Raw genomic sequence first — 45,459 nt, 5'->3', positions numbered from 1 at the left:
AACCGTTTAAGAGAAACAAAAGACCTGTCTAATATTGCCAAATTGCGATTGGCTTTGGCTTATGCCCTCATCGGTCAAAAACAGGCTGCTAATGCTTTGTTGCATCAAGCAAATACGATTGATTATACACAAGTATACCAAATAAATCATGGAACTACTTTGATCAATAAATCCATTGCATTGCAAACTTATCAAGCTCTGGGAGCTTCTTCAAAAGCAATTCCACTATTGCAAGATATTAGCAAAGAGTTGAACAAAAAACAATACATCAATACACAAACCACTGCCAAATGCTTGTTGGCATTATCGCAATACTACCAGCAAATAAAAGGAAGTGGATTAAATGCAGAGGTAGAAATAAATGACAATACATTTCAAATTGAAAGCAAAGCCTCTTTTTATCAGAAAAAATTAGCTATTCAGAAAGGAAAAAATCCTTTGCGTATTGAAAACCAGTCAAAACAAACGTTGTATGTAAAATTGGTACAAGAAGGCATTCCTGATTTGAACGAAGAAGAGACTTTTTCTAAAAACTTAACCACTTTAGTTCGATATACTGACGGAACAGGGAAAACAGTTGCTATAGATCAATTGCCACAAGGAACTAGTTTTATTGCCCAAGTTGAAGTAAAAAACACTTACAATAGAGAAGTGAAAGACATTGCACTTACCTATCAAATTCCATCAGGTTGGGAAATTGTAAACACACGTTATGCTATTGAAGAAAATCAACAAAATAATCAAGCAGATTACACAGACATTCAAGACAATGCCATTCATTACTATTTTGATTTGAAAGCAAACAAATCCATCAAATTCAAAGTAAAACTCAACACTACTTATTTGGGAAATTATTATTTGCCAGGAGTACATGCTGAAGCCATGTATGATGAAGATTTTGCTAGCCATACAGCAGGAAAATGGGTACAGGTGGTGCAACCTTAAAAGGCATTTGCGTATTGAAAAAACTAGGTATACTTTCTTATTTTAAAAAACACAAAATCATAAGCTTAGTCTTACTGATTTTGTGTTTTTGGTATGCCTGCTGTTTACCCACCCAACTGTTTGATGTGAGCTATTCTACCGTGCTTTTTTCAAAAAACCAACGTTTGCTTGGAGCCACAATCGCCGATGACGAACAGTGGCGGTTTCCTGCAGCCGATAGCATTCCGCACAAATTCAAAACGTGTTTGTTGCAATTTGAAGATGCTTATTTTTACCAACATCCAGGGTTCAACCCCATAGCTATTGCCAAAGCAGTACAAACCAATATTCAACAACAAAAAACAGTACGAGGAGCAAGCACCATTACCCAACAAGTCATTCGTTTGAGTAGAAAAAAACAACGTACCTATTGGGAAAAATTTATAGAACTTATCCTTGCTACTCGATTAGAACTAAGATTCAGTAAAGATGAAATACTACAAACCTATGCACAGCATGCACCTTTTGGTGGAAATGTTGTAGGATTAGAAATGGCTGCATGGCGATATTTTGGTGTCAGTCCACACCAACTCTCTTGGGCAGAAAGTGCAACTTTGGCTGTACTGCCCAACGCTCCGAGTTTAATTTTTCCTGGTAAAAACAAAAATCGTTTGAAAAAAAAACGCGATTTTTTACTACAAAAACTCTATCAACAACAAAAAATTGATTCTCTAACTTATCAATTGTCTTTACATGAATCACTGCCTCAAAAACCAGTTCCACTCCCTTTAGAAAATCAGCATTTAGTATCCTTGTTACATCAACAATACAAAGGAAAACGCTTGGTAACTTCTATCGATGCTGTGCTTCAACACAAAGTTTTAGAAATCGTTAAAAACTATCATCAACAATACCAACAGAACAACATACACAATTTGGGCGTGTTGGTTTTAGACCTATCTCAAAAAAAGGTTTTGGCTTATGTAGGAAACAGTCCAACATCCAATGAAAATCAAAAATACGTAGACGTAATACAAGCACATCGTAGTACGGGGAGCACCTTAAAACCTATTTTATACATGGCCATGATGCACGAAGGAGAACTGTTGCCCAAAATGTTAGTTGCTGATGTTCCAACACAAATTCGGGAGTATCGTCCTGAAAATTATAACCGTAATTTTGCAGGAGCTGTTCCTGCAAACAAGGCCATAGCACAATCCTTAAACGTACCCGCTGTTCGTATGCTTCAGGCATTTGGGTTGCAAAAATTTCATCATGACCTTAATAGATTACAACTTAATGGTATAGACAAATCTGTTGATTGTTATGGTTTGCCTTTAATTTTAGGGGGTGCAGAAAGCTCTCTTTGGGACTTAACAAGTACGTATGCCAATTTAGCCAGTACCGTGAACCATTTTTCGGCAAATCAAAGTACTTATTTTACTCGTGAATTTCAATCTCCTAGTTTTTTTAAAAACACCTCTTTAAATTTGGGTACAACTACTTTTGATCCCCCTGTTTTTGATGCAGGAAGCATTTACAAAGGTTTTGAAGCCATGACCGAGGTTGTAAGACCTGATGAAGATCTAGAGTGGAAACACTACGCATCGGCACAAAAAATTGCTTGGAAAACAGGTACAAGTTTTGGAAATAAAGATGCATGGAGCTTGGGTGTAAACAAGCAATATGCAGTAGGTGTATGGGTAGGGAATGCAGACGGAGAAGGTATTGCTGACATGACAGGAGTACATCATGCAGCACCTGTAATGTTCGATGTTTTTGAGCAACTACCCAACAAAAACTGGTTGACAGCACCGGTAGACGATTTACAAGAAATAAAAGTTTGTGAAATTAGCGGACACAGACCCAATCCTTACTGCCCAACCACCCAACAACTGGTTCCCTTAGTTACCAATCATACTTTACCTTGCCCCTATCATCAACAAATATTTTTAGATGACCAAGCACAGTACCGAGTTTTTAAAAATTGTGTAGAAAACAACAATTTACAGACCAAAACTTTTTTTGTTTTGCCAGCCAATCAGGCATGGTATTATCAAAAAAGTCATCCCAACTACAAAAGTTTGCCTCCTGTACAAGCCAACTGTTTGAATAATACGGTTGGTGTAATGGATTTTTTATCTCCCACTAAAAGTACAAGTTTTATCTTAGCCAAAGATTTTGATGGTAAAAAACAACCTTTGGTGATTCAAGTAGCTCATCAAAGACCTAACGAAAAACTATTTTGGTATGTAGATGATAAGTTTGTAAAAACAACGCAACATTTTCATGAACTTGCTTTTGTGCCTACCTTAGGAAAACATACTATTACAGTAGTAGATGAAAATGGAAATCAACAAACCCGACAGCTGAATATTGAATAACATGGATTTTATAAAAACAACAGAACAAGACTCTCTTTACAACAATTTGGAACAACAGTCAGCAATGGAGTTGTTACAAAATATCAATCAAGAAGACCAAAAAGTTGCCTTGGCAGTACAAAAAGCATTGCCCCAGATAGAAGCTTTAGTTAACATTATTGCTAGCAAACTAAAACAAGGCGGTCGTCTGTTTTATATGGGTGCAGGTACCAGCGGCCGTTTGGGAATTTTAGATGCTTCAGAGTGTCCTCCTACCTTTGGAGTTCATCACGATTTGGTGATTGGCCTGATTGCTGGTGGAGATACGGCCATAAGAAAAGCAGTTGAAAATGCTGAAGACAACACTCTACAAGGCTGGAAAGATTTACAAGCCTATCACATTCAAAACAACGATGTGGTTATTGGAATTGCAGCCTCGGGTACAACTCCCTACGTTATTGCAGCTTTGGAAAAATGCAAACAACACCAAATTGCTACAGGTTGTATCACCATGAATGCACAAAGTCCATTACATCAAACTGCAGACTATCCAGTGGTGGTTACGGTGGGTCCTGAATTTATAACAGGCAGTTCTAGAATGAAAGCAGGTACAGCTCAAAAAATGGTATTGAATATGATCAGTACAAGTACAATGATTTTACTAGGAAAAGTAAAAGGAAATAAAATGGTAGACATGCAACTGTCTAATGAAAAATTAATAGATAGGGGAACCAAGATGTTGGTAAAAGAAGCTCAATTGCCCTACAACCAAGCAAAAAAATTACTTTTACAGCACGGAAGTGTAAGAAACGTATTGACCTTTTTGAATTATGAGACAAAGTAAACATTTAAGCAAAGGAATCAACTTAATGGTAGGAACTCTTTTTTTATTGATATTAAGTCCCATAGTCATTAACATAGGCTATAAGGCTTTACAAAAAGGAGACATTGTCTTTGTTTTGATAATTGGAATTGTACTGGCTATTACTGCTATTATCCTATTTGTTATGGGTATTAAAACCTTGTTAAAGCACCTATTTGAAGAAAAATAAAAAGCCCTAGACAAGTTTGTGACTAGGACTTTTGCTCTTGTTACTCCAAATATCAATCGATTGTATTTTGATGTAAAAAAATTCTGACTATGCCCAAATGCTTTCTAAAGTATATGGACTTCCTTCATACACCCAATGTTCACCAGTTAAGAAACGATAATTTTTGTCTAAACCTTCAATTGTTTTCATTTCTTCGTCTGACAATACTACCTTCTGAGCTTTAAAGTTTTCTGCAATTCTGCTAGGGTTTACAGATTTAGGAATTACAGCAGTTTCTCTGTGCAAAGCCCAACTAATAAGTACTTGACCTATACTAGCGTTTTTTGCAGCTGCAATTTCTTTTATTACTGAATCTTTTAATAAAATAGGCTCGTCTACTTTTTTAAATTTATCAGCCCTATCCCCAGAACCCAAAGGTGCATATGCCGTAATGTGTATATTGTTTTTATGGCAAAAAGAAATCAATTCTGATTGTTGAAAATACGGATGGCATTCCACTTGATTCATTTCGGGTTTGATGGTGCAGTTGTCTAGCAACTGTTGTAGCGCTTTAGGACCAAAATTAGACACACCAATATGTTTGGTTAATCCCATAGCTACGGCTTCTTCCAAGGCTTGCCAAGTGGTTTCATTAGGCAATTCTTCTAGAGGAATAAAATGTGAAGCATCACTAACAAAAGGAATTTCTTTTTTTTGAGCGATAGGCCAATGGATAAGATACAAATCCAAGTATTCTAACTGCAAATCACTTAACGACTGTTTTAGAGCGATGAACACATCTTCTTTAGCATGCATATTACACCAAAGTTTAGAAGTTATCCACAACTCATCTCTAGTAACGATTCCTTCCTCAATCACTTCCTTAATTGCTTTTCCAACTTCTGTTTCGTTCCCATAGGCAGCCGCACAATCAATATGGCGATACCCTTCTTTTATGGCAATTTTAACAGCATTGTACACTTCTCCTTCACCCGATTTCCAAGTTCCCAAACCAAAGGCGGGCATTTGATCGTTATTTTTAAATTTTAGGGTTCTCATGTATTTAAGATTTTTTTAAAATGTTCCTTAAAATTACTATTTATTTGTCCCCTGATAAAAAAATCGCGTAGAAAACACATTCGTATTTCTTAAAAAAACAAGATTGTCCCAAAGACAAATCAAAAAATGAGTTATTGCAAGTGTTAAAACACCTACTTATGAAACTATTTTTAAAGACTTTTATTAGCACCACTATTTGCTTTTTTATTGCACTTCCTTTATTAGCCAAAGAAATTTTAGTTTCTAAACAAAAAGGATCAACTGATCGCCAAAAATTTGTTAGTGCTTATGAAAAAGCTCAGAAAGGAGATGTAGTTATTGTTGATATGGATATTGTATTGCATAACGACGAAAATCCTATTCACATTAAAAAGAACAAGATCAGTATTGTAGGGAAAATACAAGGAGATTCGTTGTTTAAAATTACTAGAACTCATCAAAAAAACTTTTTATTTAAGGTAAGTAGTCAGCACATAAACATTAAAAACTTACAGTTTGAACAAGGGATGCAACAATTGTATTTTCAAAACGAGCCACACACTTCAAAAAAAATTACTATTGAAAATTGCTATTTTAAAAACGGAAAATACACAGGTATCAATTTTAAAGGAAAGTACAAAAATGTACTTATCAAAAATTGTACGTTTAACAATACTAAATTCAGCTTACAAACCATGGATTGTCCCGTTCTAGAAAATTTTGTGATTGATACTTGTCAGTTCATCAAAGGAGACCATCAAATCAGTTTAGATAATCCTCACGCAAACATTGTTAAGCATAAAAACATCCATATTAAAAACTGTTCTTTTGGATTTGCTAGTCGTTTTAATATTGCTTTGGCCAACACACAAAATGTATGCATTGAAAATTCAAACTTTAAAGGAGGAACAGGTTCGTATGCCCAAGCTTTGCACTTTGAAGACAGAACCAAAAATGTATTGGTTAAAAATAACAAAATTGAATGTATGGCCGATGTAGCTATCTTATTGTATGCTACCGATAAGATTGGACATGGAACGGGAAGAAAATTGACAGAGGAAGAAAAATACGCTTCGGGTTCTGGGAATGTTACGCTCATCAATAACCAAATTACTTCGGGTATGGCAGATGCAGCCATCTCTATTGGATATGGACAAGGGTATTTAAAAATAACGGGGGATAATGTTATTCAATCAAAAAAAGAAGCCATTAAAAGTTTTAAATCTGCTAAGAACATACAGTTAATGATTGATGATCATACATTCATAAACGGCAAAAGATATGATGAAATTAAAACCCTATTAGACTCCAAAGAAAAAGAACGTTACCTAAAAATAAAATAACGTTCTTTTGGGTAAAGTGTGCCTTATGATTTGAATAGTTTTTTTGCCCAAATATTTGTAGCCAATGTAACAAAAGTAACAATGGTAATTGAGCTCAACGGCATTAGAATAGCTGCAATTAATGGAGTTAATTTTCCTGTGATGGCAAAGTACAAGCCTATGATATTGTAAAGTATAGACAATACAAAACTAATGCGAACAACATGAATGCTTTGCTCACAAAACTTCATAAACTTAGGCAATAAAACCAGTTGGCTAGCATCAATAATGGCATCGCTAGCAGGTGAAAACACATTCACATTTTCTGCTACTGCTATTCCTACCTGAGCTTGCATTAAAGCCCCAGCATCGTTTAGTCCATCTCCTACCATCATTACATTTTCATTTTGCTGCTGAGCTTTTTTTATACAAGCCAATTTGTTGTGAGGTGATTGATTGAAATAATACTGAGTATCGGTGGCCAACTGTTTTTCTAAATAAGATTGATCGGCATTGCTATCTCCTGACAAAATGTGAATCTTATATTTTTTTTGTAGGCTTTTTAAGGTTTTAAAAATACTTTTCCTGTAAGTACTTCCAAATTTAAAATACCCTGTTTTAGAACGGCCTATACAAACATACACTCTACTTTCTTTTTGTGTTGCTTCGTCAGTTCCCAAAACAAATCTTGCAGATCCAATTTTTATTTTTACCCCTTCCTTTTCTGCTTGCAACCCCCTTCCCTCAAGCTCTTGAAAAGAATCTAACTTTAGAAGTTCCCCGTTAATAGTATCGGATAAAACCCTACTTAAAGGATGGTTGCTGTTTTGAGTTAATGATTTAATCAAAGACAGTTCGTAATCCGTTAACACAGTCCCCACATAACTTAACTCTTGTTGATTGCGAGCAGTTAAAGTTCCTGTTTTATCAAAAAAAATGGTTTTTATTTTTGCCAAATGTTCAACTACATGGCTGTCTTTGATATAAAATCCTTTTTTTCCTAAAATACGCAGCACATTTCCCAAAGCAAACGGAGCAGACAAAGCAAGAGCACAAGGACACGCTACAATTAAAATAGAAGAAACAACGTTGATGATTTGATTGGAATCTACCCACCACCAACACAAAGCCGATAGCAAGGTAACAGTTAACAAACCAATGGTAAAATAGTTACTAATTACATCGGTAATTTGGGTAAGTTTGGATGCATCAGCATACGTGTTTTGACTCCACAATTTAGTTAAATAACTTTGATCTACTGTTTTGGTAACTCTTATAGTAATAGCCTCTCCTTGATGTCTACCTCCTGCATAAATTTTATCTCCAGACTTTTTTTCTATCAATCTAGATTCTCCTGTAACAAAACTATAATCCAACAAAGGAGTTCCTTTAATAACAATTCCGTCTGTAGGTACAATTTCTTTATTTCTGATAAATAGCAAATCATCTTTTTGGATTTCATTTACGGGAACCACCACTTTAGTATCCTTTACCAAAACGGTTACCGCAATAGGAAAATAAGATTTAAAATCTCTTTCGAAGGATAAAAAATGATATGTTTTTTTTTGAAAATATTTTCCTAGCAATAAAAAGAAAATCAATCCTGCTAAACTATCAAAATACCCTTGTCCTGTAGCCGATAAATACTCGTAAGTGCTTCGACCAAAAAGCACCAAAATTCCTATACTAATTGGAACATCTATATTTAATATTCCCTTTTTTAGTCCTTTATAGGCTGAAATCAAGTATTCATTACCTGCGTAAACCACCACGGGAATTGAAAATACTAGCATTAACAAGGTAAACAAAGGTTGGTATTTTTGTAACCAGACATCTGTTCCTCCAAAATAATCAGGAAAAGACAAAAACATAGTGTTCCCAAAAGCAAAACCTGCAACAGCCAGTTTGTACAAGGCCATATTGTCTTTTTTTTCTGATTTAGTTTCGTTTTCTAAACTAATGTAAGGCTCATAGCCAATAGTAGCTAACAAGTTTACCACCTCTAATAAAGTTACTTCTGTTTGGTAGGTTATTTGTACCGTTTTCTTTGAAAAATGTACTCTAGAGTTTATTATAGAAGGGTGTATTTTTTGTAAATTTTCTAAAACCCAAACACACGAGCTACAATGAATTTTAGGGATGTACAAAGTTACTACTTCAAGATGTTCTTCTTGAAAATCTACTATTTTTTGAACTACTTTAGGATTTGACAGAAAATAGTAGTCTTCGGTTGTGCTCAAAGGTGTACTTCCTGGATTTTTTTCTAAAGTATAATAATCCGTTAAATCATTATCACTTAAAATTTGATATACCGTTTTGCAGCCGTTACAACAAAACAGTTTACCATCATAGTCTATTTTATCTATAGTTTTGGCGGAATCTCCGCAGTGGTAACATGTTGCCAATCGTTGTTGTTTTTATAGGTAGTAAAATTCTACATAAAACAAAAAGCTAGCAATGATTATTATCATAAACTAGGCAAACGAGTGTTTTTAGTTTTGTATATTTGAAATAATCGTTTATAAAATCCCCTATATTGTGCAAAATAGATGTGAACAATGCTTGATAAAACAATTCAATAACCTAAAAGCTTTAACAAAAGAAGAGTTAACTAAAATTTCTGACTCTAAAGATGTACATCTTTTTAAAAAAGGAGAAGTTATTTTTTCTGAAGGAAAATTTGCCAACGGTGTGTACTGTATTAAAGATGGAGTCTGTAAATTGTCTCAGTTAAACGAAAACGGTAAAGAACAAATCGTAAAGTTTTCAAAAAAAGGAGATTTAATTGGTTATCATTCTGCCATCACAAAAGAACCCAGTACCATTACTACTACAGCTTTAAATGATGTAGCTGCTTGTTTTATTCCACAAGAGTTGATTCAGAAACCTTTAGATGAAAATCCAAAATTTTCTAACGCAATGTTTAAAACCGTTTGTAGCGATTTAAAAGAAGCCAACAACACCATTACCAACATATCTACCAACAACGTACACCAACGCATGGCAGACTTGATTCTTTTCTTAAAAGAAACCTACGGGGTGGCTAACGACAATACTATTAACATACAACTAAGTCGTAGAGAAATAGCCAGTGCTGTGGGTACAGCCACAGAATCTGCTATACGTATTTTATCTTCATTTAAAAAAGATAACTTAATAGATTTAGAAGGTAAATCTATCAAAATATTAGACGAATCAGCATTGTCAGCCAAGGCTCGTGGAATTTAGGTAAAGAAATAATTAAAAATAATTATTTCTTTACCTTAACTCTGCATGGATCATAGCATCCTCCTCAATAATAGAAACTTTACCACCATTAAGATAGGTTGCTATGGCTGCTAGATTAAACAAAGACATATTATGATAGCTAATATAATTGTCTATCAATACAGTTTTGTTAATCTCGTCGTACACTCCGTAAACACTGTTTTTTAGGGATAGGCATAGTGTTTCTATCTTTTTTTCAAAAGCTAGAGGGATAATTTTGTCTAAACTATCAATAGTAAGTGCACTTGTAGCAACTCTTTTTCTAGTTCTTACTTTTTTAGGTGTGTTTAACAATTCAAAAAGAGGCAATACATAGTAATTGTTTGTGATGTGTGCATAAGGTTCTAGTTTTTTGTCGACTAGATAGCAGTTCACGTGGATTTCATCGGAAAAAACAACTAAGGTTTTTCCAATCCATTCATGTTGCTCCTTAAAAAAAGAAGCTTGGGTTAGGGGCGTAAGCAAACTGATGATGTTTAAGATAGTACTAGAGCACAATCCTTGTGATTGCATTTCTAGTTGCAACAATTCAATAATCGATTGAAAATGTTTTGCTGCTTCTTCTTCACTTTGGTTGAAAGGATAATTTGGGCAAATTGGGTAGTAAATAGATGCACAATTAATACTTTCTGCTTGAATCAATTTGTCAAACTCTGCGGGGGTAATGTTTTTCTTTAATATCATCTTTGCTCATTTTTATATCTCAAATATCAAACTTTTATAAGTTGATCTAATTGATTTAAACATGATACAAAATTGATTTCAGTCAAGACATTATGTCAGTATCTATATTTGTTGATTTAAATCACCAAATCATATCCATTTTTTGTAATTTTTGGCGATCTATTAAGATAATCTTCTTTCCTTCTGTTTTAATGATGTCACTATTTTTAAACTCCGTTAGTGTTCTTGTTAAACTCTCTTTAGTAGTTCCCGTTAATTTTGCCAAATCTGTTCTTAACAATGTAATTTCATCTTTGTCTTGTAACAGTTCTTGTAATTTTTTAGAGACACGTTTTCTTACGGAACTATAGGCCATTAGCATTAAGTCTTCTTCTTTAGAACTTAAAGACATCGAAATCATTTTCATAAATTGCTGAGCAACCTCCCTGTTTTCGTATATTAATGTTAAAAAATCTTCTTTGGTAATTTTTATTAATTGGGTGTCTTCTAAGACTTCTGCAATCTCATCATAAGGCCTGTCTTCTAAAATAGGTTGAAATCCAAAAAATTGGCCTTCGTTAAACACAGAAGTAATATATTCTTTTCCTTCGTTGTTATATTTATAAGTTTTTACCCTACCTCTTTGTATAAAGTATACAAAATTAGCCCACTCTCCTTCTTTATAAACGTATTCTTTAGAAGAATATCTGTACAAATCCGATTTTTCTTTAATATCGTTTAGTGTTACCATTTTTTTGGCTTCTTGTAAAAAAGATTCCAAACCTTCTCCGCTAGGACTAAAGTGTTTTTTTAGCAGTTCATTCTTTTTTAACCTTCCTTCTATAGCATTAATAAGTTCAGTACTTTCAAAGGGTTTAAACAAGTAATCATCTGCACCAAGTTCCATTCCTTTTCTAAAATCATCTTTTTCTGATTTTGCTGTTAAGAAGATAAAGGGAATTGTGGCTGTTTCTGGATTTTGAGAAAGTACATACAACACTCCGTAACCATCTAGTTCGGGCATCATTACATCACAAATAATTAAATCGGGCTTAAAAGATTTTGCTTTGGCTACACCTACCATTCCGTTTTCGGCAACTTCAACATCATAACCAACAAGAGAAATTAACTCATACACATTTTCTCGGACGATCATATCGTCTTCAATAAGAAGTATTTTCTTCATATAATTTTTATCATTAAAACAACGTAAGAAATACGCAAGATTTGTAGGATGACTAATTTAAGTAAGTTCTTTTAAATTGTCGTTATTTTTTCCTAATAACATTGCTTTTCTTCTAGGAAAAGTAATATCAAAAATAGTTCCTTTATTTTCGTAGCTCTCAAAACTAATTTTTCCATCCATTAAATGAACGTATTTTTTCACAATGTTTAGGCCTAAACCTATTCCTGTAAAGTCTGTTGCGTTTTTAGCTCTAAAAAACCTTCGGAACAAATTTTCTTGATCTTCCTTAGGAATACCATACCCTTCGTCTCTAATAGAAATAAAGATTTCTTCGTCATTAACAAACGAGATTACGTGTATATTTTTGTTTTGTGGAGAATATTTAATGGCGTTAGACAACAAGTTGTTTAAAATATGTCGCATTACATTCTGATCCAAACACACGTTTTTTAGGTCCGATTTAAAATCAAAAAGTATATGTTGTCCTTCTTTTAAATTAGGAGTAACTTCTTTTATACAATTTAGTATAGTTCTTTCTAAATCAAAATCTTCTTCTCTATATTCTGTTTTTCCTTCTTCCCACTCTCCTATTGATAGAAATTGGTTTAACGTAGCGGTTAGGGAATTGATAGAAGATTTTATTTTTGAAAAGTGAGTTTGTACTTTGTCTTTGTGCTGAAAATTATCCCAAAGCCTTGGGTCGAATTTTAAATAACGCTCAATTAATTCAATTGAAGACAATACTCTAGCCATGGGAGTTCTAAATTCGTGAGAAGCAACCGTAACAAACCTGGTTTTCATTTCTGTTAACTCTTGTTGCATTTTTAACTCGTCTAACACTTCTTGTTTAGACTTTTTTTGTGTTTCTAACTCCTCTTGTATTTTTTTCTGTTTGGTTATGTCGTTTAAGGTCATCAACATATAAGTTCTCTGATCTTCTTCAGAAACAAACCTTTTGTTACATTCTATCTCAACCGTTATTTCACCTTCTTTAGTCTGTACAGGGAACTCAAACTTATTACGCACATTCATTTTTAAAGCTCTCTCACAATTCATTATGTATAAGTCATAACTAAACTGTAATTCTTTAGGCACAAGTTCTTTAAAATTCTTTCCTTTGATATCTGTAGACTCTTTGTCTAAAATGTACAAACAGGCTTTGTTAAAGTCCAAAATTTTTCCGTCGATAGAAAGCAGCATTACTCCACTAAACACTTTGTCTAGTATTTTGATAAAATTTTGAGTAAATGCGTGGTTATGAGGCATGGGTGAATGTGATTTACGTATATGAAGCTAAAATTATAACATTTCTGAGTTTCAACATTAAATTTCACAATACAATCGTGTTATTATTGACGAAAATCAACCTAAACTGCGTTTTTACGTAGTTTTACATGGCTATTATTGACTTTCCTCACCTATTCTTTAAACAACAACCTGCTTTTTCGCAGGTTTATTTTACAAAGTATAAACCTTGTTCTCTTTCTTTTTGTTAATTTGTTTACTTTTGCGGCTTAAATTAACCGAGTCACATGAGCATACAAAATCAGTTAGAAGTAGCCGTAAAAAAAGCTTTTATTGATGTCTATCAGACAGAAATTCCTAAAGTAGAATTCCAAGCAACCCGAAAAGAGTTTGAGGGAGATATTACGATTGTTGTCTTTGCTTTTTTAAAATTTGTAAAAGGAAATCCAGTACAAATAGGAACTGAAATAGGGAACTACCTAAAAGAGCAAATAGACTTGGTTACAGATTTTAATGTGGTTAAAGGTTTTTTAAACCTCTCTATCAACCCTAGCTTTTTTGTGAATAGCTTTTACAAAATGTATACAACCGAAAATTATGGTTTAGTACTTCCTACAAAAGAAGACCAAGCGGTAATGGTAGAATACTCTTCTCCAAACACCAATAAACCTTTACATTTGGGTCATGTGCGTAATAACTTGTTAGGCTACTCAGTAGCAGAAATTATTGCAGGTGCAGGTAAAAAAGTATACAAAACTCAGATTATTAACGATCGTGGAATTCATATTTGTAAAAGTATGTTGGCTTGGCAAAAGTTTGGAAACGGAGCAACACCTGAATCTACAGGACTTAAAGGAGACAAATTGGTAGGAAACTACTACGTTGCTTTTGACAAGGCATACAAAAAAGAAATTAACGATTTAGTTGCCAAAGGAAGTACAGAAGATGAAGCAAAAAAACAAGCTCCTATTTTACTTGAAGCCCAAGAGATGTTGCGTAAATGGGAAGCTGGTGATACTGCTGTTGTAGAATTATGGAAAACAATGAACCAATGGGTTTATGAAGGTTTTAACAGCACCTACAAAGCTCTTGGAGTAGATTTTGATAAAAACTATTACGAAAGTGACACTTACTTATTGGGTAAAGACATTGTAAAAGAAGGTTTAGAGAAAGGTGTTTTTTACCAGAAAGAAGACGGCTCTGTTTGGATAGACCTTTCGGATGAAGGTTTGGATGAAAAATTAGTCTTAAGAGGAGATGGAACATCTGTTTACATAACACAAGATATAGGTACTGCCATTCAACGTTTCCAGGAGTTTAATATCAACGCGTTGACTTACACCGTGGGAAATGAGCAAGATTATCATTTTAAAGTCTTATTTCTAATCCTTAAAAAATTAGGATACAATTGGGCTACCAACATGTATCATCTTTCTTACGGGATGGTAGATTTGCCTTCGGGAAAGATGAAGTCTAGAGAAGGTACTGTGGTAGATGCTGATGATTTGATGCAAGAAATGGTAAACACAGCCAGAGAAATTTCTCAAGAGTTAGGGAAATTAGAAGGCTATTCCAATGCACAAAAAGAAGAATTGTACAAAATTATTGGTATGGGAGCGTTAAAATACTACATCCTAAAAGTAGACCCAAAAAAACGTATTCTTTTTGACCCTAAAGAATCTATTGATTTTAACGGAAACACAGGGCCTTTTATTCAATACACCTATGCTAGAATTCAGTCTATACTAAGAAAAGCTGATTTTGATTTTTCTAGTCCACAAGATGTACATTTAAGTAATAAAGAACTGTCAGTTATCAAACAATTACAACTGTATCCAGAAACCGTTCAGTTGGCTGCCAAAAATCATAGTCCTGCTTTAATTGCAAATTATACTTATGATTTGGTAAAAGAATACAATTCCTTTTACCAAAGCTCACCAATTTTAGCGTGCGAAGCCAAAGATGTAAAGGTTTTTAGAACACAATTGTCTAAACAAGTAGCAGACACAATACAATCTGCTTTTCGCCTTTTAGGAATTCAAGTTCCTGAAAGAATGTAATTTTTAATTCAAACTCGTTGAACAAAACCATAGTCATAGCACTCTTAAAAGCACTTGTAAAAATTTGTATTGCCGGTGTTTTTATTGGCTATTTGCATGCTAACGACAAAATTGTTGCAGTGATTTTGTTCTTAAAAGTGATTCATTCCTTATACAGTTTAGGTTTTTCAAAAGACAATAAATACTGGATTGTTCCTATTGGTATGTTTGCTACTGGAATTTTAGGAATCTTGGCAGAATATTGGGGAACTTTTAATGGTTATTGGGCATATCATGATGTAAGTACACACCTGCCCCTGTGGCTTCCTTTTGCTTGGATGCTGGCTTTTAGTTATATCTATAAACTAGAAAAGGAACTCTTTACAGCCTTAAAAACTCCTAGTCTAAAACAAAAATTTTGGATAACTTTTGTACTCGCTCTTATTTTTCCAGCTTTTGGAGAAATTATCACCATTAACTTAGGTGTTTGGACTTACTATTGGCCTTTTCAATTTTTAGGTGTTCCTCTATATGCTTTGTTGTGTTTGTTACTGCTACACTTATGCATTAATATAGGTATTTATGCTATTGCCAAACGTTACCAAATCCTAGACCCTGTTTTTTTTCCTAAAAAAAACAATACTTACAACTAGAAATACAATACTAAAAATCAACATCTTACCTTTTTATCCTGAACTGAAAAAAGTTCGTAATATTTTTTTAACATAAATTTTCTAGGGTATTTCTGTTTTGCCTTGTCTTAATAGATGTAAAAGAAAATATATGATATCAGAAGAAATAGAAAAGTATATTATAAAATACTTATCTGGGAAAATCACCGCTAAGGAACTTAGTCTATTAGAACGTTGGGCTGAAACTCCTGAGCATCAAGAATTGTTTCAAGAATACATTACTTTACACTATCAACTAATAGAAAACAATGTCTTAAAAAATAAAGCTGATTTTATAGCACAGCAGAAGAAGTCTTTAACTACAAATCCATCCAAAAAATCAAAACTTATTTACCTAAGAATAGTAAAATACGCTGCTTTGCTCCTATTGTTTTTGGGAATTGGATATTTTTTAATAACTGGTACAGAAAACAAATCTTATGATTTTACTGCAGAAAATATTGTTTTAGAAATAGACAATGACAAAGTAGAAATTATTGAAGAAGGAAAAAACAAAACCATAGTAACCAAAGAAGGACATGTGGTTTGTGTACAAAAAAATGACAAAATTATTGTTGCTAAAAACAGAGCAAATACTCCTGCTGTTTGGTGCAAATTACTAGTGCCTTATGGCAAACGCATGGAACTGGTTCTTGCTGATGGCACTCATATATTCTTAAACTCTGGCTCAGTGATTGAATACCCATCGCACTTTAAAAAGACAACACATCGTAGTGTAAAATTAATAGGAGAAGCATATTTTGATGTTGAAACGAACAAACAAAAGCCTTTTATTGTAAATGCTAACCAACTTAATGTACGTGTTTTAGGAACAGAATTTAACGTGTCTGCTTATCCAGAAGAAAACAAAATTGCTACTGTTTTGGTAGAAGGTTCTGTTGGGTTGTACCATCAAAAGGAGTTCAATCTAACAACAGCTACTTTAATTAAGCCCGGTACTAGAGGGGTTTTTGATCAACAACAAAAAACGTATACCACCAAACCTGTAGACACACGTATTTATACTAGTTGGAGAAATGGGCAGCTTATTTTTAGAAACATTCCTTTTCACAATATCATTAAACGTTTGGAACGTAATTACAACATTAAAATAGAAACCAATAACTCATTATTAAATCAGCAATATTTTAACGCAAATTTTGATTCTGATGAAGACATTCACACAATACTTAAAACTTTTCAATTGAGTTTTAGTTTTACGTATGACACCCCTGAGAAACATCACATCATTATTCACTAAAAAGACCGTTGCCTATGAGATAAAGAATAAAGAGAGCAAAAAAAATGGAAGATGCTGGAACATCCTCCACTTAAGAAAAAAATGAGCGAAAAAAACACTCATCTTATTAACGTTTTACAAAATTATGAAAAAATTAACACAAATTAAGAGTTTATTTACATACTCTTTACAAATTAAATTTACCGTCCTATGCTTTTTGGTCAGTTTTGGCTACCTAAAAGCGCAAGAATCTTTTGGTTCTAAAAAAAGAATTACACTTAACCTTAAAGAAGTAACGGTAGAAAAAGTACTGAATGAAATTGAATACCAAACCGCTTATCGATTTCTTTACAATCTTAAAGATATTGATTTAGAGAAAAAAGTAAGCATTCAAGTTAGAAATCAAGCAATAAAACCTACGCTAAACTTGCTTTTTAAAAATACACAAACCATTTATGAAATTTCGGATCCACATATTATTTTGAAGAAAAAAAAAGAAACGGACACGAAAAACAAGTCTCCCAAAAAAGATTTTGAAGTAAGAGGAATTGTAAAAGATAATGAAGGATTGGCTTTGCCTGGAGTTACTATAATGTTAAAAGGAACTACAAAAGGAGTGATGAGTTCTATGAACGGAACGTTTAGTATTATGGTTCCTAATACAACAACAATACTTGTATGTTCCTACTCGGGAATGCACACTAAAGAAGTCCAAGTTATGGGTCAGAATCCTTTAACAATTGTTTTGGAGCCTTCTATAGAAAAAATGGACGAAGTAGTTGTTACCGCACTAGGAATGAAAAGAGAAAAAAGAGCTTTGGGATATGCCGTAGGTGAGCTAGGTAGTGAGAAAGTAAATTTAGTGCCTCAGGAAAACGTGTTGGGAGGATTGTCTGGGAAAATTTCTGGATTAGACATCCGTCGTGGTGGAAATGATTTAAGCAACGACACCTACGTATACATTAGAGGTAGAAATTCTTTAACTGGTAACGACGAACCTTTGGTTGTTATAGATGGCTCCCCTATTGGAGACACACAAGTGTTAGGAGATATTAGTGCTATGGATATAGAAGATATATCGGTATTAAAAGGAGCAAGTGCAGCTGCTTTATATGGATCTAGAGCAGGAAACGGAGTGATTTTAATTACCACCAAATCGGGAACTAAAGCCCAAAAGGGAATTGGTGTAAGTTTTAACACAACCACAACATTTAATACTCCATACAAGTATATAGATTTGCAAAATAGATTTACCAACGGACAAAAAGGTCAGTTTGATGAAGCTACTTGGCAGCATTGGTACGGAGCTGAAGAAGGAACGCTAGCCATGCAATACAACAGTAACGGACAAGCCATTCCTCTAAAATTTTACGACAACAGTTTACAAGATTATTTTAAAACTGGAGTTACCACTATTAATGATGTTAGTGTAGCAGGAGCTTATGACAAAGGAGATTTTCGTTTGTCTATTTCTCACTTAGATGGATCAGGATTTACTCCTGGAACGGAGTTAAAAAAATTAGGGATTAATTTAGCAACGACTTATAAGATTACGGATCGAGTAAAAATTGGAACTAACATCAATATTTCCAATCCAAAATCTGACAATTATCCTGTAGAATCTATTGGTAATGACGATCAATATTTTGATATTTATAACATTGCACCTCATATCAACATCAATGATTTAAAAGGAAATTACTGGGAAGTAAACAATGCAAAACAAAATAAAGTTACCGAAGGTTATAACAACCCTTGGTTTTCTGCCAACGAAAGACGTAATACTTTTAACAAAGTCCGTGCCTTTGGAAACATCAAACTAGATTGGGAAATTACTCCTGAATTCAATGCAATGGCTCGTTATGCAGTTAGCACTACTAGCAATAAAACAGAAATTATCAGACCTTGGTCTTTTGATGGTTTTGGAAACAACAAACCTTTTGGCTCCTATTATGTTAACAATTCAGAGGCTAGAGAATCTAACTTAGACGTACTTTTTTCTTATCAAAAAAAGCTGGCAGATTTCCGTATAGAACCTTCTTTTGGGGCCAACATCATGCATCAAAACAACACAATAATTAATGCTGGTGGAGACAATTTAGTTTTACCAGGATTGTATACTTTGGCCAATGTAGCTAGAGGTGGTTTACAATATACAAGTGGTACCTTTAAAAAAGCAATTTACAGTATATATGGTTTGCTTTCATTAAGTTATAAAAATATTGCTTTTATTGATTTTACTGCAAGAAACGATTGGTCTAGTACCTTACCAAAAGAAAACCGTTCTTACTTTTACCCTTCTGTTTCTTCTAGTATTTTGGTATCCGAAATGTTCAATTTGCCTCAATGGATTTCTCTATTAAAACTAAGATCTAGTTGGGCACAAGTAGGTAAAGATACTTCTCCGTACTTAATCAACCCTACATTGTCTCAAGGTTATTGGGGAGACGATTTTACGTACTCTTTGCCAAGCAGTATGCCCAATACCAAATTAAAGCCCGAAATTGCTACTTCGTACGAGTTCGGAACTGATATTAGCTTTTTTCACGGAAGATTAGGGTTGGATGCTACTTATTACAAAACACAAAATAAAAACCAAATTCTTAATGTAGCTGTATCTCCTTTAACAGGATACACTAGTACAACCATTAACGCAGGTAATGTAGAGAATTCTGGTATTGAATTGGGCTTAAATGCCATCCCTGTAAAATTTAAAGACTTTGAATGGAATTTAAACCTAAACTTTACCAGACAACGTAATAAATTGGTGGCCTTGGCAGAAGGAATAGACCGTGTAGATTTTGGTGGAGGAACTGACATGGGAGCTTTTACACGTGTAGGAGGAACTATTGGAGATCTGTATTCGCCATACATCAAAAAGGTAGAAGAAGGTCCCTACAAAGGATGGAATTTATTAGATGCTAATGGTCGATGGATTGTTGATAGAACCAAAGAAAACCAAATAAAAGTAGGGAATTTTAACAACGATTTTGCTGTTGGGTTGACTACTTCTGTGAGTTATAAAAACCTAACTCTTTCTGCTAGTTTTGATTGGAGACAAGGAGGCGATTTTTTCTCTGAATCTATGAAACGTATGGCTCGTTCTGGTAAAATAGAAAATTGGCATAACGGAATTAGCTCTAGCACTTTTTCAGGAGTGTTAAACGCAAATTCTTTCGGAGGAGATGCTGATGCTTTGGCAGAGGCTATTAAAAACAACCCTGCATACCGAGACAACGATGTTTGGATAGGAGGTAGAAGCCAAGCTTTAGGTGGTTTTGAGTACAACGGAAACTACAATGGAGCCTTTTTTCCTGGTGTTATAGATAACGGAGACGGAACGTACACAGAAAACTTTGGAGGACCAGGAACACGTTACTTTGATTCTTACCGAGTGGTAGAATCTAGCGGTAGTTTTTGGAGAACTGGCTATGCCTTTCTATACGATGCCTCTTTTGTAAAAATGAGAGATATTACCCTAACCTATAAATTCTCTAAAGAGATTGCTAACTATATTTCTGCAAACAATGTGTCCTTGTCTGTGTATGCCAAAAACATAATGCTGTGGACAGCAGCAGGTATTGGTATAGATCCTGAGTTGGCTTATAACGACGGAAATCAAGGATTTGAAAAATGGAATTTAGCCCCTTGGACCATTCCTATGGGATTTAGATTAAATGTTAGCTTTTAAAAAAGAAATCAAAATGAAAATTACAACTATATATAAACATATCTATCTGCTAGCCTTGTTGGTAACATTGTTTGCTAGCTCGTGTAGCGAATCTTTGGATGATATCAATATCAGTCCCAATACCTTGCCCGACACCGAGGTAGACATCAAATTTGTACTTACTGGTGTTTTGACTCAAACAGCTATTAGCAATTCTCAAATTTCTTACGAATGGGGAGAATTGTCTGCAGCTACTCAATATTTACAAAGAGACTTTACCAGCTACGAAGAAAATAATTATCAATGGGCACCCAAAGGGTTCAATGAGTATTATCAGCCGTTAAAAGATGCTCAGTACATTTACGAAAGAGCAAACAACGAAAAATCGGACGAAATTAAAAACTATTATCAAGCGGTAGCATTGATTGTAAAAGCATATCACTTTGGGTTTCTTACTTCTGCCTTTGGAGACCTTCCCTACAGCAATGCATTGCAAGCCGAAAAAGGAGGAGATACTTACTTTAAGCCTGAATATGATGCTCAGAAAGACATCTTTATAGGTATTTTAAACGATTTAGAACAAGCAAATGAACTCCTAAAAAACACTCCTGTAATTACCGAAGCTATAGATGCAGATGTGGTTTATAAAGGTGATGGACAACAATGGAGAAAATTAGCCAACTCTTTACGCTTGCGTTTTTATATGCGATTGTCAGAAAAAAATGAGGCCGATTTAAATGTTTCCAATCAAATTGCTGCTATAGTAAACAACAGCACAGAAAACCCAATATTAACTAATAACAGCGACAACGCTTTGGTGGCTTACATAGGTACCGACAGTAACAATAGTTGGCCTGGTGGAGCTTTACACTACAGCAACCGTTCTGAATTTTACAGAAGAAAACCATCGGCTACTTTGGTAAACCTGCTTACCGACCTTAGCGACCCTCGTTTAACCAAGTGGGTACAACCGGTAGATGTTCAACTACAAGAAGGAACTACAAACGAAATCATACTTTCAAATGGTCGTTTGCAAAGAGTTATTGATTTAGATGTTACAGCTATAAATACTGATGACAATTTAGAAAACGACATCAACACTAATTTATTTGTAGGGTTGCCTATTGCATTAAGTGCTCCTAATGATTTTAATTTAGGAGGTACACTAAGTGAAATTAAAGATGACGTTGCACAACTAGCCCCTGCTATTTATTTAAATGCAGCTGCCAATCCACACACATCTTATTTAGCAGCTATGTACGCAGAAAATAATCATCCTTTGGTAAATGCTACCATAATGAACGCTTCAGAAGTTCAATTTTTATTGGCAGAAGCAAGTATCAGAGGCTATATTAGTCAAAACGCTGTCACCTTTTATCAAAAAGGAATTGAACTGTCTATGGCACAATATCAAATTCAGGACGGAGATACAGAAGCTGTGTACGATGTAACTACAAATCGTTTGGTTAGCTATAACCAAGCCAGTTATTTGAACAATGCTGTAAATAGATATAACAATGCCGTTGACAAACTGGCTCCTGTCCTAGAACAAAAATGGATTGCTTTATGGCTAACCTACGAATCTTGGTTTGATTGGAGAAGAACGGGATATCCTGATTTAAATACACATATAATTTCTGGAACCAAAGGACAACAAACCCCTTTGCGTTTTCCATACAACGACCCATATAATGAAACAAATATGCTAAAAGCTATTCAGAATTTGGATCCTACAACCAACGACCAGTGGTCTAAAATGTGGTTGTTACAATAAACAAAAAATCTATCAAACAGGGGTAAATACCATAAACCCCCTGTTTGTTTAAAAAATAATATAGAATAAAACACCGAATGAAAAAATCAATTTACACCGTACTAGCAACGGCAATACTTGTAGGATGTGGAAATACTAACACATTCGATGAGCACCATGAACATGAACATCGTAAACATCATGGCCATAGTCATTATGATACTCATTCTGAAGTTCCTGCACACAAATTGATTTTCCCTTCACAGGTACCCGATAGAATCATCATCAACCTAACCGAAGATCCTGCTCATAGTTTTGCTATTAACTGGAGAACTAACCAACAGGTAGACACGGCTTATGTTCAGTATGCAGAAGAAACTCACGGTCCTGATTTTTTTAGCGAAGGCCGTATAACAAACATACAAGCAAAAACAACTTTTATAGAAGTAGAAAATACAAGAGATAAAGAACCTAGAGTAAAGGCTGCATATCACTCAGCCATTGTAAACAACTTACAACCAGGAAAAACATATGTATATCGTGTCGGGTTTGGTAAATCTAAAGCAGCTACATGGAGTGAATGGTTTCAAGTACAAACTCCCCCTGTAGATAAAAATACCCCTTTTAGTTTTATCTACTTTGGTGATGCTCAGAATGATGTTAAATCTATGTGGTCTAGAATTGTACGTAAATCGTACAAAATGATGCCTGAGGTAGACTTTATGTTGCATGCAGGAGACCTTATCAATCATAGTGAATCGGATAGAGAGTGGGGAGAATGGTTTTACGCAGGTAGTTTTATTCATGCTACGGTACCTAGCATAATGACACCTGGAAACCATGAGTACGACAAAAGAACCAATCGCAGTAAATTATCTGCCTTGTGGAGACCACAATTTACCTTGCCCGAACACGGTCCTTTGGAAGAGCTTATGGAAACTTGTTACGCAATAGACTATCAAAATTTAAAGTTGATTTCTATAGATGCCCAAAGTTTTCAAAACAACATTTACTCAAGACAAGCACAAACAAAGTGGTTGGATTCAGTGTTGCGTGTCAACAAACAAAAATGGACAGCCATTACCATGCACTACCCTATTTTTTCTACCGCAAAAGGAAGAGATAACGAAGCACTTAGAGAAGCCTTTAAACCTTTGATAGACAAATACGGAGTAGATTTGGTACTACAAGGTCACGATCATACATATGCTAGAGGTTTTGCCAATAACAAAGCTGCAGGAAAAACAGTAGTACAAGATGCAGGAGCTGTGTATACGGTTTCTGTTAGTGGACCTAAAATGTATCAATCACAAGATCAAGATTGGATGGTGAAACGAGGAGAAAACACTCAGTTATTTCAAATTCTAACTGTGGCAAATGATACAATACATTACAATGCTTACACCGCCAAAGGAAGTTTATACGACAGCTTTCAATTGATTAAAAATACGAATGGGAAAAACAAACTCATCAACAATATCACAGAATTATCCGTACGTTTAAAAAACAACGTAACCGATAAATAACTTTTGTTTTAGGGAGCCGTGATTTGTTGTGGAATCATGGCAAGGAAACCGTCTTCGGACGGTTTTTTTTATGCCCTAAATTAAGATAGACTTTGAATAGCATCTGCTGTTTTTTCTCTTAAAATACTATATGCATTGGTAATATGTGCTTCTACAGATTTGATAGATATTTTTAAATAAGCAGCTATTTCGGCATTGGTTAACCCCTCCTGTTTGCTTAACAAAAACACCTGTTTGCATTTGTTTGGCAATGTATCTATCGCTTTTTTCATCCACAAAAGTCGATCTTCTGTTTCTGTACTCCTTTCATCTTCTGTAAATTGATTTAGTGTTTGTAAGTATAGTTGATCTAATTTTACAGAAGTTTGCTTTTTTTTGTAGTGATTTACAAAGTCATTATACACCGATTTGTACAAAAAACTTTGAAGTGAATCTTTAATTACCAACCTTGTTCTCTGTTCCCAAAGCTTCATAAAAATATTTTGAACCAAATCTTCGGCCAAAGCCTGTTCCTTTGCTAAACTCAGTGCATAGACAAACATTTTTTGATAGTATTCCTCTATCAAAGACAAATAAGCTTTTTCATTGCCTTTCTCTAGCTCTTGGATTAAATGTGAAGTCTCCTTTTTAGAATTAGTCATTCAAACAACCATTATTCAACAGGCAAATTTCATAGATTCATAACAAACCCCCATAGGTTTTTAATTACCTTATCATTAATATATCAATACGAATTGGTAAAATTACTTATTTTTTTAAAACAAAACATAGGGTATTGAATTTCTACTCAATTTTAACACACCTAATTACATCTGCAAAGATTCAAAAAGCTTGGCTTTTGCACTCTAAATTTCCTTTTTAATTAGCTATGTAAACTAATTTGTAATGCTTACATTTGCTTACATTAAAAATTACAATCAATAGATTTTAAAAATAAACACATGAAATACGACGTTATTGTTATTGGAAGTGGTCCTGGAGGATATGTAACAGCAATTAGAGCTTCTCAATTAGGGTTCAAAACAGCTGTGGTAGAAAAAGAATCTTTAGGAGGTATTTGTTTAAACTGGGGATGTATCCCAACCAAAGCTTTGTTAAAAAGTGCTCAGGTTTACGATTACTTAAAACACGTTGATGATTATGGTTTAAAAGCCGAAGCTATTGATAAAGATTTTGATGCAATTATCAAACGTTCTCGTGGGGTAGCAGAAGGAATGAGTAAAGGTGTTCAATTTTTGATGAAAAAAAATAAAATTGACGTCATTAACGGAACAGGAAAAATAAAGCCTGGTAAAAAAGTAGACGTTACCGATGCTGATGGAAACGTAACAGAATACGATGCAGACCACATTGTAATTGCTACTGGAGCTAGGTCTAGAGAATTGCCAAACTTACCACAAGATGGTAAAAAAGTAATTGGTTACAGACAAGCCATGACATTACCAGAACAACCTAAAAAAATGATTGTGGTAGGTTCTGGAGCTATTGGGGTTGAGTTTGCACACTTTTACAATTCAATAGGTACAGAAGTTATTATTGTAGAATATATGCCAAATGTAGTTCCTGTAGAAGACGAAGACGTGTCTAAAGCCTTTGGAAATGCCTTAAAAAAATCTGGTATTAAAGTAATGACCAACGCATCTGTTGAAGCAGTAGATACTTCTGGTAACGGTGTTGTTGCAACTGTAAAAACAGCGAAAGGTGAAGAAAAACTAGAAGCTGATATTTTATTATCTGCAGTTGGAATCAAGTCAAATATTGAAAATATAGGATTGGAAGATGTAGGAATTGTTGTAGACAGAGATAAAATTATTGTAAACGATTTTTATCAAACTAACATTCCTGGCTACTACGCTATTGGTGATGTAGTTCCTGGTCAAGCACTGGCTCACGTAGCATCTGCCGAAGGAATTACTTGTGTAGAAAAAATTGCAGGATTACATACAGAACCTATAGATTACGGAAACATTCCTGGTTGTACCTATGCATCTCCGGAAATAGCTTCTGTTGGATTGACAGAAAAAGCTGCTAAAGAAGCTGGATATGAATTAAAAATAGGAAAATTTCCATTCTCTGCTTCAGGTAAAGCATCAGCTGCTGGAAACAAAGAAGGTTTTGTAAAAGTTATTTTTGATGCTAAATACGGTGAATGGTTAGGTTGTCACATGATTGGTGCAGGTGTAACCGATATGATTGCCGAAGCCGTACTTGGACGTAAATTAGAAACTACAGGGCACGAAGTTTTAAAAACAGTTCACCCACATCCAACCATGTCAGAAGCGGTAATGGAAGCTGTAGCTGCTGCTTATGATGAGGTAATTCACTTATAAGAAACACCCACTCTATACCAAAAAGAGAAAACGTAAAGTTTTCTCTTTTTTTTGAAAAGAATTTAAACCTTTAACTATTTTTAGGGTCAAATAACTTGTTTTTATTTCCAAACACTATCTATATGAAAAAGTTAATTCCCCTGAGCCTTCTTGCAGCGTTGCTTGTTTCTTTTGGACTCTTCCCTACTGCTGATTTTATAAAAAAAATAGAACAACATCTAACAACTTACACAGACAATTATCCTGAAAAAATCTTTATCCATACAGATAAACCTTATTATGCAACAGATGAAAATTTGTGGTTTACAGCATATTTGGTAAATGGTATTTCACATCAAAAAAGTGAAAAAAGTAGAATTGTAAATGTAGAATTGCTAAATAATAGAGATAGTATTTTAATTCGTAAAAAATTGTACGTTTCGCATACTAGTGTAGCAGGAGATTTTAAAATTGATAAAAACTGGAAGCCTGGTACTTACACTTTACGAGCTTACACTCGTTACATGAGAAATCAAAGTAGTGACTTCTTTTTTCAAAAAGAAATTCCCGTGTATGAGTTAGAGGTAAATGATAGTTTGTCTTCTTCTAAAAAATCAAAAAAAAATAAAAAGAAAGCAAATACTACAACAACGGTAAGCCCAAATTTAAAAAAAGTAGTAGAAACCAAACCTAGATTGCGTTTCTATCCTGAAGGAGGCTATCTTGTAGCCAACAGTCAGAACAAAGTTGCTTTTGAAATTAGCGATGGTGAAAATGAAATTGACTTAGAGGCTACGATTAAAGATCAGGATGGGAATGAAATTTTAACTTTTAAAACGTTAAAAATGGGCTTGGGAAGCTTTTTGTTTATCCCCGAAGCTAACAAAACTTACTACGCAAGTTTTACTTTAAACGGAAAAGAAGAACGCTATCCACTGCCTAAAGCTATAGAAAAAGGATATGTATTGAATGTAACCAATTACGGAAATTATCTTCTTGCCAACATTAACACAACTGTAGAACAAGGACTAAAAGGAACTTTTTTAGTGGCTCATGAAAAAGGAAGGCTCTTGTACAAACATTACGAGGAAACTTCTGATTTAAATTATTTAAAAAAAATACCAACCACTTCGTTAACTGATGGTGTGGTAAACTTTACCTTGTTTGATGCAAAAGGAAGACCCGTAGCTGAACGTTTGGTGTATGTAGACAATCCTATGAACGATGTTCAGGTAGATATTCAAAAATCTGGCAACAAATTTAGAAATAGAAAAAAAGTAACTTTGGAGATTGACGTAAAAGACCATCAAGGAAATGCAACTGCTGCTAATATATCCCTAGCGGTAAGAGACTTAAAAGCTTTTCCTTACAACAGCAGAACGGGTAACATTCAGTCTTGGTTGTTGTTAAATTCCGATCTAAAAGGAGCCATCAAAAATCCTGGTTATTTTTTTGAAAAACAGAATGATGTAAAAAGACGTTACCTATTAGATTTGGTAATGATGACACAAGGATGGAGACGATTTACATGGCAAGAATTGCTAAAAGAAAAAGACAGTGTAACATATACCCCTGAAAAAGGATTGTACATTTCTGGAGTTACCAAGCACTTAAAAAAACCTTATACAGAACACTCTTCTGCTACGCGGTTGACTTTTTTTGATCCTATAGTGCAAGAACCTATTCAACAATCAGATTCTTTAGGAAAGTTTAAATTTGGGCCCTATATCTTTTTTGATTCAATACCTATTTTAATAGAATCTAGGTTGTACGATTTTAAATCTACCAAAAGGAAAAACAGAAATGTGGTTATTCTAGTAGATAAAGAAAAAACAAAAGACATCAAATCGGGTAAAATTTACTTTAACAAAAACAGTCTTTCTGATGAAAGCAAACAAAGAAAACTAGAAAATTTTGTCAAAGTAACTCAATATATAAAAGAAGAAAAATTTAAATACGATCAGGAAATTGAACGTTTGAATGAAATTACGTTGATTGCTAGAAGAAAAACTCAAGCTGAAAAAAGAAGAGAAGAAATGAATAGCCTAACAGACTATGGAGAACCCATGAGTAGTGCCGACCGTTTAGACGTTTTAACAGATGTTATTGAACCTGGAACTTACACTGCACTAGACCTGTTAAGACAAATGAACGGTGTTACTGTCTTTTCGGATACTGTTTATTTAAAAAGAAACAACGGACCTGCCAAAGTTATGTTAGATGGACTAGAAGTAGATGGAAGCTTTTTAAGTGCTATTAACGGTGATGAAATTTCTTTTATTGACTTACTGGAAGGAGCTGATGCAGCAACATTTATGAATGCCGGAAATGGAGTTATTGCTTTGTACTCTAATACTGGAAACGTTGGTAATAGAAGCGTAAAAAGAAAACCTGGAATTATTGATTTCTACGCCAAAGGATTTTATAGAGCCAAAGAATTTTACAAACCAAACCATATCAATGGTTTTGAAGAAATGAACAAACCTGACTTAAGAACCACACTCCATTGGGAACCTATTGTCAGGACCGATGGTACTGGAAAAGCCCAAATTTCATTTTTTACTAGTGATATTAAAAGCGATTACTTAATTGAAATTCAAGGTATATCTGACACTGGTACTCCGTTACATGCAACAGAAACTTTTGTAGTAGAATAATAAAAAAGGAAAATCTGATAGATTTTCCTTTTTTTAGATAAGTTTGGTTCGGTTTTTGCCGAACTAACCATGAATTAAGAACTAAAACAATTCATGAATACATCTAAAAATCAAAAAAGGTGCAAGCTTATCGAAAAACTTGGTGTTCATTTTGAACAGAAAGACAAACTAGCCCCTGTAGCGGCAAGAATCGTAGCTTACATTATTCTAAACGGTAAAAAAGGAACTTCTTTTGATGAATTGGTAGAAAATTTATGTGCCAGTAAAAGCACCATTTCTACCCATTTGACCTACTTACAAAGCCGTGAAAAAATCATCTACTTTACCAAAACAGGAGATCGTAAAAAATACTTTATACTAAACCCTGATAGTATTATTCAAAATATAAATCAGATGATTTCTATGTGGACTACACAAAGAGATCTTCATATAGAAGTAAAAGCCTTTAAAGAAGACTTTAATAATCTTAAAGAAATCATAGAAGAAGAAAAGTTTGATTTAGACTTTCACAACGATTACATCCAGTTTTTAGATCAGACTATCCTATCTGTAAACCAATTAAAAAGTAAAATAAACAACAAAAAATAACAACCATGAAAAGAGTCTATTTAGCAGCATCCCTTATGATTACTACGGTAACATTTGTAAGTTGTAATACACAGGCCGAAACAGCAAAACAAAATACAGCACCTGCCCCTAACTTAGAGGTTGCCACACTAACCCCACAAAACATAACGGAATACAAAAATTATCCTACCTCTATAGAAGGTATTGTAAATAGTGATGTACGTGCCAAAGTGTCTGGTTATGTACAAAAAGTATGGGTTGATGAAGGACAACGCGTACACAAAGGTCAAACTTTGTTTCAGTTAGAAACCCAAACGCTTTCTCAAGATGCACAAGCAGCCAAAGCAGCTGTACAAGTAGCACAAGTAGAAGTAGACAAATTAAAACCCTTAGTAAAAAAAGGAATTATTAGCCCTGTACAGCTTGAAACAGCCAAAGCTAATTTGGCTCAGAAACAAGCAAATTTCAGCAGTATTTCTGCCAATATTAACTATGCAACTGTAAAAAGTCAAGTAAATGGCTACGTTGGAGCAATTAATTTTAGAGAAGGATCTTTGGTAAGCCCTAACGATGCAACACCACTTACTACCATAAGCAATACAGAAAAAGTATATGCTTTTTTTACTTTAAACGAGTCTGACTATATTGACTTTATTCAAAATACCGAAGGAAAAAATCTAGAAGAAAAAATCAACAACTTTCCTCCTGTAGAATTAATTATGGCCAATGGGCAGATATATGCTAAAAAAGGAAAAATTGAAACTGCCTCTGGTCAAATAGACAAAAACACTGGAACTGTTAGTTTTAGAGCCGTTTTTGAAAATCCAAACCAAATTTTAACCAATGGGAATAGCGGAAAAATTAAAATTCCAACCCATCACCATAATGTTTTGGTAGTACCACAAGCAGCTACTTACGAACAGCAAGGAAAAGTTATTGCATATAAACTAGGAAAAAACAATGAAGTATCTTCTACAGTAATCAAAACAAAAGCCAATGTACACAATGCATACATAGTAGCATCGGGAGTACAGGAAGGTGAAATTATTGTTACTAATGGTGTTGCTAAACTTAGAGACGGAATGAAAATTAATCCAACCAAAGTAGCTTTGGAAAAAAGTTTAGACCCTATTACTGTTTTATTCAAATAATTGACAATCCCCTATCAACATGTTAAAAAAGTTTATTGAGAGACCTGTACTTTCTACAGTAATCTCTATCATTATACTAATGCTTGGTTTTATAAGTATTAGTAATTTGCCTGTGGAAGAATATCCAGATATTGCTCCACCAACTGTAAAAGTAACTGCAAGTTATCAAGGTGCCAATGCCGAAACAGTATTAGAAAGTGTTATCATTCCTATAGAAGAACAAATCAACGGTGTTGAGGGAATGACCTATATTACCTCTACTGCTTCTAACAACGGAACTGCAGACATTACCGTATATTTTGATCAGACTGTAGATGCAGATATTGCTGCTGTAAACGTTCAAAACCGTGTGGCTAGAGCCAATCCGCTACTACCTCAAGAGGTTACCCAAACTGGGGTTATTACACAAAAACAACAGACTAGTGCCCTAATGTTTACTTCTTTGTATTCTGAAAATGATGAGTACGATGCTACATTTATACAAAACTATTTAAAAATTAATGTAATTCCTGCTTTACAACGTATCAACGGTGTGGGAGATGTAAATGTATTTTCTCAACAAGATTACGCTATGAGAATTTGGTTAAAGCCTGAAAAATTGGCTGCATACAACTTAATTCCAGCAGACATCACAGCTGCCCTAAAAGAACAAAACTTAGAAGCAGCAGCAGGATCTTTAGGAGAAAACAATGGTGAAACTTTTTCTTATGTAGTAAAATACAAAGGTCGTTTTAAAGAAAAAGAGCAATATGACAACATCATTATTAAAGCTTTGGGTGATGGAAACTTTCTTCGTTTAAGCGATGTAGCATCTGTTGAATTAGATGCTCAGTCTTATACATCAGGTGCTATGAGTTTGGGAAATCAAGCTGTTTTTATAGGTATATACCAAACCAAAGGTTCCAACGCACAAAAAATTATTGAAGAAATTAAAGAAACATTAGACACGCTAAAAAAAGACTTACCCAAAGGTTTGGATTTTTTTATTCCCTACGACACCAGTTTGTTCTTAGGTGCCTCTATAGACAAAGTAGTTGACACCTTGATTGAAGCTTTCTTATTAGTATTCTTAGTTGTATTTATCTTTTTACAAGATTTAAGATCGACCTTAATTCCTGCCATTGCAGTTCCTGTATCTATTATTGGTACGTTCTTTTTCTTAAATGTATTTGGATACTCCATCAACCTACTAACCTTGTTTGCGTTGGTATTGGCAATTGGTATTGTAGTAGATGATGCTATTGTGGTGGTAGAAGCTGTACACTCTAAACTAGATCAGGGAGAAAAAAATGCCAAAAAAGCTTCCATCGATGCAATGCATGAAATTTCTGGAGCCATTATATCTATTACTTTAGTAATGGCTGCTGTGTTTATTCCTGTTACTTTTATACAAGGACCTACAGGTGTGTTTTATGAACAATTTGGGGTAACTCTGATTATTTCTATCTTAATTTCTGCTGTAAACGCATTGACTTTGAGTCCTGCTTTATGTGCTTTATTTTTAAAACCACATAATGATGAAGAACTTAAAAATAAAAACTTTTTACAGCGCTTTTATGCTTTGTTCAACAAAGGATTCAATGCTACAATCCAAAAATATGGACAATCATTACAGTTTTTATACAAAAAAAAATGGATTGCAATTTTATTACTGATTATCACAGTGGTTGGAACCGTGTACACTGCACAAACCACTCCTACAGGATTTGTTCCTAATGAGGATAGAGGAATTATTTTCTCTAACATAGAATTACCCGCAGGAGCTTCATTAGATAGAACCCATTTGGTGACAGAAGAGTTGTATAAAAAAGTAAAAGAAATTCCAGGAGTAGAAGGTGTTTCGTTTGTAAGAGGTCGTAGTTTGTTAAGTGGTAACGGTAGTAATTACGGAATTGGATTTATAAAACTAACAGATTGGAGTCAACGTGAAGATCCTTCCTTATCGACCACAGCAATCATCAAAAAACTGTTTGGAATTGCTGCTAGCATTCCTGAAGCAAAAATTATCTTTTTCTCGCCACCAAGCATTCGTGGTTTTGGGAACTCTGCTGGTTTTGAAGTAAACCTTTTAGACAAGTTTGGAGGAGATATTAAGGAACTAGACAAAACCAATCAAGAATTTGTAAGGGCTTTGATGCAACATCCTGAAATACAATACGCACAATCAGCTTTTAACACCAATTATCCGCAATACGAAATGGAGGTTAACGTTCCTTTAGCCAAAGAAAAAGGAGTCCCGATTAATAGTATTTTTGGAACACTGCAAAGTTATATTGGTGGTTTGTACGCATCTGACTTTGCTCGCTTTGGAAAACAGTACCGTGTGTATATTCAGGCATTGCCAGAAGATCGTTCGGATATAAATTCCTTAGATAAAATTATGGTAAGGACCAACAAAGGAAGTATGACTCCTATAACCCAGTTTGTAAAGTTAAAAAGAGTATACGGACCACAATCGGTAACGCGTTTTAACCTATACAACTCTACCACATTAAGTGGGGCTGTAAACGAAGGATTTAGTACCGGAGATGCAATTAAAGTAATAGAACAAGAAGCGAACAAACTTCCTAATAACTATACGGTTGCCTATTCTGGTTTAACACGCGAAGAAGTAAACTCTGGAAATCAAACCACATTTATATTTATTTTGAGTATTGTGTTTGTGTATTTCTTGTTAAGCGCACAGTTTGAGAGCTATATTATTCCTTTGTCCGTTATTTTATCTATTCCATTAGGAGTGTTTGGAGCCTATATTACCACTAATTTATCTGGATTAGAAAACAATATCTATTTTCAAATTGCCTTGATTATGTTGATTGGTTTGTTAGCAAAAAATGCCATTTTAATTGTAGAATTTGCCTTGCAAAGGAGACAACAAGGGGAAAGTATTGTAAACGCAGCCATTGAAGGAGCTAAATCTAGATTACGTCCTATTTTAATGACTTCTTTTGCTTTTATTCTAGGATTAATGCCTTTGGTTCTGGCAAAAGGTGTAGGTGCAGCTGGTAACAACTCTATTGGTACAGGTGCTGTAGGAGGTTTGCTAATTGGAACAATTTTGGGAGTATTTATCATTCCTATCCTATTTATCATCTTCCAAAATTTACAAGAAAAGATTTCAAAATCGGAACCTAAAACTCATCAAGAAATTGATTAAATCATGAAACAAAAAAAATCTATATATACAACCCTTATAGTGTTAGGAGCAACCACGCTCCTAACCTCTTGTCTTGCGGTAAAAGACTATCAGCAACCCGAGGTTAAGGAAACCGCTTTAGAAACCTATAGAACTTCTAATGAGAAAAATATAAAAGAAAACGATAGCCTTTCTATTGGAACGCTATCTTGGAAAGAATTGTTTACAGATCCCAACCTACAAAAACACATTGAACAAGGGCTAAACAATAATTTTGATTTGCAAATTGCCATCAAACAAATGCAATCTGCTGAAGCGTATTTAAAACAAAGTAAAGCTGGATTTTTTCCTACTTTTACTCTAGGGATGAATGCCAACGATCAAAAAATCTCATCCAACAGTAGGTTTGGTGCATTTTCTCCTGGAAATATTCAGTCTTATGAATTGTCGGGAAATCTATCTTGGGAAGCCGATGTTTGGGGAAAATTGCGTAGCAACAAAAGAGCCAGTTTTGCAAGTTTCTTAAAAACCTCTGCAGCCAAACAAGCAGTACAATCAGAGTTGGTTGCAAGAATTGTAAAAAACTACTACCAACTGCTGGCTTTAGATGCTCAACTAAAAGTAACCAAACAAACCATTGCTACTCGTAAAAAAAGCGTAAAAACAATTAAGGCTTTAAAAGAAGCAGGACAAGTTACTCAGGTTGCTGTTGATCAAAACATAGCACAATATAACAGTGCAGAAGCTCTAAAAATTGACATTGAAGCTACTATTTTTAGCTTAGAAAACAGCATGAGTATGCTACTAGGAACCTCTCCTAAATTTATTGAGAGAGGAGAGTTAAAACAACAAAACATTCAAGCAGATTTAGAAATAGGAATTCCTGCATTGTTGTTAGAAAACAGACCGGACATTCAACAAGCACAATATGCTTTAATGGAAAATTTTGAGCTTAAAAATGTAGCCAAAACAAATTTATACCCATCGTTAACTTTAACAGCTAGTGGTGGGTTTCAAAGTTTGGAGGTAGACAATTGGATTAGTGCCAGTTCACTTTTCACCAATGTGATAGCCGGAATTACACAACCTATTTTTAATCAACGTAAATTAAAAACCCAATTAGAAATAGCTAACAATAATGAAGCGCAAGCCTTGTTATACTACAGAAAAACCTTACTTACAGCAGGAAACGAGGTTTCTAATGCTCTTTATACGTATCAAGCAGAAACCAGTAAATATAAGTTTAGACAAAAAGAAGCACAAGCCTTGCACAGAGCAGAAGTAAACTCTGAAGAGTTATTAAATAATGGTTATGCTACTTATTTGGATTTACTAACTGCTAGAGAAAGTGCTTTGAATGCCAAGTTAAATTTAATCGATAGCAAATTGCAACAGCTTTTAACTGTGGTAAATTTGTACAAAGCATTGGGCGGAGGTACACACTAAAATATTAAAGACATGAAATATGTTACGTTAAATGACGGAAACAGTCTTCCTATATTAGGATTTGGTACATATAAATCTACCGAACAAGAGGGAATAACATCCGTTAAAACCGCTTTACAAAATGGATATCGTTTGCTAGACACGGCTTCTAAATATCAAAATGAAGAAGCAGTTGGCAAAGGTATTATAGAAAGCGGTATATCTAGAAAAGAAATTGTTATTACAACCAAACTATGGAGAACCTGTTTGGGCTACGAGGATACAAAAGCTGAATTAGAAAAATCATTAAAAAAACTACAAGTAGATTGCATTGATTTGTTTCTGATACACTGGCCAGCAAATGCCAAAAATTACAACAACTGGCAACAGGTAAATGCTGATACATGGCGAGCTATGGAAGATTTACAAGCTGAAGGAAAAATAAAATCTATTGGTGTAAGCAATTTTTTTGAGCAACACTTAGAAGCTTTGCTACAAACAGCCAAAGTAATGCCTGCCATCAACCAGATAGAGTTTCATCCTGGTTATTGGCAACCAAAATTGATGGAGTACTGTAATACCAAAAATATCCAGATTCAGGCTTGGTCTCCTTTTGCCAGAGGAAAGGTTTTTAAAAATGAAACCTTAAACAACATTGCTAAAAAACATAAAAAATCAGTAGCACAAATTTGTTTAAGATGGGTTTTGCAACACCAAGTAGTTGCAATTCCTAAATCTAATACTCCAGAGCGTATTAAAGAAAACCTACAGGTTTTTGATTTTAAATTGACAGAGGAAGAAATGCACCTAATAAATGCTTTGCCTTTAATGGGATATAGCGGAGAACATCCTAACCATTGGCCAGACAGAATTTAAAAATAATATTTGCAAACAAAATAGCCGTATTTTTGGGAATACGGCTATTTTGTGTTATTGAATGTGACTAGTTAGCAACTTCACTAATAAATTTGATTCGCATAAGTCTAAGCTCTTCGTCATCATAATCTCCGTCAAATTCATCCATAGCATCACTTATTTTATCCGATTCTGCTTCCATAAAATACTCATAGATTTCTTCTTGCTGATCTTCGTCTAAAATATCGTCTAAATAATAATCTATGTTTAATTTGGTACCGGAATAGACTATAGACTCTATCTCTTTTACCAATTCGTCCATTTCCAACCCTTTGGCTTTGGCAATATCTTCTAAAGGTAATTTTCGATCTGTATTCTGTATAATGTACAACTTTAACCCCGATTTTTCTCCTGTGGTTTTTACCACCATATCATCAGGTTTGTCTATATTATTTTCCGCTACGTATTTTGCGATAAGCTCTATAAATTCTTTTCCAAACTTTTTGGCTTTACCATCACCTACACCATGAATGTTTCCTAGTTCTTCTAAAGATGTCGGATATTTAAGTGTCATATCTTCTAAAGAAGGATCTTGAAAAACAGCATAAGGAGGAATTCCTTTTTTCTTTCCCACAGTTTTACGCAATGATTTTAACAAGCTCATTAACTGCGTATCCATAGTTACAGTCGCTTTGTTTTTGGCATTGGCAATAATAACCGCTTTGTCATCCTCATCTACATATACATGATCTTCGGTCATCATAAAAGTTGTAGGGTTGGCAATAAAATCGTGTCCTTTAGGAGTTACTTTTATAATTCCGTATTGTTCTATTTCTTTTCTTAAATAGCCCGCTACCAATGTTTGGCGAATTAGAGCATTCCAATATTCGTTATTTTTATGTTTTCCTATTCCAAAAAAATCTCTCTCCGGAGTTTTGTGCGAAATTAACATTGCGTTGGCTTTACCCATCAAAGTAGCTACAATATCTTTGGCCTTGTACTTTTCTTTAGAATCTCTAACCACTTGTAACAAAATAGCAACTTCGTCTTTGGCTTCGGTTTTCTTTTTAGGATTTTTGGTATTGTCGTCCATTTTGGCTCCCAATCCATTTTCAGGATCAAATTCTTCACCAAAATAGTGAAGTAAGTAACGTCTTCTACTCATAGACGTTTCTGCATATCCTACAACTTCTTGTAACAAAGCGTGCCCTAGTTCTTGTTCAGACACCGGTTTGTTTGCCATAAACTTTTCTAGTTTTTCTATGTCTTTGTAAGAGTAAAAAGCCAAACAATACCCCTCTCCATCGTCTCTTCCTGCTCTACCCGTTTCTTGATAATAACTCTCTAAGCTTTTAGGGATATCGTGATGAATAACGAAACGAACATCGGGTTTATCAATTCCCATACCAAAGGCAATGGTAGCTACAATAACATCTACATCTTCCATCAAAAACATATCTTGATGTTTTGCTCTTGTTTTGGCATCCAATCCTGCGTGATAAGGCAAAGCTGAAATTCCGTTGACTTGCAACGTCTGTGCAATTTCTTCTACTTTTTTTCTACTAAGACAATAAATTACTCCAGATTTACCAAGTCTTTGTCTTATAAATCGAATAATATCTGACGTTACATCTTTGGTTTTAGGACGTACTTCATAAAACAAGTTGGGTCTATTAAACGATGCTTTAAAAGTATTGGCATTGGTCATTCCCAGAGTTTTGATAATATCTTCTTGTACTTTGGGTGTAGCTGTTGCTGTTAAACCTATAATGGGTACATCTCCAATTCTAGTAATAATTCTTCTTAAATTTCTATATTCTGGTCTAAAATCGTGTCCCCATTCCGAAATACAGTGAGCTTCATCAATCGCAAAAAAAGAAATCTTTTGTTTTTTCAGAAAATCCACATATTCATCTTTAGTCAACGATTCTGGAGCTACATATAATAGTTTGGTAACTCCATTAACAATATCAGATTTTACTTTGGCAACTTCTGTTTTGTTAAGTGAAGAATTCAGCACATGAGCAATTCCAGGGTTGTCTGAAATTCCACGAATGGCATCAACTTGATTTTTCATTAATGCTATTAAAGGAGAAACTACAATAGCTGTTCCTTCTTTCATTAATGCTGGTAATTGGTAACACAAGGATTTTCCTCCTCCTGTGGGCATAATCACAAAGGTGTCTTTCCCTTCTGCCACGCTCCTTATTACGTCTTCTTGTAATCCCTTAAATTTGTTAAAGCCGAAATACTTTTTTAATGGGGTGTACAAATCAATTTTATCTTGATTCATAATAATGGTATGCTTATTTTAAATACATTTGCAATTTAAGAATATAACTTTTTTAAACAAAAAATTACAACTTTGAACAACAATATACTTTCTATTGCTAAGAAAACTATTGAGCTAGAAAGCAATGCTATTGCTAATTTAACGAATTTAATTGACTCTGATTTTGAAAATGCTATAAATTGTATTTTAAATAGTAAAGGAAGGGTTGTAATTACAGGAATTGGTAAAAGTGCTACCATTGCTACTAAGATTGTAGCTACCTTAAACTCTACAGGAACCCCTGCAATTTTTATGCATGCTGCAGATGCTATTCACGGAGATTTGGGAATGATTCAAAAAGATGATGTGGTGATTTGCATTTCTAAGAGTGGAAATACTCCAGAAATAAAAGTTCTAATACCATTAATTAAAAGAAACGATAATCCTATTATAGCCATTACAGGAAATACAGATTCTTTTTTGGCACAACAAGCTAATTTTGTTCTTAACACTTATGTACCTAAAGAAGCTTGCCCAAACAACCTAGCACCTACCACCAGTACCACCGCACAATTAGTGATGGGTGATGCTATTGCTGTAACTCTTTTGGAGCTAAATGAGTTTACAAGTAAGGATTTTGCCAAATACCACCCTGGTGGTGCCTTAGGAAAACGATTGTATTTAAGAGTAAGTGATTTGGTGGCTAACAACGAAGTTCCGCAAGTAAGTATACAAACCGATATTAAAGAAACCTTGTTAGAAATTTCTAACAAACGTTTGGGAGCAACTGCTGTTTTAGACCAAGGAAAATTGGTGGGAATCATTACCGATGGGGATATTAGACGAATGCTAAACAAAAATGATCAATTTGTAGGTTTAACAGCCAAAGACATTATGTCTACTGCTCCTAAAACCATTGCAATTGACGAAATGGCCATTCACGCAATGGAACAAATGGAAGACAACAGTATTTCTCAACTTATTGTTGTAGATTCTAAAAACAATTACCAAGGAATTATACACATTCACGATTTAATAAAGGAAGGAATTTTTTAAACTATGAGCGATACCAAAGAAATGTCTTTTTTAGACCATCTTGAAGAATTAAGATGGCATTTGGTAAGATCTACCATCTGTGTGTTTTTATTTGCTATTATCTTATTTGTATTTCAAAAACAAGTGTACAATCATTTTTTATTAGCACACTTAGAATCTGATTTTGCTACCTATCAATGGTTTTGTGAGGTATTTACTAAAATAGGAATAGACAGTAGCTTTTGCAATTTAGAACTTAACTCTAAACTACAAAGTTTATCGCCCACAAATCAGTTAATGAATGCCTTGTGGACCAGTTTTATTTTAGGTGCCATTCTTGCGTTTCCTTATATTATTTGGGAAATGATGAAGTTTATTATGCCAGGTTTAACACCTAAAGAACGTCAAAAAAGTAAAGGCTTTATTTTTATTGCTACTTTTTTGTTAATTATTGGTTTGTTATTTAGCTACTACGTAATTGCTCCCATGTCTGTATATTTCTTTTACAACTATCAAATAACGGATGCAATTGTAAACAACTTTCAATTTGATAGTTATATAGGTCTAATTACCAATACCCTGTTAGGAGTATCTATTGTTTTTGAATTGCCTTTAGTTGTATATTTCTTAACCAAAATTGGTTTAATTACACCTGAATTTTTAAAAAAATATAGAAAACATGCTTTGGTATTGGTTTTGATAGTTGCTGCAGTAATTACACCTCCAGATGTTGCTAGTCAGATTATTGTTGCAATTCCAATCTTAATCTTGTACGAAATTAGTATCTGGGTGTCTAGAATTATTGTTAAAAAGCAACAAAAAGAAGCATAGTCTATGATTTTAAGAGCAGATAATATTCAGAAAGTATACGGTAGTAGAACAGTCGTTAAAGGAATTTCTTTAGAAGTAGAACAAGGAGAAATTATTGGACTTTTAGGCCCCAATGGTGCTGGTAAAACTACTTCTTTTTACATGATTGTTGGAATGGTAAAACCCAATGAAGGAACCATTTATTTAGACAATCAAGACATTACCAATTATGCCATGTACAAACGTGCACAACACGGAATTGGTTATTTGGCACAAGAAGCTTCTGTTTTTAGAAAATTATCTGTAGAAGAAAACATCTTATCTGTTTTGCAATTTACCAACAGAAGCAAAACAGAACAAAAACAAAAATTAGAAGAACTGATAGAAGAGTTCAGCTTAGGCCATGTACGTACCAACCGAGGAGATTTGCTTTCTGGAGGAGAAAGACGTAGAACCGAAATTGCTCGTTGTTTAGCTTCCGATCCTAAGTTTATTTTATTAGACGAACCTTTTGCTGGAGTCGATCCTATTGCAGTTGAAGACATTCAATCTATTGTAGCTACTTTAAAAAATAAAAATATCGGTATTTTAATTACAGACCACGATGTACAAGCTACTTTGGCCATAACAGACAAAACGTATTTAATGTACCAAGGAAGCATTTTAAAAAGTGGAACCCCACAAGAATTAGCCGATGATGAAATGGTAAGACGTGTATATTTAGGTGAAAGTTTTGTATTAAAAGAAAACCGCTTTAAAAACTAAACTAATTCTTTGTTCTGTGCTTTTTGTTTTTTGTATCAAAAATAGAAAGTAGTAAATACATTAAAATAATACTAGGAATTGCTGCTAATTTTAATACTAAAATCAATAACAAGCAAAGGACTAAAAAAATATATTTTAACTTATTTTCTGCAAAGCCAAAGGACTTAAACTTTAAAGCAAACAATTCTAATTTTGCATTTAACATATAGCAACTTAATACAGTAACCAATAGTAAAACATAAATATTATCAACAATATAACTAATGTAATGATACTGCGGATACTGATGCATTAAGGGCAAAGACAATACAAATAATGCATTGGCTGGTGTGGGCAATCCTACAAAATTTTCTTTTTGATTTTCATCAATGTTAAAGTTTGCCAATCGGTAACAAGAAGCCAAGGTTATTCCCATACCCAACATAGCCAGCCACGGAAAATTAGTAAGTGTATTTAAATACGTTAAAGGTTCTTGATTGCTTGCTTTTAAAATCATTTGTACCATCACAATTCCAGGTACCAAACCACTTGTAACCATGTCGGCTAATGAATCTAATTGTTTTCCTAATTCGCTTTGGACTTTAAGAATTCTAGCGGCAAAACCATCAAAAAAATCGAAGAAAATACCTAGCAATACAAACATCACAGCGTATTGTACCCGATTGTTTACAGCATAAATAACCCCCAAACAACCTGAAAGAAGGTTTAACAAAGTCAACAAATTAGGAACGAAACCAAGTAATTTCATAATTTTTAGATTTTGAAACAAATCTAATCATAGTTTTGTGTTCTAACGATACCATGTTCGTTAAAAATTCACTTCTTTTGTTAAATTGAAACAATATATTTGCATAGCAGGCATTTAATACCATTAAGAAAAATCAATTTGAAAAAACTATTTTTTTACAGCTTTTTATTCCTTATTCCTAGTCTTGCATTGCAAGCACAGACGGTTAGTAGTTATTCTAACGAATTTTTAAACATAGGAATTGGAGCAAGAGCCATGGGAATGAGCAAATCTGTGAACTCTTTTGTAAAAGGTGTAGAGGCAGGTTATTGGAATCCTGCTGGGGTTATAAGCGTAAAAGATTATGAATTTGCTGCCATGCACAATTCTCTCTATGCAGGAATTGGTAGTTATGATTATTTTGGAGCTGCTCTGCCCATAGAACGTGATGAAATTGCCACTTCAGTGTCTGTAATTCGATTAGGAGTTGATAACATACTAAACACCACAAATTTAATTGACAACAACGGAAACATAAATTACGATCAAATAACAACTTTTTCTTCTGCAGATATGGCCGCTATTTTAAGTATCGCCAAAGCTTTTCCTAAGTTAAACTTAAATGTGGGAGTTAATGCAAAAGTGATTCGTAGAAATATAGGTGATTTTGCAATAGGTCACGGATTTGGTTTTGATATTGGAGCTCAATACACCTATAAAAACATCAACTTTGGACTTACCATTAGAGATGTAACCACCACATTTACTGCGTGGAATGTAGACGAAACTATTTTTAAAGACATTGCCAATGCACAAACTAATGAGGAAGGACAAAATCAAGAAAAACCCGAAAAGTATGAAATTACCTTGCCTAAATTCCAACTAGGGGTTTCTTTTGTTAAGCATTTTAATAAAAACTATAGTTTGCTAAGCTCTTTAGATTTGATTGGTAGGTTTACCCAAACTAACGATTTGGTAAGTACTTCTGCCATTAGTTTTAGTCCCAACCTTGGTTTTGAACTTTCTTACATTGATAGAATTTATCTAAGAACTGGATTTGGAAATTTTCAAAAAGAAATGCAATTTGATGGTAGCGAAGACCTTACCTTAGAACCCAATATTGGAATTGGAATTCGATTTAAAAAAATATACATAGATTATGCTCTTACCAATGTTGGTGCAGGTGCAGGAATTAATTATTCTAATATTTTTTCTATCAAACTAGAACTTAACGAATTAAGATAATGAGATTTTTGATTTATTTTACATACCTATGCTCTTTGTTAAGTGTAGCTCAATCTCCTTCCAGCATACAATTATCATCACAAGCAAAAGTAAGTATATTGACTTGTGCCCCTGGTCAAAACGAATTGTATTCGCAGTTTGGACATAGTGCCATGAGAATTAAAGACCCTGAAAATAATATTGACAAGGTTTACAATTACGGAACTTTTGATTTTGATACTCCCAATTTTTATCTAAAATTTACCAGAGGACAACTGTTGTACGAACTTTCTGTGTACGATTACAAATACTTTCCGTACAGATATTACATAGAAAAAAGATGGGTAAAAGAACAAATTCTAAATTTAACTACAGAAGAAAACCAACAAGTATTTGACTTTTTGGAATGGAATGCTTTACCCGAAAACAAAAAATACTATTACGATTTTTTTTATGACAACTGTGCTAATAAAATGTACGAAGTTATTGAAAAAAGTATTGGTAACATCCAGTTTGATTATAGCAAATTTCCGAAAGATTATACCCACCGAGATTTAATTCATCAATATTTAGCCCATAATTCTTGGGGAACCTTTGGTATAGATTTAGCTCTAGGGGCAGTAATCGACAAAAAAGCAACGTTTAAGCAGTATATGTTTTTACCTGACTATGTGCATTTAGGAATAAGCAACAGCACGCTTAACAACAAAGCTATTGTGGCAAAAGATCACTTTTTACTTCCAGATTACCATTTAGAGATTCCAAAAACAAACTTTTTTATAAGTCCAATTTTTGTTTCGCTTGCCCTCTTATTCACTAGCTTGTATTTTCTATTTATTAAAAAGAAAGGTCGTCTTTGGTTTTACTCTCTTAGCATTCTTTACGGAATTACTGGCTTGGTAATTTTTGCCCTTTGGTTTCTAACAGATCACAGTACCACAAAAATGAATTTTAATATTCTATGGGCAAATCCACTGTTGATGGCATTGCCATTTGTATCAAAACAATTCCAGTCAAAAATTATTTGGTTGTTTGTAAGTTTTGCTTTTGCTTTTGTATGGATAGCAGCAATTGGATACCAAATTTTTAACCTTCCTATTTATCTGTTTGCCTTAGGTTTACTTCCTATGTATTACTTTGTTGCTATGCAGAAATAAAACTCTGTAAAGCCAACTCATAGCTTTGCAAACCAAACCCCAAAATTACTCCTTTGCAAACAGGAGATAAGAATGAGTGATGCCTAAAACTTTCTCTTTTATGAACGTTAGAAATATGCACTTCTATTACAGGAGTGTTAATACCACTAATCGCATCGGCAATAGCTACCGAAGTATGAGTATACGCTCCTGCATTCATAACAATACCATCGTAAGAAAAACCAACTTCATGAATTTTATCGATCAAAGCCCCTTCGCTATTAGATTGATAGTAACTCAAATCCACCTGTTTGTATTTCTCCTTTAAATTTTCAAAATACTGCTCAAAAGTCTGAGTTCCATAAATTTCCGGCTCACGTTTTCCTAATAAGTTTAAATTAGGTCCGTTTAAAATCAATAATTTCATAATTTCAAAAAATCAAGTGTTGTCAAATGTAATAAAAAAACATTGTAGGCATAAAAAGCTTTGCTGTACTTTTAAAAATATTTCTACTTTTACTATTCATGACTTGGAAACACTACATAAAAAAATTTACCGAATATCTGTTGATTGAAAGAGGACTTTCTGAAAATACACGTATCAACTATCAAAATGATTGTGAGCATTTGTCTTTCTTTTACAAAGACACAAACTTAAACCCTGTAGATATAAAGGTTTCAGATTTACAACACTTTATCTACGAATATTCGAAAACACATAAAACAAGATCGCAAGCAAGACTGCTATCTGGGCTCAATGCTTTTTTTGAGTATTTGGTTTTAGAAGATTATAGAAAAGACAACCCAATGCTGTTAATAGAAGCCCCTAAAATAGGTTTACATTTACCCGATACACTAAGCGAAGAAGAAATTAATTTATTGATTGATGGAATAGATTTATCGCATCCGCAAGGCGAAAGAAACAGAACCATTCTAGAAACTTTGTACGGTTGTGGTTTGCGAGTGTCAGAATTGATTGAACTTAAAATATCTGACCTATACTTTAACGAGGGGTTTATTAAAGTTACAGGAAAAGGAAATAAACAACGTTTAGTTCCTATTGGACTGTATACCCAAAACTTCATTGAAAACTACTTACAAAATCATCGTGAATTGACTCCTCCTAAAAAAGGAAATGAAGATATTATTTTTTTAAATCGAAGAGGGAACGCTTTAACCCGTGTCATGATCTATACCATCATTAAACAATTGGCAGAAAAAATAAATTTGAAAAAAAATATAAGTCCTCACACCTTTCGTCATTCTTTTGCATCGCATTTATTACAAGGTGGGGCAGATTTAACAGTTATCAAAACGCTTTTAGGACACGAAAGCATTACCACAACCGAAGTATACTTGCATATGGACAGCTCTCGTTTGGCCGAAGTTGTAAACCAATACCATCCTAGAGCTCAGAAATAAAAAAATCCGCTTTTAACAAATAAAAGCGGA

At 34.0% G+C, this 45,459-nt stretch carries 34 protein-coding genes; 25 read left to right on the top strand and 9 right to left on the bottom strand.

What is annotated here, in order from left to right:
• From FS85_RS16685 to FS85_RS0102940, 4 genes are all read left to right on the top strand, one after another.
• Positions 1 to 945, top strand: a 945-nt coding sequence (locus tag FS85_RS16685; RefSeq protein ID WP_010134527.1) for an alpha-2-macroglobulin family protein, incomplete at its 5' end; no start/stop codon positions are given.
• A complete protein-coding gene (gene pbpC, locus FS85_RS0102950; protein WP_010134526.1) occupies positions 921 to 3,308 on the top strand; it encodes a penicillin-binding protein 1C in 2,388 nt (795 codons plus the stop codon). The genes FS85_RS16685 and pbpC, both read left to right, overlap by 25 nt.
• A 1-nt stretch (position 3,309) precedes the next feature.
• Entirely contained in the window at positions 3,310 to 4,131 is an 822-nt protein-coding gene (murQ, locus tag FS85_RS0102945) for an N-acetylmuramic acid 6-phosphate etherase (RefSeq protein WP_029489225.1), read from the top strand.
• The gene (locus FS85_RS0102940; protein WP_010134524.1) at positions 4,118 to 4,339 is read left to right on the top strand and encodes a DUF6095 family protein; all 222 of its coding nucleotides are present in this window, start codon (positions 4,118 to 4,120) and stop codon (positions 4,337 to 4,339) included. Before murQ ends, FS85_RS0102940 begins: the two co-directional genes overlap by 14 nt.
• An 87-nt stretch (positions 4,340 to 4,426) precedes the next feature.
• Here the strand turns inward: FS85_RS0102940 and FS85_RS0102935 are convergent, their stop codons facing one another.
• On the bottom strand, positions 4,427 to 5,377 hold the full coding sequence (locus FS85_RS0102935; RefSeq protein WP_010134522.1) for an aldo/keto reductase: 951 nt from the start codon (positions 5,375 to 5,377) through the stop codon (positions 4,427 to 4,429).
• A 158-nt stretch (positions 5,378 to 5,535) separates the two neighbouring features.
• Here FS85_RS0102935 and FS85_RS0102930 point away from each other — a divergent pair, with 158 nt between their 5' ends.
• Positions 5,536 to 6,699, top strand: a complete 1,164-nt coding sequence (locus FS85_RS0102930) for a right-handed parallel beta-helix repeat-containing protein (protein WP_010134521.1) — start codon at positions 5,536 to 5,538, stop codon at positions 6,697 to 6,699.
• 23 nt (positions 6,700 to 6,722) lie between these two features.
• Here the strand turns inward: FS85_RS0102930 and FS85_RS0102925 are convergent, their stop codons facing one another.
• Positions 6,723 to 9,083 carry a heavy metal translocating P-type ATPase gene (locus FS85_RS0102925; protein WP_010134519.1) on the bottom strand — a complete coding sequence of 787 codons (2,361 nt, stop codon included), beginning with the start codon at positions 9,081 to 9,083 and terminating at the stop codon, positions 6,723 to 6,725.
• Between the two features lie 157 nt (positions 9,084 to 9,240).
• Here FS85_RS0102925 and FS85_RS0102920 point away from each other — a divergent pair, with 157 nt between their 5' ends.
• Complete coding sequence (locus FS85_RS0102920; protein ID WP_010134517.1) at positions 9,241 to 9,906, top strand: Crp/Fnr family transcriptional regulator; 666 nt, start codon at positions 9,241 to 9,243, stop codon at positions 9,904 to 9,906.
• Between the two features lie 30 nt (positions 9,907 to 9,936).
• Here the strand turns inward: FS85_RS0102920 and FS85_RS0102915 are convergent, their stop codons facing one another.
• From FS85_RS0102915 to FS85_RS15015, 3 genes are all read right to left on the bottom strand, one after another.
• Positions 9,937 to 10,629, bottom strand: a complete 693-nt coding sequence (locus tag FS85_RS0102915; RefSeq protein WP_010134516.1) for a hypothetical protein — start codon at positions 10,627 to 10,629, stop codon at positions 9,937 to 9,939.
• 121 nt (positions 10,630 to 10,750) lie between these two features.
• Entirely contained in the window at positions 10,751 to 11,794 is a 1,044-nt protein-coding gene (locus FS85_RS0102910; RefSeq protein WP_010134515.1) for a response regulator, read from the bottom strand.
• Between the two features lie 57 nt (positions 11,795 to 11,851).
• Complete coding sequence (locus tag FS85_RS15015; protein ID WP_010134514.1) at positions 11,852 to 13,060, bottom strand: PAS domain-containing sensor histidine kinase; 1,209 nt, start codon at positions 13,058 to 13,060, stop codon at positions 11,852 to 11,854.
• Positions 13,061 to 13,326: 266 nt separating this feature from the next.
• Here FS85_RS15015 and argS point away from each other — a divergent pair, with 266 nt between their 5' ends.
• The 6 genes from argS to FS85_RS0102875 all read left to right on the top strand — a co-directional run bounded on the left by argS (position 13,327) and on the right by FS85_RS0102875 (position 23,938).
• Positions 13,327 to 15,099, top strand: a complete 1,773-nt coding sequence (argS, locus tag FS85_RS0102900) for an arginine--tRNA ligase (RefSeq protein WP_010134513.1) — start codon at positions 13,327 to 13,329, stop codon at positions 15,097 to 15,099.
• A gap of 17 nt (positions 15,100 to 15,116) precedes the next feature.
• Positions 15,117 to 15,731 carry a hypothetical protein gene (locus tag FS85_RS0102895; protein ID WP_010134512.1) on the top strand — a complete coding sequence of 205 codons (615 nt, stop codon included), beginning with the start codon at positions 15,117 to 15,119 and terminating at the stop codon, positions 15,729 to 15,731.
• Positions 15,732 to 15,861: 130 nt separating this feature from the next.
• Positions 15,862 to 17,010: a FecR family protein gene (locus FS85_RS16045; RefSeq protein WP_010134511.1), complete on the top strand. Its 1,149-nt coding sequence runs from the start codon at positions 15,862 to 15,864 to the stop codon at positions 17,008 to 17,010.
• A 124-nt stretch (positions 17,011 to 17,134) separates the two neighbouring features.
• Positions 17,135 to 20,680, top strand: coding sequence for a SusC/RagA family TonB-linked outer membrane protein (locus FS85_RS15005; RefSeq protein ID WP_010134510.1), 3,546 nt, complete (start codon positions 17,135 to 17,137; stop codon positions 20,678 to 20,680).
• A 13-nt stretch (positions 20,681 to 20,693) separates the two neighbouring features.
• Entirely contained in the window at positions 20,694 to 22,433 is a 1,740-nt protein-coding gene (locus tag FS85_RS0102880; protein WP_160162381.1) for a SusD/RagB family nutrient-binding outer membrane lipoprotein, read from the top strand.
• Between the two features lie 77 nt (positions 22,434 to 22,510).
• Positions 22,511 to 23,938, top strand: a complete 1,428-nt coding sequence (locus FS85_RS0102875) for a purple acid phosphatase family protein (RefSeq protein ID WP_010134506.1) — start codon at positions 22,511 to 22,513, stop codon at positions 23,936 to 23,938.
• A gap of 80 nt (positions 23,939 to 24,018) precedes the next feature.
• Here the strand turns inward: FS85_RS0102875 and FS85_RS0102870 are convergent, their stop codons facing one another.
• Positions 24,019 to 24,579, bottom strand: coding sequence for an RNA polymerase sigma factor (locus FS85_RS0102870; protein ID WP_010134505.1), 561 nt, complete (start codon positions 24,577 to 24,579; stop codon positions 24,019 to 24,021).
• Between the two features lie 300 nt (positions 24,580 to 24,879).
• Here FS85_RS0102870 and lpdA point away from each other — a divergent pair, with 300 nt between their 5' ends.
• The 7 genes from lpdA (at position 24,880) to FS85_RS0102835 (ending at position 36,059) form a co-directional block, all read left to right on the top strand.
• Positions 24,880 to 26,268 (top strand): dihydrolipoyl dehydrogenase, encoded by a 1,389-nt coding sequence (lpdA, locus tag FS85_RS0102865; protein WP_010134504.1) that lies wholly within the window; start codon positions 24,880 to 24,882, stop codon positions 26,266 to 26,268.
• A gap of 122 nt (positions 26,269 to 26,390) precedes the next feature.
• Positions 26,391 to 28,904, top strand: coding sequence for a TonB-dependent receptor (locus FS85_RS0102860; protein WP_010134503.1), 2,514 nt, complete (start codon positions 26,391 to 26,393; stop codon positions 28,902 to 28,904).
• Positions 28,905 to 28,997: 93 nt separating this feature from the next.
• Positions 28,998 to 29,492, top strand: a complete 495-nt coding sequence (locus FS85_RS0102855; RefSeq protein WP_010134502.1) for a GbsR/MarR family transcriptional regulator — start codon at positions 28,998 to 29,000, stop codon at positions 29,490 to 29,492.
• A 5-nt stretch (positions 29,493 to 29,497) separates the two neighbouring features.
• The gene (locus FS85_RS0102850) at positions 29,498 to 30,622 is read left to right on the top strand and encodes an efflux RND transporter periplasmic adaptor subunit (protein WP_010134501.1); all 1,125 of its coding nucleotides are present in this window, start codon (positions 29,498 to 29,500) and stop codon (positions 30,620 to 30,622) included.
• A gap of 19 nt (positions 30,623 to 30,641) precedes the next feature.
• On the top strand, positions 30,642 to 33,779 hold the full coding sequence (locus FS85_RS0102845) for an efflux RND transporter permease subunit (RefSeq protein WP_010134500.1): 3,138 nt from the start codon (positions 30,642 to 30,644) through the stop codon (positions 33,777 to 33,779).
• A 3-nt stretch (positions 33,780 to 33,782) separates the two neighbouring features.
• Complete coding sequence (locus FS85_RS0102840) at positions 33,783 to 35,204, top strand: efflux transporter outer membrane subunit (RefSeq protein WP_010134499.1); 1,422 nt, start codon at positions 33,783 to 33,785, stop codon at positions 35,202 to 35,204.
• 12 nt (positions 35,205 to 35,216) lie between these two features.
• On the top strand, positions 35,217 to 36,059 hold the full coding sequence (locus FS85_RS0102835; RefSeq protein ID WP_010134498.1) for an aldo/keto reductase: 843 nt from the start codon (positions 35,217 to 35,219) through the stop codon (positions 36,057 to 36,059).
• 67 nt (positions 36,060 to 36,126) lie between these two features.
• Here FS85_RS0102835 and FS85_RS0102830 read toward each other — a convergent pair whose 3' ends face one another.
• Positions 36,127 to 38,331, bottom strand: a complete 2,205-nt coding sequence (locus FS85_RS0102830; protein WP_010134497.1) for a RecQ family ATP-dependent DNA helicase — start codon at positions 38,329 to 38,331, stop codon at positions 36,127 to 36,129.
• A gap of 72 nt (positions 38,332 to 38,403) precedes the next feature.
• Here FS85_RS0102830 and FS85_RS0102825 point away from each other — a divergent pair, with 72 nt between their 5' ends.
• The 3 genes from FS85_RS0102825 to lptB are packed head-to-tail and all read left to right on the top strand — an operon-like array spanning position 38,404 to position 40,920.
• Positions 38,404 to 39,366, top strand: coding sequence for a KpsF/GutQ family sugar-phosphate isomerase (locus FS85_RS0102825; protein ID WP_010134496.1), 963 nt, complete (start codon positions 38,404 to 38,406; stop codon positions 39,364 to 39,366).
• A gap of 3 nt (positions 39,367 to 39,369) precedes the next feature.
• Complete coding sequence (gene tatC, locus FS85_RS0102820; protein WP_010134495.1) at positions 39,370 to 40,176, top strand: twin-arginine translocase subunit TatC; 807 nt, start codon at positions 39,370 to 39,372, stop codon at positions 40,174 to 40,176.
• 3 nt (positions 40,177 to 40,179) lie between these two features.
• Positions 40,180 to 40,920 carry an LPS export ABC transporter ATP-binding protein gene (gene lptB / locus FS85_RS0102815; protein ID WP_010134494.1) on the top strand — a complete coding sequence of 247 codons (741 nt, stop codon included), beginning with the start codon at positions 40,180 to 40,182 and terminating at the stop codon, positions 40,918 to 40,920.
• A 1-nt stretch (position 40,921) separates the two neighbouring features.
• Here lptB and FS85_RS0102810 read toward each other — a convergent pair whose 3' ends face one another.
• On the bottom strand, positions 40,922 to 41,668 hold the full coding sequence (locus tag FS85_RS0102810) for a CDP-alcohol phosphatidyltransferase family protein (protein WP_010134493.1): 747 nt from the start codon (positions 41,666 to 41,668) through the stop codon (positions 40,922 to 40,924).
• Between the two features lie 138 nt (positions 41,669 to 41,806).
• On the opposite strand from FS85_RS0102810, the gene FS85_RS0102805 reads away from it, so the two are divergent.
• Both FS85_RS0102805 and FS85_RS0102800 read left to right on the top strand, forming a co-directional pair.
• Positions 41,807 to 42,892 (top strand): putative type IX sorting system protein PorV2, encoded by a 1,086-nt coding sequence (locus FS85_RS0102805; protein ID WP_010134492.1) that lies wholly within the window; start codon positions 41,807 to 41,809, stop codon positions 42,890 to 42,892.
• Entirely contained in the window at positions 42,892 to 44,028 is a 1,137-nt protein-coding gene (locus FS85_RS0102800; RefSeq protein ID WP_010134491.1) for an Lnb N-terminal periplasmic domain-containing protein, read from the top strand. Before FS85_RS0102805 ends, FS85_RS0102800 begins: the two co-directional genes overlap by 1 nt.
• Here the strand turns inward: FS85_RS0102800 and aroQ are convergent.
• The gene (gene aroQ, locus FS85_RS0102795; protein ID WP_010134490.1) at positions 44,015 to 44,434 is read right to left on the bottom strand and encodes a type II 3-dehydroquinate dehydratase; all 420 of its coding nucleotides are present in this window, start codon (positions 44,432 to 44,434) and stop codon (positions 44,015 to 44,017) included. The genes FS85_RS0102800 and aroQ overlap by 14 nt on opposite strands.
• A 98-nt stretch (positions 44,435 to 44,532) precedes the next feature.
• Between aroQ and FS85_RS0102790 the strand changes: the two genes are divergently transcribed.
• A complete protein-coding gene (locus tag FS85_RS0102790) occupies positions 44,533 to 45,429 on the top strand; it encodes a site-specific tyrosine recombinase (RefSeq protein ID WP_010134489.1) in 897 nt (298 codons plus the stop codon).
• Positions 45,430 to 45,459: the final 30 nt, after the last annotated feature.

This window comes from Ochrovirga pacifica, from assembly GCF_000220525.1.
GTDB lineage: Bacteria > Bacteroidota > Bacteroidia > Flavobacteriales > Flavobacteriaceae > Ochrovirga > Ochrovirga pacifica.
This window is presented reverse-complemented; position numbering and strand designations above follow the sequence as displayed.

Excerpts from the sequence above, each read along its gene's own strand:
- pbpC (WP_010134526.1), top strand. The coding sequence starts at position 921 with ATGGGTACAGGTGGTGCAACCTTAAAAGGCATTTGCGTATTGAAAAAA.
- murQ (WP_029489225.1), top strand. The coding sequence starts at position 3,310 with ATGGATTTTATAAAAACAACAGAACAAGACTCTCTTTACAACAATTTG.
- FS85_RS0102940 (WP_010134524.1), top strand. The coding sequence starts at position 4,118 with ATGAGACAAAGTAAACATTTAAGCAAAGGAATCAACTTAATGGTAGGA.
- FS85_RS0102935 (WP_010134522.1), bottom strand. The coding sequence starts at position 5,377 with ATGAGAACCCTAAAATTTAAAAATAACGATCAAATGCCCGCCTTTGGT.
- FS85_RS0102930 (WP_010134521.1), top strand. The coding sequence starts at position 5,536 with ATGAAACTATTTTTAAAGACTTTTATTAGCACCACTATTTGCTTTTTT.
- FS85_RS0102915 (WP_010134516.1), bottom strand. The coding sequence starts at position 10,629 with ATGATATTAAAGAAAAACATTACCCCCGCAGAGTTTGACAAATTGATT.
- FS85_RS0102910 (WP_010134515.1), bottom strand. The coding sequence starts at position 11,794 with ATGAAGAAAATACTTCTTATTGAAGACGATATGATCGTCCGAGAAAAT.
- FS85_RS15015 (WP_010134514.1), bottom strand. The coding sequence starts at position 13,060 with ATGCCTCATAACCACGCATTTACTCAAAATTTTATCAAAATACTAGAC.
- argS (WP_010134513.1), top strand. The coding sequence starts at position 13,327 with ATGAGCATACAAAATCAGTTAGAAGTAGCCGTAAAAAAAGCTTTTATT.
- FS85_RS16045 (WP_010134511.1), top strand. The coding sequence starts at position 15,862 with ATGATATCAGAAGAAATAGAAAAGTATATTATAAAATACTTATCTGGG.
- FS85_RS15005 (WP_010134510.1), top strand. The coding sequence starts at position 17,135 with ATGAAAAAATTAACACAAATTAAGAGTTTATTTACATACTCTTTACAA.
- FS85_RS0102880 (WP_160162381.1), top strand. The coding sequence starts at position 20,694 with ATGAAAATTACAACTATATATAAACATATCTATCTGCTAGCCTTGTTG.
- FS85_RS0102875 (WP_010134506.1), top strand. The coding sequence starts at position 22,511 with ATGAAAAAATCAATTTACACCGTACTAGCAACGGCAATACTTGTAGGA.
- FS85_RS0102870 (WP_010134505.1), bottom strand. The coding sequence starts at position 24,579 with ATGACTAATTCTAAAAAGGAGACTTCACATTTAATCCAAGAGCTAGAG.
- lpdA (WP_010134504.1), top strand. The coding sequence starts at position 24,880 with ATGAAATACGACGTTATTGTTATTGGAAGTGGTCCTGGAGGATATGTA.
- FS85_RS0102860 (WP_010134503.1), top strand. The coding sequence starts at position 26,391 with ATGAAAAAGTTAATTCCCCTGAGCCTTCTTGCAGCGTTGCTTGTTTCT.
- FS85_RS0102855 (WP_010134502.1), top strand. The coding sequence starts at position 28,998 with ATGAATACATCTAAAAATCAAAAAAGGTGCAAGCTTATCGAAAAACTT.
- FS85_RS0102850 (WP_010134501.1), top strand. The coding sequence starts at position 29,498 with ATGAAAAGAGTCTATTTAGCAGCATCCCTTATGATTACTACGGTAACA.
- FS85_RS0102845 (WP_010134500.1), top strand. The coding sequence starts at position 30,642 with ATGTTAAAAAAGTTTATTGAGAGACCTGTACTTTCTACAGTAATCTCT.
- FS85_RS0102840 (WP_010134499.1), top strand. The coding sequence starts at position 33,783 with ATGAAACAAAAAAAATCTATATATACAACCCTTATAGTGTTAGGAGCA.
- FS85_RS0102835 (WP_010134498.1), top strand. The coding sequence starts at position 35,217 with ATGAAATATGTTACGTTAAATGACGGAAACAGTCTTCCTATATTAGGA.
- FS85_RS0102830 (WP_010134497.1), bottom strand. The coding sequence starts at position 38,331 with ATGAATCAAGATAAAATTGATTTGTACACCCCATTAAAAAAGTATTTC.
- tatC (WP_010134495.1), top strand. The coding sequence starts at position 39,370 with ATGAGCGATACCAAAGAAATGTCTTTTTTAGACCATCTTGAAGAATTA.
- lptB (WP_010134494.1), top strand. The coding sequence starts at position 40,180 with ATGATTTTAAGAGCAGATAATATTCAGAAAGTATACGGTAGTAGAACA.
- FS85_RS0102810 (WP_010134493.1), bottom strand. The coding sequence starts at position 41,668 with ATGAAATTACTTGGTTTCGTTCCTAATTTGTTGACTTTGTTAAACCTT.
- FS85_RS0102800 (WP_010134491.1), top strand. The coding sequence starts at position 42,892 with ATGAGATTTTTGATTTATTTTACATACCTATGCTCTTTGTTAAGTGTA.
- aroQ (WP_010134490.1), bottom strand. The coding sequence starts at position 44,434 with ATGAAATTATTGATTTTAAACGGACCTAATTTAAACTTATTAGGAAAA.
- FS85_RS0102790 (WP_010134489.1), top strand. The coding sequence starts at position 44,533 with ATGACTTGGAAACACTACATAAAAAAATTTACCGAATATCTGTTGATT.